The 49,453-nt window shown below is 53.2% G+C and carries 45 protein-coding genes and 1 pseudogene; 26 read left to right on the plus strand and 20 right to left on the minus strand.

Annotated features, from left to right (window positions below):
• Positions 1-699: 699 nt before the first annotated feature.
• The 5 genes from AC1DUO_RS15535 to ppnP all read left to right on the plus strand — a co-directional run bounded on the left by AC1DUO_RS15535 (position 700) and on the right by ppnP (position 5,353).
• A complete protein-coding gene (locus AC1DUO_RS15535; protein ID WP_037036780.1) occupies positions 700-1,482 on the plus strand; it encodes an IclR family transcriptional regulator in 783 nt (260 codons plus the stop codon).
• Between the two features lie 76 nt (positions 1,483-1,558).
• Positions 1,559-3,136: an OPT/YSL family transporter gene (locus AC1DUO_RS15540; protein WP_119261902.1), complete on the plus strand. Its 1,578-nt coding sequence runs from the start codon at positions 1,559-1,561 to the stop codon at positions 3,134-3,136.
• A 135-nt stretch (positions 3,137-3,271) separates the two neighbouring features.
• The gene (locus AC1DUO_RS15545) at positions 3,272-4,201 is read left to right on the plus strand and encodes a DUF1177 domain-containing protein (protein WP_112151735.1); all 930 of its coding nucleotides are present in this window, start codon (positions 3,272-3,274) and stop codon (positions 4,199-4,201) included.
• A gap of 4 nt (positions 4,202-4,205) precedes the next feature.
• Positions 4,206-4,883 (plus strand): AroM family protein, encoded by a 678-nt coding sequence (locus AC1DUO_RS15550; protein WP_037036786.1) that lies wholly within the window; start codon positions 4,206-4,208, stop codon positions 4,881-4,883.
• A 179-nt stretch (positions 4,884-5,062) separates the two neighbouring features.
• Positions 5,063-5,353, plus strand: coding sequence for a pyrimidine/purine nucleoside phosphorylase (gene ppnP / locus AC1DUO_RS15555; RefSeq protein ID WP_013576688.1), 291 nt, complete (start codon positions 5,063-5,065; stop codon positions 5,351-5,353).
• Positions 5,354-5,411: 58 nt separating this feature from the next.
• On the opposite strand, the gene rdgC is transcribed toward ppnP, so the two are convergent.
• A complete protein-coding gene (rdgC, locus tag AC1DUO_RS15560; protein ID WP_112151734.1) occupies positions 5,412-6,326 on the minus strand; it encodes a recombination-associated protein RdgC in 915 nt (304 codons plus the stop codon).
• A 209-nt stretch (positions 6,327-6,535) separates the two neighbouring features.
• Here rdgC and mak point away from each other — a divergent pair, with 209 nt between their 5' ends.
• Entirely contained in the window at positions 6,536-7,456 is a 921-nt protein-coding gene (mak, locus tag AC1DUO_RS15565; protein WP_013576686.1) for a fructokinase, read from the plus strand.
• 67 nt (positions 7,457-7,523) lie between these two features.
• Here mak and AC1DUO_RS15570 read toward each other — a convergent pair whose 3' ends face one another.
• The gene (locus AC1DUO_RS15570; RefSeq protein ID WP_119261901.1) at positions 7,524-8,837 is read right to left on the minus strand and encodes an aspartate aminotransferase family protein; all 1,314 of its coding nucleotides are present in this window, start codon (positions 8,835-8,837) and stop codon (positions 7,524-7,526) included.
• A 278-nt stretch (positions 8,838-9,115) separates the two neighbouring features.
• Between AC1DUO_RS15570 and AC1DUO_RS15575 the strand changes: the two genes are divergently transcribed.
• Both AC1DUO_RS15575 and qhpR read left to right on the plus strand, forming a co-directional pair.
• On the plus strand, positions 9,116-10,126 hold the full coding sequence (locus tag AC1DUO_RS15575; RefSeq protein ID WP_119261900.1) for a phosphotransferase enzyme family protein: 1,011 nt from the start codon (positions 9,116-9,118) through the stop codon (positions 10,124-10,126).
• A gap of 184 nt (positions 10,127-10,310) precedes the next feature.
• Positions 10,311-11,396, plus strand: coding sequence for an AraC-like transcriptional regulator QhpR (qhpR, locus tag AC1DUO_RS15580; RefSeq protein WP_119261899.1), 1,086 nt, complete (start codon positions 10,311-10,313; stop codon positions 11,394-11,396).
• On the opposite strand, the gene AC1DUO_RS15585 is transcribed toward qhpR, so the two are convergent.
• The 5 genes from AC1DUO_RS15585 to sbcD all read right to left on the minus strand — a co-directional run bounded on the left by AC1DUO_RS15585 (position 11,393) and on the right by sbcD (position 18,723).
• Complete coding sequence (locus AC1DUO_RS15585; protein ID WP_477987891.1) at positions 11,393-12,214, minus strand: ABC transporter ATP-binding protein; 822 nt, start codon at positions 12,212-12,214, stop codon at positions 11,393-11,395. The genes qhpR and AC1DUO_RS15585 overlap by 4 nt on opposite strands.
• Positions 12,211-12,975: an ABC transporter permease gene (locus AC1DUO_RS15590; RefSeq protein ID WP_037036792.1), complete on the minus strand. Its 765-nt coding sequence runs from the start codon at positions 12,973-12,975 to the stop codon at positions 12,211-12,213. The genes AC1DUO_RS15585 and AC1DUO_RS15590 overlap by 4 nt, the downstream gene beginning before the upstream one ends.
• Before the next feature lie 11 nt (positions 12,976-12,986).
• Positions 12,987-14,000, minus strand: a complete 1,014-nt coding sequence (locus AC1DUO_RS15595) for an ABC transporter substrate-binding protein (protein ID WP_037036793.1) — start codon at positions 13,998-14,000, stop codon at positions 12,987-12,989.
• Positions 14,001-14,239: 239 nt separating this feature from the next.
• Entirely contained in the window at positions 14,240-17,488 is a 3,249-nt protein-coding gene (gene sbcC, locus AC1DUO_RS15600; protein WP_119261898.1) for an exonuclease subunit SbcC, read from the minus strand.
• Positions 17,485-18,723 (minus strand): exonuclease subunit SbcD, encoded by a 1,239-nt coding sequence (gene sbcD / locus AC1DUO_RS15605; protein ID WP_013576683.1) that lies wholly within the window; start codon positions 18,721-18,723, stop codon positions 17,485-17,487. The genes sbcC and sbcD overlap by 4 nt, the downstream gene beginning before the upstream one ends.
• Before the next feature lie 227 nt (positions 18,724-18,950).
• Between sbcD and phoB the strand changes: the two genes are divergently transcribed.
• Positions 18,951-19,640: a phosphate response regulator transcription factor PhoB gene (phoB, locus tag AC1DUO_RS15610; protein WP_013576682.1), complete on the plus strand. Its 690-nt coding sequence runs from the start codon at positions 18,951-18,953 to the stop codon at positions 19,638-19,640.
• 22 nt (positions 19,641-19,662) lie between these two features.
• Positions 19,663-20,982, plus strand: a complete 1,320-nt coding sequence (gene phoR, locus AC1DUO_RS15615) for a phosphate regulon sensor histidine kinase PhoR (RefSeq protein WP_112151727.1) — start codon at positions 19,663-19,665, stop codon at positions 20,980-20,982.
• A 33-nt stretch (positions 20,983-21,015) separates the two neighbouring features.
• Here phoR and AC1DUO_RS15620 read toward each other — a convergent pair whose 3' ends face one another.
• Complete coding sequence (locus AC1DUO_RS15620; protein ID WP_013576680.1) at positions 21,016-21,348, minus strand: helix-turn-helix domain-containing protein; 333 nt, start codon at positions 21,346-21,348, stop codon at positions 21,016-21,018.
• Positions 21,341-21,736 carry a type II toxin-antitoxin system RelE/ParE family toxin gene (locus tag AC1DUO_RS15625; RefSeq protein ID WP_119261897.1) on the minus strand — a complete coding sequence of 132 codons (396 nt, stop codon included), beginning with the start codon at positions 21,734-21,736 and terminating at the stop codon, positions 21,341-21,343. The genes AC1DUO_RS15620 and AC1DUO_RS15625 overlap by 8 nt, the downstream gene beginning before the upstream one ends.
• 270 nt (positions 21,737-22,006) lie before the next feature.
• Here AC1DUO_RS15625 and AC1DUO_RS15630 point away from each other — a divergent pair, with 270 nt between their 5' ends.
• The 3 genes from AC1DUO_RS15630 to proY all read left to right on the plus strand — a co-directional run bounded on the left by AC1DUO_RS15630 (position 22,007) and on the right by proY (position 26,460).
• On the plus strand, positions 22,007-23,110 hold the full coding sequence (locus AC1DUO_RS15630) for a cobalamin-independent methionine synthase II family protein (protein WP_119261896.1): 1,104 nt from the start codon (positions 22,007-22,009) through the stop codon (positions 23,108-23,110).
• A 443-nt stretch (positions 23,111-23,553) separates the two neighbouring features.
• Positions 23,554-24,873 (plus strand): branched-chain amino acid transport system II carrier protein, encoded by a 1,320-nt coding sequence (gene brnQ, locus AC1DUO_RS15635; protein ID WP_013576677.1) that lies wholly within the window; start codon positions 23,554-23,556, stop codon positions 24,871-24,873.
• A gap of 162 nt (positions 24,874-25,035) precedes the next feature.
• Positions 25,036-26,460: a proline-specific permease ProY gene (proY, locus tag AC1DUO_RS15640; protein ID WP_015690313.1), complete on the plus strand. Its 1,425-nt coding sequence runs from the start codon at positions 25,036-25,038 to the stop codon at positions 26,458-26,460.
• A 127-nt stretch (positions 26,461-26,587) separates the two neighbouring features.
• Here proY and ggt read toward each other — a convergent pair whose 3' ends face one another.
• The 3 genes from ggt to AC1DUO_RS15655 form a co-directional block, all read right to left on the minus strand.
• Positions 26,588-28,339 carry a gamma-glutamyltransferase gene (ggt, locus tag AC1DUO_RS15645; RefSeq protein WP_119261894.1) on the minus strand — a complete coding sequence of 584 codons (1,752 nt, stop codon included), beginning with the start codon at positions 28,337-28,339 and terminating at the stop codon, positions 26,588-26,590.
• 257 nt (positions 28,340-28,596) lie between these two features.
• Positions 28,597-29,199, minus strand: a complete 603-nt coding sequence (locus AC1DUO_RS15650; protein WP_013576674.1) for a peroxiredoxin C — start codon at positions 29,197-29,199, stop codon at positions 28,597-28,599.
• A gap of 224 nt (positions 29,200-29,423) precedes the next feature.
• On the minus strand, positions 29,424-30,005 hold the full coding sequence (locus AC1DUO_RS15655; protein ID WP_013576673.1) for an ACP phosphodiesterase: 582 nt from the start codon (positions 30,003-30,005) through the stop codon (positions 29,424-29,426).
• 134 nt (positions 30,006-30,139) lie between these two features.
• Here AC1DUO_RS15655 and queA point away from each other — a divergent pair, with 134 nt between their 5' ends.
• The 5 genes from queA to secF all read left to right on the plus strand — a co-directional run bounded on the left by queA (position 30,140) and on the right by secF (position 35,803).
• Positions 30,140-31,210: a tRNA preQ1(34) S-adenosylmethionine ribosyltransferase-isomerase QueA gene (gene queA, locus AC1DUO_RS15660; RefSeq protein WP_112198140.1), complete on the plus strand. Its 1,071-nt coding sequence runs from the start codon at positions 30,140-30,142 to the stop codon at positions 31,208-31,210.
• Between the two features lie 114 nt (positions 31,211-31,324).
• Entirely contained in the window at positions 31,325-32,449 is a 1,125-nt protein-coding gene (tgt, locus tag AC1DUO_RS15665; protein WP_013576671.1) for a tRNA guanosine(34) transglycosylase Tgt, read from the plus strand.
• 161 nt (positions 32,450-32,610) lie between these two features.
• Positions 32,611-32,943, plus strand: coding sequence for a preprotein translocase subunit YajC (gene yajC, locus AC1DUO_RS15670; protein WP_013576670.1), 333 nt, complete (start codon positions 32,611-32,613; stop codon positions 32,941-32,943).
• A 27-nt stretch (positions 32,944-32,970) separates the two neighbouring features.
• On the plus strand, positions 32,971-34,818 hold the full coding sequence (gene secD / locus AC1DUO_RS15675; RefSeq protein ID WP_015690312.1) for a protein translocase subunit SecD: 1,848 nt from the start codon (positions 32,971-32,973) through the stop codon (positions 34,816-34,818).
• Positions 34,819-34,891: 73 nt separating this feature from the next.
• A complete protein-coding gene (secF, locus tag AC1DUO_RS15680) occupies positions 34,892-35,803 on the plus strand; it encodes a protein translocase subunit SecF (RefSeq protein ID WP_049804364.1) in 912 nt (303 codons plus the stop codon).
• A gap of 81 nt (positions 35,804-35,884) precedes the next feature.
• Here secF and AC1DUO_RS15685 read toward each other — a convergent pair whose 3' ends face one another.
• Positions 35,885-36,448 (minus strand): DUF3251 domain-containing protein, encoded by a 564-nt coding sequence (locus AC1DUO_RS15685; protein ID WP_119261893.1) that lies wholly within the window; start codon positions 36,446-36,448, stop codon positions 35,885-35,887.
• Positions 36,449-36,608: 160 nt separating this feature from the next.
• Between AC1DUO_RS15685 and nrdR the strand changes: the two genes are divergently transcribed.
• The 6 genes from nrdR to pgpA all read left to right on the plus strand — a co-directional run bounded on the left by nrdR (position 36,609) and on the right by pgpA (position 40,941).
• Positions 36,609-37,058 (plus strand): transcriptional regulator NrdR, encoded by a 450-nt coding sequence (gene nrdR, locus AC1DUO_RS15690; protein WP_013576666.1) that lies wholly within the window; start codon positions 36,609-36,611, stop codon positions 37,056-37,058.
• A 9-nt stretch (positions 37,059-37,067) separates the two neighbouring features.
• Complete coding sequence (gene ribD / locus AC1DUO_RS15695) at positions 37,068-38,204, plus strand: bifunctional diaminohydroxyphosphoribosylaminopyrimidine deaminase/5-amino-6-(5-phosphoribosylamino)uracil reductase RibD (RefSeq protein ID WP_119261892.1); 1,137 nt, start codon at positions 37,068-37,070, stop codon at positions 38,202-38,204.
• 123 nt (positions 38,205-38,327) lie between these two features.
• Positions 38,328-38,798 (plus strand): 6,7-dimethyl-8-ribityllumazine synthase, encoded by a 471-nt coding sequence (gene ribH, locus AC1DUO_RS15700; RefSeq protein ID WP_013576664.1) that lies wholly within the window; start codon positions 38,328-38,330, stop codon positions 38,796-38,798.
• 20 nt (positions 38,799-38,818) lie between these two features.
• Complete coding sequence (gene nusB, locus AC1DUO_RS15705) at positions 38,819-39,232, plus strand: transcription antitermination factor NusB (RefSeq protein WP_013576663.1); 414 nt, start codon at positions 38,819-38,821, stop codon at positions 39,230-39,232.
• A gap of 165 nt (positions 39,233-39,397) precedes the next feature.
• On the plus strand, positions 39,398-40,384 hold the full coding sequence (gene thiL, locus AC1DUO_RS15710; protein WP_013576662.1) for a thiamine-phosphate kinase: 987 nt from the start codon (positions 39,398-39,400) through the stop codon (positions 40,382-40,384).
• 62 nt (positions 40,385-40,446) lie between these two features.
• Positions 40,447-40,941: a phosphatidylglycerophosphatase A gene (pgpA, locus tag AC1DUO_RS15715; RefSeq protein WP_015690311.1), complete on the plus strand. Its 495-nt coding sequence runs from the start codon at positions 40,447-40,449 to the stop codon at positions 40,939-40,941.
• Between the two features lie 69 nt (positions 40,942-41,010).
• Here pgpA and AC1DUO_RS15720 read toward each other — a convergent pair whose 3' ends face one another.
• From AC1DUO_RS15720 to xseB, 4 genes are all read right to left on the minus strand, one after another.
• Positions 41,011-41,985: an aldo/keto reductase gene (locus AC1DUO_RS15720; protein WP_119261891.1), complete on the minus strand. Its 975-nt coding sequence runs from the start codon at positions 41,983-41,985 to the stop codon at positions 41,011-41,013.
• Positions 41,986-42,137: 152 nt separating this feature from the next.
• Positions 42,138-44,000, minus strand: a complete 1,863-nt coding sequence (gene dxs, locus AC1DUO_RS15725) for a 1-deoxy-D-xylulose-5-phosphate synthase (RefSeq protein WP_013576659.1) — start codon at positions 43,998-44,000, stop codon at positions 42,138-42,140.
• An 18-nt stretch (positions 44,001-44,018) separates the two neighbouring features.
• Positions 44,019-44,948: a (2E,6E)-farnesyl diphosphate synthase gene (gene ispA, locus AC1DUO_RS15730; protein ID WP_112151723.1), complete on the minus strand. Its 930-nt coding sequence runs from the start codon at positions 44,946-44,948 to the stop codon at positions 44,019-44,021.
• A gap of 5 nt (positions 44,949-44,953) precedes the next feature.
• Complete coding sequence (gene xseB / locus AC1DUO_RS15735; RefSeq protein ID WP_013576657.1) at positions 44,954-45,196, minus strand: exodeoxyribonuclease VII small subunit; 243 nt, start codon at positions 45,194-45,196, stop codon at positions 44,954-44,956.
• Between the two features lie 276 nt (positions 45,197-45,472).
• On the opposite strand from xseB, the gene thiI reads away from it, so the two are divergent.
• Complete coding sequence (gene thiI, locus AC1DUO_RS15740; RefSeq protein WP_119261890.1) at positions 45,473-46,921, plus strand: tRNA uracil 4-sulfurtransferase ThiI; 1,449 nt, start codon at positions 45,473-45,475, stop codon at positions 46,919-46,921.
• A 66-nt stretch (positions 46,922-46,987) separates the two neighbouring features.
• On the opposite strand, the gene yajL is transcribed toward thiI, so the two are convergent.
• Together yajL and panE are read right to left on the minus strand one after the other, a co-directional pair.
• Positions 46,988-47,596: a protein deglycase YajL gene (yajL, locus tag AC1DUO_RS15745; protein WP_119261889.1), complete on the minus strand. Its 609-nt coding sequence runs from the start codon at positions 47,594-47,596 to the stop codon at positions 46,988-46,990.
• The gene (gene panE / locus AC1DUO_RS15750) at positions 47,559-48,470 is read right to left on the minus strand and encodes a 2-dehydropantoate 2-reductase (protein ID WP_037036811.1); all 912 of its coding nucleotides are present in this window, start codon (positions 48,468-48,470) and stop codon (positions 47,559-47,561) included. Before panE ends, yajL begins: the two co-directional genes overlap by 38 nt.
• Positions 48,471-48,710: 240 nt before the next feature.
• On the opposite strand from panE, the gene AC1DUO_RS15755 reads away from it, so the two are divergent.
• The gene (locus tag AC1DUO_RS15755; protein ID WP_013576652.1) at positions 48,711-49,202 is read left to right on the plus strand and encodes a YajQ family cyclic di-GMP-binding protein; all 492 of its coding nucleotides are present in this window, start codon (positions 48,711-48,713) and stop codon (positions 49,200-49,202) included.
• A gap of 51 nt (positions 49,203-49,253) precedes the next feature.
• On the opposite strand, the pseudogene AC1DUO_RS15760 reads toward AC1DUO_RS15755, so the two are convergent.
• Positions 49,254-49,453: pseudogene (locus tag AC1DUO_RS15760) on the minus strand (IS4 family transposase); the annotation flags it as partial.

The raw sequence follows: 49,453 nt of genomic DNA on the forward strand, positions 1-49,453 counted from the left end.
TGCTGAATGAGGTCAGGAGACAGGAGGTCAGCGAGGCTTTGAACTTCATCGGGGGCAGTAAGATTGATAATACCGAGAGCTTGTGAAAGTTCCATTTAAAAAGGGTCCATGATGAGCATGAACCCTTTTTACACGAGCCACCGGATCGGTCAACTGATCCTTAAACGATCGGCATTAGCCCGGGTGGCTCGTTTTTTTATGTCAGCACGTTGTGACTCAAGCTTGAATCAGGATCCGCTGTAAACAAAACGGGCCATGTCATGTGAGGGGGATCACGTATGCTTAAGTATTGTACTGATGTATATGTGGGCGTAACATAATAACTCAGGTGATTACTTTAACCTCTAACAATGGAACCCATGATGAAGTCCCTGATGTCGTTTTTTAATCAGCATGCCAAGGTGATGCCTGCCCTCCTGTCGATCACCATCATCCTCATTGAAGCCTCCATCGCCCTTTATATTTTGCGCAATATTTAATCACGATAATCTGCTGAGTTTTACATCCGTCACCTCATTAATACTCGGCATTTAACTTGCCTGACTCTTAATTTCATCTATTTAAGAATTCCTTTAAGCATATTCATTTGCCTGACGTGTTGTGCGTGAAAAATAAACGACTTGACGCTGACACGTATCAGCTTTAGTTTTTATTTAACTTAACAGGAACCTTGTTCCATATACCGGAACTCACTCCTTTATGACCACATTAGAAAATGCGGCTGCGGTACTGAAATTATTTTCAAAACAGGGGATTAGTCAGGGGCATCCCGGTTTGTCATTCAGTGATGTGGTCGAAAATTTAAAATTACCGAAAAGTACGGTGTCCCGTCTGCTGATGACGATGGAAACGCAAGGGCTGCTGGAACGTGACCCGGACAGCCGTCTGTACCGCATCGGAAAATTATTACTGGCCGTCTCCAGCCATTATTTGTCGGCCCCGCTGGTGGATTTAGCGTCGCCGTATATGACGCAACTCAGTCAGCTGACGCAATGCACGGGTTATATCTCGATGCTGGAAGGGCGCGACATTATGGTGATGCGCATGTTTCCCGGCAGAACGTATCTGCAAGTGGTTACTCCGGCCGGAAGCCTTTTGCCCGCTCACGAAACGGCTATCGGGCGCGCGATCCTTTCGCGCTATACCGATGATCAGGTTCTGGCGCGGTTTAGCGGAAAATATCAGGCGAATTCTGCTAATTCGCCTGAGAGCAAGGAGGTTTTGTTAGCCAGGCTGGCCGATGTCCGCCTGACGGGGGTGTCATTTGCCAACAACGAAACGTTGCTGGGAATAAGTACCTTAGCCACCAGTATTTTTAATAAGCACCGTAATGAAACCGTTGGATTATGTTTATCTTTCCCTTCGCCGGCGCAGGGGAAAGAAATTCCGGAAGGAATAAAAGAAGGGCTGATTGCCGTAACCCGGCAAATTGCCGAAAAATTGGGTGATGAGTATTGGCATTTATCTAAAACGGCCATGTAGCAGCCGTCAGGATAATGACGAATAACGGACCCGGATTATTTGCTATGTGAAATACTTGCTCAACACCAGGGGCCTTATGTCAGATCAACCTGCAAAGAATAATAAGGAGAATCCGCTAAAGGATATTGGCACTCTCATCGTGATGATTCTGTTGTCTGTTTTAGGCGCAATCATCGGTGTCCAGCAGATTACTACTTTAGGCGTTACGCCAAATACCTCGATTATAGGCGCGCTGTTTGCCATGTTACTGGCACGCATTCCGATGCAGGCTTTTTACCGCTACCGTTCTGTTCATACGCAGAATCTGGCGCAAACCGTCATTTCATCTGCGACCTTTGGTGCGGCAAACAGTTTGCTGATGCCGATCGCTATTCCTTATGTCATGGGCCAGCCGCAACTGATCATGCCGATGTTTACCGGTGTGGCCGCAGCGATGTTGCTCGATGCCTACCTGCTTTATCGCCTGTTCGACACCAAAGTGTTCCCGGCCAGTAATGCGTGGCCACCCGGTGTTGCAGCGGCTGAAGCGATTAAAGCCGGTGATAACGGCGGGCGTCAGGCCTGGCTGCTGGTCGCGGGCGTGGTTGTTGGTGTGGCTGGAGCGATGCTGAAAATCCCGATGGCGGCTTTCGGCACGGCGTTTATCGGCAATATCTGGGCGCTCAGCATGTTTGGTATTGGCTTGCTGATCCGCGCTTATGCGCAGCCGGTCGCCGGGCTGGACCTCAACGCGCTGTATATTCCTCACGGCATGATGGTCGGCGCGGGGCTGGTGTCGCTGCTGCAGGTGATTCAGGTGGTGCGTGCTAAACATGCCGACGCCAAAACGACCTTTACCCAACCGGCGAAAGAGGTGCGTAAAGCACTCGGGCTGGGCGCATTCGGTTATATCGCCATCGCGGCACTGCTGGCGCTGGCGGGCGGCCTGTACAGTGAAATGTCAGTCAGCATGCTGATTGCGTTCGTGATTTACGCCGCCTTTGCCGCCTTCTTTCACGAGCTGATTGTCGGGATTGCCGCGATGCACTCCGGCTGGTTCCCTGCCTTTGCCGTGGCGCTGATTACCTTAATTATCGGTATTCTGATTGGTTTCCCACCGCTGGCGTTATGCGTCCTGACGGGCTTTACCGCCGCTACCGGTCCGGCATTTGCTGATATGGGTTTTGATCTGAAAGCCGGATTTATTTTGCGCGGTTATGGCAAAGATTTGCAGGCTGAACTTTACGGCCGCCGCATCCAGTTATTCGCCGCATTGCTGGCATTTGTCATCGCCATTCCGGTGGTGTGGTACGCCCATTACGGTTACTTCGCCCAGGATTTAGTGCCGCCGGTGGCGCGGGTTTATGCCAAAACCATTCAGGCCGGTGCTCAGCCGGGCATTGCACACAGCCTGCTGATCTGGGCGATTCCGGGCGCATTGATTCAGCTGATTGGCGGACCGAAACGCCAGCTTGGCGTACTGCTGGCGACCGGTTTGCTGATCAACAGCGTGATGGCCGGATGGGCCGTGGTCTGCGGCATCGTGCTGCGCATTATCATTATCCGGATCTGGGGTGAAAAAGGGCGTACGCCTATGGAAGTGCTGGCGGCAGGTTTTATTGCCGGTGACGCGCTTTACAGTTTCTTCACGTCGATCTTCAGTGCCAAAAAGTAGTGAGTACCGCACCAACACCAGGGCTGATGTTCAGCCAGCATTAAACACCTGACTGTTCCACGATGAACAGCACCCGCGACCGTTTTGGCTACTGCGTGAAATACGCCGGTCGCGATGTTTTAAGAGGACTGAGTGATGAGTTTGCAACAGACATTAACGGTATTCGAACTGATTGACAGCGCCCACGTCAGCGGTCAGGACATTGTGGACTTGTTCGCCCGTTATCCGGGGATTACCGCCAGCACACACCGCGCTGACGGCCCGAAAGGTGGCACTGATTTTGTGCGTATCACTGTGCCGGGCAGTCAGGGTAAAAGCAGTGGTGGCACGGCACCCACGCTTGGGATTATCGGTCGTCTGGGCGGGATTGGCGCGCGTCCGACGCGTATCGGTCTGGTCTCTGATGGCGATGGTGCGATTGCCGCTGTCACCAGCGCACTTAAACTGGCTGATATGCAGCGCAAGGGCGATGTGCTCGACGGTGATGTGATTATCACCACCCACATTTGCCCGAACGCACCGACCCGTCCGCATGATCCGGTCGATTTTATGGATTCGCCGATTGATGACGTGACCATGAACGACAACGAAGTGGTGGACGGCGTGGACGCGATCCTGTCTATCGACACCACCAAAGGCAACCGCATCATCAATCACAAGGGTTATGCCATTTCACCGACGGTGAAAGAGGGTTACATCCTGCGTGTTTCTGAAGATTTGCTGCGCATCATGGAAATGACCAGCGGCAAACCGGCGGTCACTTTTCCGATTACCACGCAGGACATCACGCCTTACGGCAACGGTGTGCATCATCTGAACAGTATTCTGCAACCGTCAACGGCGACGACCGTGCCGGTGGTCGGTGTGGCTATTACGGCGGAATCTGTTGTGCCGGGCTGTGGCACCGGGGCAAGTCATGAAGTGGATATCGCACTGGCGGCAAAATTTGCTGTTGAAGTGGCGAAAGAGTTTGGCCGCGGCACTTGTCAGTTCTTTGATGCCGATGAATATCAACTCCTGTTGTCGCTGTACGGAAGCTTGCGTCACCTGCAAAACCGGAAGTAACACGATGATGACATCCCTTGCGACGTTAACAATCGGACAGGCACCACGCAGCGACATTATGCCGCTGCTGATGGAACATCTGCCGGCCGGGTCAGTCACCCATGTGGGCTTACTCGACGGGTTAAGCAGGGAGCAAATAGAGCAGCGTTATGCGGCTGCTGAGGGCGACGCTGTACTGGTCACCCGCCTGCTGGATGGTTCGCAGGTTACGATGGCTGCGCACCGCGTGGAAAGCGGATTACAGGAAAAAATCGACGTACTGGAAGCCCTGGGTTGCATGACCATTCTGCTGCTTTGCACCGGCGAATTTCATCATCTGCATGCTAACAATGCGCTGCTGCTGGAGCCTGACCGCATTATTCCACCGTTGATCGCCTCAATAGTCGGTCAGCATCGTGCGGGGATTGTGGTGCCGGTTGAATCACAGGTGGTTGAGCAGGCGAACAAATGGCGAAAATTAGCCAAAGCGCCCTGTTTTGCTGTTGCCAGCCCTTATCTTTCTGACGATCAGGCGCTGACGGACGCGGCGATGCATCTGGCTGAACAGGGTGCGGAAGTCGTGGTGCTTGATTGCATCGGTTTTAACCGCCATCACCTCGATGTGCTGAAAAAATATCTGAATATTCCGGTGCTGTTACCGAATGTACTGATGGCAAAACTGGCGGCGGAACTGGTGGTTTGAGGTATGACTGAGGGGCGAACAGCTACCCACAATGGCACTGTGCGGCCGTAAAATCAAATCAGCGCTACCGCTTTGCGGGCGGTGTCGTCTCGTGCGGATAAAGCGGTAATAATCAGTGACAGAAGGCGCTTTCTGCCCCTAATATGAAGGCTCTGAAATTTATCGCAAAGGGCCAATCTATGTTGAAAAATAATGAGTATTTTGACGGGAAAGTAAAGTCGATTGGTTTTGACAGCGAAAGCACGGGTTCAGCCAGTGTTGGCGTGATGGCCGTCGGTGAATATACTTTCGGCACTGCAAAGCCGGAAGAAATGACGGTGATCAGCGGTTCACTGAAAGTGTTGATCCCGGGATCACCGGACTGGCAGGTATTTAAGCCAGGCGAGACGTTCTACATTCCGGGTAAAAGTGAATTCAACTTACAGGTCGGCGAAACCACCTCATACCTCTGTAAGTATCTGACTAAATAACTTCTTCAGACACAGAAAAGGCGCTCATGAGCGCCTTTTTTACGTTTTGCATCCGGTCTTAGCGTTGCGCTTCGCCGCCTAATGCCTCGATCAGGTTCTGGATCAGCGCTGCCAGTTCACCGGTCATCAGCACGAAATCTGCATCGAAACGCCCAGCGAAGTCTTCGCGGTCGATATCTTCGTTTTGATCACGAATGACGTCGCTGAATTTCAGGCGCTTAATGCTGCCGTCGTCCGCCAGCACCACGGCGATACGTTCCTGCCAGTCAACCGCCAGCTTAGTCACCAGTTTGCCGTTCTCGATATGCGTGGCGATTTCATCGCTGACCAGCACCTGTTTCTTACAGCGGATCACGCCGCCTTCCTCCAGAATCGCTTTCAGCTCGGCTTCGTCCTGCAGCGTAAAACCGGCGGGGGTATCGCCGGAACGCACCCATTCGGTCAGCGTCAGTTCGATCGGGCTTTCCATGGTCAGTGGCACCACTGGCAGCGAACCGAGGCTTTTACGCAGCAGCGCCAGCATGTCTTCGGCTTTCTTGGCGCTGGCGGCGTCAACCATGATCAGGCCGTTAACGGTATCAATCCACATGAATGTCTGGCTGAACCGGCTGAAGGCGCGCGGCATCAGGCTGTGCAACACTTCATCTTTCAGGGAATCTTTTTCAGTCTTTTTCAGCTTGCGGTGTTGTTCACCTTCGAGCTGCTCAATTTTGGCCTGTAACTCCTGTTTAATCACCGGAGAAGGCAGGATTTTTTCTTCTTTACGGGCGCAGATCAGGATCTGACCACCGTTGACATGCGTCAGCGCATCGCCGCCGTGGGAACCCATCGGGGAGACCCAGCCGGTTTTCGACATGTCCTGGCTGCCGCACGGGGTAAAGGTGAAAGCACTGAGCTGTTTTTCCATTTCGTCAGCAGATAACGAAACTTCACGGCTCAAACGGTAAACTAACAAATTTTTAAACCATAACATGGCGTTATCCCTGTCCCGGCGCACTCGTGGTACGCTGAATAAATGAATGCAGGGCGGCATGATAACCAATTGAGCGTCAGCCGTCGTTAAGAAATCGCCGCACCCTGTAACATTGCATAACAGCTTATTCTGGTGACAGTCGCGTCTGGCTTCTAAACTGAATAAACTCAAAAAAACTGACCCTGCAAAGTGTAAAAGGAGAGCAACACGTGCGAATTGGCATTGATTTAGGCGGCACAAAAATAGAAGTCATTGCGTTATCTGATGAAGGTAAAGAGCTGTTTCGCAAACGGGTCGATACGCCGAGAAATGACTACGAACGTACGCTCAAAGCGATTGAAGGGCTGGTGCTGGACGCCGAAAAAGCCACAGGTCAACGTGGCAGCGTGGGGCTGGGGATCCCCGGCACCTTGTCGCCATTTACCGGTAAGGTGAAAAATTCCAACTCGGTCTGGCTGAACGGACAACAGCTGGATGAGGATCTGGCGCTGCTGTTAAAACGCGAAGTACATATTGCCAACGATGCCAATTGCCTGGCGGTGTCAGAAGCCACTGACGGCGCGGGCGCGGGCCGTCACACCGTATTTGCCGTGATAATCGGTACCGGTTGCGGTTCCGGTGTGGCGCTTCACGGTGCGGCGCATGCGGGCGGCAACGGCAATGCGGGGGAATGGGGGCATAACCCGCTGCCGTGGCAGGATGAAGAAGAAATGCAGTTTGCCCGTGAAGTCCCGTGTTACTGCGGGAAATCAGGCTGCGTCGAGACCTTTGTTTCCGGCACCGGTTTTGCAGAAGACTATTTTCGTTTGTCCGGTCAGCGGCTCAAAGGCGCAGAGATTATTGCGCTGGTGGAGCAGGGCGATGAAACTGCAGAACAGGCGCTCGGGCGTTATGAGCGTCGTCTGGCCAAGGCGCTGGCGAACGTGGTGAATATCCTCGACCCGGACGTGATTGTTTTTGGGGGCGGCATGAGTAACGTGGATCGTTTGTATCAGACGGTGCCGCTGCTGATTAAACAATGGGTGTTTGGCGGGGAATGTGAAACGCCGATCCTCAAAGCCGTACACGGTGATTCGAGCGGCGTACGCGGCGCTGCCTGGCTTTGGCCGCAATCACGTTTCGCGTTGTAAGCCATTATCCGTTTATCAACTTCAAGGGCGCAGATTTTGCGCCCTTTCCGTTTGTAACCCGCTTCAGTCAGAACATCTTGCTCAGTACGTTTTCCAGCGCATTGACCAGGATCTGGCTGTGTTCTGCGGTAAAGACCAGCGGCGGGCGGATCTTCAAAATGTTGGCATGCGGGCCGGAGGCGCCAATCAGCACGCCTTCTTCGCGCAGTGCGTTGACCACCGCCAGCGCGGTAACGGAATCCGGCCCGCCGTTTTCGTTGACGAAATCGACGCTGACGAACAGCCCTGCGCCACGTACGCTGCCAATCGCCGGGAAGCGTTGAGAGAGTGCGGTGATTCCGTCAAGAATGGCTTTACCCGCCAGCCCGACACTGGCAATCAGGTTTTCCTGCTCGATAACTTCCAGCACCGCCAGCCCGACCGCAGAAGACACGGTATTGCCGCCGAAGGTATTGAAATAACTCGATTCACTGCCGAAGCGTTCCAGGATGTGCGGCTGAATAGTGATGCCCGCTATCGGGTGTCCGTTACCCATCGGTTTGCCGAGCGTCACGATATCTGGCAACACGCCGTGGCGCTGGAAGCCCCACATATGTTCGCCGGAACGGCCATAGCCCGGCTGGACTTCGTCGGCGATATACAACGCCCCGGCTTCGTGAATAACGTCGATGGCTTCTTTCAGAAAACCGGCCGGATCGAAGAAACCGCCGTCGCTGGTGAAGAAGGTGTCGATCATCAGGGCAGCCGGTTTGATGCCATGGCGATCCATATCCGCCAGTGCGGCACGGATGTCGTTGGCAAAGCGCTTGCCAACTTCAGCCGGGTTAGCCGGGTGGTGAACCGGTGCCGGAATCACCCGCGCATCACCGTTCACTTTAACGTATGGCCCCATCGAGGCCGATAGCCCGGCAATCGCTTTGGTCATGCCGTGATAGCTGAATTCGGTGACGATAACGCCGGTGCCGCCGGTAAAATCTTCGGCGATACGCAGCGCCAGATCGTTAGATTCGCTGCCCGTGCAGGTGAACATTACCTGGCTCAGCTCAGCGGGCATGGTGCCCACCAGTTTTTCGGCGAAGTTCAGGACATTTTCATGCAGATAACGGGTGTGCGTGTTCAGCGTGGATGCCTGACGCACCAGCGCTTCCAGCACATGAGGATGGCAATGGCCAACGGAAGGCACGTTGTTGTAGACGTCGAGATAACGGCGGCCATCAGCGTCATACACCCACACGCCTTCGCCGCGCACCAGATGCACTGGATTCTTGTAGAACAACTGGTAAGCCGGGCCCAGCAAACGACGGCGGCGTTCTATCATCGCCAGATTGTCGGCTGAAATATTGCCGCTGCTGGCGGCATCAAACGCATTGGTTTTCAACATGAGAGTCATCTCCTGACAGGCGGTTTCAACGTCACTGCCGGTGTGCAAAAAAATGCCATGACGGCGGAAGGTGATTTGATAATGCGCCGGGGAAAGCGGTAAAACTTGACCTCAGCGCGCTGACTGCTGTGCGTTGCAGTCAACTTTTCGCCGTCAGCGCGTCACGCGTGTTTTGCGGTCAACATTTGCTGTTCCTGAGTCAAGCGACGAAAACGCGCCCCTTCCATTCTGGCTATCCGCAATATCGATTTGATTTAACCGGTACGGAGTGGAACCTGATGACTGCAAAACAATCTGACATGCTCGATGACACCAGCCTGAATCTGCTGGCAACAGAAGCATTGCGCCGCTATTCCCCTGATCTGCAAGGGCATCTTTCGCTGATCTGCCGGTCGGAAAATGCCACTTTTTTACTGCGCTGCCCCGACGGCGAACGTTATGCACTGCGTGTTCACCGCGGGGGCTATCACCAGCGGGATGAAATAGAGAGTGAACTGGCGTGGCTGGATGCGCTGCGTGAAAGCGAGATTCAGGTGCCTGAGGCAGTAAAAGGGCGGGATGGTACCGCTGTGCAAACTGTCGCGGTGAGCGAAACTGAAAACCGCAATGTGGTGATTTTTCGCTGGATTGAGGGCGAAATGCCAACCACGGATGTGGATCCGCGGGCGTTTGCTCAGTTGGGGGAAGTGACTGCGCGCCTGCATCAGCACAGCCGTCAGTGGCCGCATCCGGCCGGGTTTCGCCGTATTATCTGGGACAGCGATACCATGGTCGGCCCGCACGGTCACTGGGGCCGCTGGCAGGATGCGCCGGGCATGACGGCGGCCGGGATCCCGCTGATTGAAGAGACGCTGGCGCGCACCGGCAGCGTGCTGAAAAGTTACGGCAAGAGTGCACAGCGCTACGGGCTGATCCACGCCGATCTGCGCCTGACGAATTTACTGTTGCACAAAGGTGAAACCCGGGTGATCGATTTTGATGACTGCGGTATGGGCTGGTATCTGCATGATGCGGCGGCGGCGATCAGTTTTGTTGAACATCATCCGCGGGCGCAGGCGTGGGTCCGCCACTGGCTGGAAGGTTACGCACGTATTTGTCACGTGAGCGATGCCGATCTGGCGGTGATCCCGACACTGATTATTCAGCGGCGGATTCAGTTGCTGGCCTGGCGCGGATCGCATGCCACCACGGAAATGGCGCAAAGCCTTGGCAATGAATGGGAACAAGAGAGCCTGCGCCTGTGCCGTGAGTATCTGGCGAAGGCGCATCATCCCTTTGTGATCGGATGAAGCTGCACGAAAAGTGGGCGCCGTAGCAGGGCGCAGGCGCGGCTGGCAAAACTGCCGAAAATTTATCTCATTGTATTGCATTGGTTTATCACCCGGAGATGTGAAGCAAGGTGCTGGTACGGAACTTGCAATTCTCTTTTATCACCGACACTTTTTATTGCCGACATAAAGGGAGTAAAAGACGATGCAGACAGGCCTTTCTTCAACGGCTTCCGGAGCCGGTTTCAGCAATGCGCTGAACGCGCTGACGCGCAGCAATGACAGCCACCGGGGGGTGCTGGCCGCAGCCGCCAGCGGCCTGAGCGATTTTATTCAGGCCAAAGGGGCAGATGTTGATCGTGTGCTAGGCATCTGCCACATCAATCCTGAATTGCTGCAACAACCTACGCTGAGTCTCGGGCTGACTAATTACTGTCAGGTTCTGGAAGAAGCGGCGGCGCAGTCAGGTTGTGATAACTTCGGTTTGCATTACGGGAAACAGTTCAAACCGCAGTCATTAGGGCTGATTGGCTACATCGGTTTATGTTCTTCTTCGGCAGAAACCGCGCTGCAAAACGTAGTGAATGCCTTTCCCTTTCATCAGCACAATACGCTGACGCGGCTGGTGGATAAGGGGGATCATTACCGGTTCGATTATCAGGTGCGGCACGGCAGCATTCTGTGCAGACGGCAGGATGCGGAACTGACGCTGGGGATGATCCTCAATTTATTGCGTCACGGGCTGGGGAAAAACTGGGCGCCGCGTGAGGTGCATTTTGAGCATCCGCGTCCGCAGCAATGGCATGAACACTGCAAAGTATTTGATGCGCCGGTGTATTTCGATCAGCCGTACAATTCCCTGCTGATCGTCAAACGCGATTTACAGCGGGCGATGCCGGAACGGGATCAGACGCTGTTGCTGGTCATGCAGGATGCGATCCGCCGTCTGAATGCGGATGCGCCGTCGCAGCAGTCGCTCACCGACAGCGTGCGATCGCGGGTACGTCAGGCGTTATTACGCGGCGAGCCGGTGCTTGATGAAGTGGCCGAAAAAATGGGTATGTCGCCGAGTTCGCTGCAACGCCGCCTGCGCGAACAGAACCTGACGTTTACCCAACTGGTGGATAACGTCCGTTGCGAACTGGCGACGCATTATCTGCAACAGCAACAACTGCCGATTTCCGAAATGGCGTTGCTGCTAGGGTATTCCGAAGTCAGTGCCTTTTCGCGGGCTTTCCGCCGCTGGTTTGGCGTCAGCCCGCGTCAGTGGCGGCAGACTGCCGCCAGCTAAAGCGCCATCTCCCGTTTAAAGACTTCCAGCGTGTGCGCCTTCACGCGGATAAATTCCGGGTGGCTCATGATTTCCGACCCTCGCGGGCGCGGCAGATCGAACGGCACGATTTCCGCAATCTGCGTCGGCCGCCGCGTCAGCAGTAAAATCTCATCCGCCAGAAATACCGCATCTTCCAGGTCATGCGAAACAATCAGCATAGTGACGCCGGTCGCCAGTTGCACTTCCTGTAATTTATCGCGGRTAAACAGCGTCATCTCGAAATCCAGCGCCGAGAAAGGCTCATCGAGGAACATCACTTCCGGACGCGTCGCCAGCGCCCGCATGATGCACACAGTTTGCTGTTGTCCGCCGGAAAGCTCATACGGATAGCGTTTCAGGTCGAAACGGATATCAAACATCTGCGTCAGTTCTTCGACCCGCGCATTCACATCCGCTTTGCTCATGCCGTGGCGTATCAGCGGATAGGCGATGTTGGCGCGGGCGCTCATCCACGGAAACAGCGCGTCGCGGTAGTTTTGAAACACATAGCCGATGGTGGTTTGCGCCAGCGTTTTGCCGTCGAACAGAATGTCGCCTTTATCTACCGGGATCAGCCCGGCGATCATGTTCATTAAGGTCGATTTACCGCAGCCGTTCGGCCCGAAGATCGACACGATCTTTCCACGCGGTAAGTCGAGATTCAGGTCGGTATACAGCGGCTGTCCGGCAAACGCCTTGCTCAGCCCGCGGATCGTCACATGGGTGTCCGGTCGCGTGGCATATTGCGGCAACTGCGGGCCTTTATAATCAGGGTTCAGCGAGAGAGGGTGCGTCATGCTTTGCTACTCCAGTGGACGGTTTTTTTCTCGATCAGCAAAAAAGCCAGATTGAGCAGATAACCCAGCGCGCCGGTGATCAGGATCGAGGCGTACATATCTTTGATGTTAAACACCTGCTGGGCATCGATGATCCGGTGGCCGAGGCCGGTTTCTGATCCGATAAACATTTCGGCGACGATCACGATCACCAGCGCGATCGACACGCCGGTGCGCAGGCCGACAAAGGTTTGTGCCAGGCTTTCCATCAGCATGATGTCTTTGAAAATATGCCAGCGGGAAATTCCCATTACTTTGGCGGCCATCAGGCGCGTTTTTTTGGCATTCATCACGCCGTATGCGCTGTTGAACAGGATGACCAGCACGGCGGCAAAGGCAGCAATGGCGATTTTGTTGGCGTCAGTAATCCCGAAAATCAGCATAAACAGCGGGATCAGCGCAGACGACGGCGTGGAGCGGAAGAAGTCGATCAAAAATTCCAGGCTGCGGTAAACCTTTTCATTGCTGCCCAAAATTACGCCCAGCGGCACGCCAATTACGGCGGCAAAGGCAAAAGACACCAGCGTGCGGTAAAGGGTTGCGCCGATGTCGGTGCGCATGGACGCGTCGGAAAATGACTGGAACATGTAGCCGATTGTCTCGACCGGCGAGGGCAGAAGCACGGGATTCAGCCATTTTGCGCTGACGGCCAGTTGCCAGAATAAAAACAGCAGTACCGGGCCGACCAGCGGCAGTAACCTTGAAGACCAGCGTGAAGTCATCCTGTTTCTCCTTATCCCTGATAGATCAGCGAAGCGACATCCACCGGCTTGCTGAAGATTTTTCTTTCCGTAAAGACGTCATAAAACTTCTGGAACCATTGCAGGTTGTCGCCTTTCAAATCGGGATACATCACGAAGCCCGGCAGCGGCACTTCTTTGACCAGCGCCGGTTCAATGCTGGTGTAACCGGCGACGTTTTCGCGCGCTTTATCAGGGTGAGCCGCAATGAATTCCACCGCTTTCTGATAAGCGGCAATAAACTTTTTGGTTTCTTCCGGCTTGCTGGCGATAAAACTGGCGTTCAGTGCCGCTGCGCCGCCGAACCACGGGGCGTCGGCGTTGCCGAGCACGTATTTAGAAATAACGCCGGTTTCGAGTGTGCGCGAAAGGTTTTTCATGCGTCCGACAGTGCCGGTCGGTTCGAGCGTATATACGCCGTCAATTTGCCCGGCGGCCAGAGCAGGCGCGTGTTGTCCGACCGGCAGTTCAATGACTGACGGATTAGTGAAGCCATTTTTCTCCAGAATAATTTTTGCCATCGTGACGTTCTGGATCCCCGGACCGCAGGCGATTTTCTTGCCTTTCAGGTCACTGATAGCTTTTGCCGGGCTGTTGAGCGGCACCAGAAATTCATCTAACACCAGCGTATGGTTTGACGGGTTAGAACAGATAATTTTGAACAGACCCGGTGAGGTGATCGCCCCGAGTCCCAGCGCGCCGGTTGCCGTGCCGTTGGCGCAGCCGTGGATCCTGCCGGTGATCATCCCTTCGACAATTTGCTGGGCACTGGCGAATTTAACGCCTTTCACATTCAGCCCGGCTTGTTTAAAAAAGCCCTGTTCCAGTGCCACATACAGCGGCAAACCACCGACAATCGGCCAGTAACCAATACGAATTTCATCGTCGTCGGCTGCAAAAACTGACGTCGGGATCATTCCGCCAAGGGTGGACACTCCGCCGGTAATGGCGAGCCATTTCATCAGCTGGCGACGTTTTTTATCAACTTCAGGTTTGATGTTTTTCATTGGCGGTTCCCTAAGCGGTTATGAGGACGTTGCAACTTGTACTGCAACTTGTATACATAACGTTAAGCACAGGGCGTGCCAGTTCGTTCCGGCAGCGGGAATAAACGTAAATTCAGCAGGTTGAGGAAAAAGCGCGCACTGAACTGGTGCGATTTTTGTGCACGCTTTCACAAAAAGGATCCACCGCAGGGCATGCGGCTAGCAATTTATCTAGCAACCTGCCCGGCAGTGGCGAGGGATCAGACTTTAAATTCACTGCTCAGGCGGCTGACGCCCAGACCGTTCACTTTGGTGACTTTGATCTGCACCGGAATACGGTCTTTCATCGCCTCGACATGGCTGATCACGCCGATGGTTTTACCCGAGGCATTCAGGCTGTCGAGCGCATCCAGCGCGGTATCCAGCGTGTCGGCATCGAGCGTACCGAAACCTTCGTCGAGGAACAGCGAGTCGATACGGGTTTTATCGCTGACCAGATCGGACAGCGCCAGGGCCAGTGCCAGGCTGACCAGGAAGCTTTCGCCGCCGGATAGCGTGCGGGTATCGCGCACGGCATCGGCCTGCCAGGTATCGACCACTTGCAGTTCCAGCGCATCGCTGGTTTTGCGCTGCAACAGATAACGTCCGTGCAATTTTTCCAGCTGGCGGTTGGCCAGATACACCAGATGATCGAGCGTCAGACCCTGCGCGAATTTACGGAATTTCGCGCCGTCGCTGGAACCAATCATCTGGTTGAGATAACCCCAGTCATCACAGGTCCGCTGCGCCTGCGCAATCTGTGCAATCAGCGTCTGCTGACCATGGTGGCGTTGCTTGTCGCTTTCCAGCTGATTTTTCACTTCGCCCAGACGTTGTTGCAGGACTTTCAGTTGTTGTGCCAGCTCGGCCTGTTGCACCGTCAGGGCGTTAAGATCACTGTCGGTTTCACTCAGATGTGCAGGACGGGCAAGCTGATGTTTTTCGAGCTGCTGACGGGCATCCGCCAGTAATGCCTGCGCCTGTGCCAGTTGTTGTTGCAGATGTTCTTTGCGTTGCTGAAGCCGCTGGCGCAACGCGTCGTCGAGCAGCGCCAGTTTCACTGCGGCTTCATCCGCAAATCCGCTGGCGCTCAATGCCTGCTGCCACGCCTGTTCCACCAGCGTCAGTTGTGCGGCGGTCTGTAACTGTTGCTGCTGCGTACTGGCCAACTGACCGGCCAACTGGTCGCGCTGTTCCTGCGCCTTATGCAGCGCGGTCTGGACATCACTCAGCGCTTGTTCTGTCGCCTGTTGTTGCTGATGTAAGTGCTCGCGAACCTGAGTAACCTGACGCTCTCCGAACAGTTCGAGGCGTCGGGCATTCAGCTCAGAAAGGGATTTTTCACCTTCCGCCAGTTGCTTTTGCAACCGCACGAGGTCTTGCTGAGATTTTGCCTGCATCTCTTCCAGCCGGGTAACGCGCTCTGTCAGCAAGGCACTTTGCTGCTGCACTTTCTGCTGTGCATTCAGTGCGTCGTTCAGGGCATCTTTGGCCTGTTGCAGGGCCCGCGCCAGCTGTTCGTGCTGGCTCAGCCGCGCCTGCGACTGCTGCTCTTCCTCATCGCGGGCGGTCAGCCATTGCGTGATGTCGGCGGTATCATGCAGCGTAAACGTCAGATTCAGCGGCGCACTGAGTTGTTGCCAGTTCAGGGTATGCGCATTCAGTTGTTGCTGATCCTGCTCAAGCTGAGTTTGCAGCCGTGTTTGTTGCTCTTTCAGACCTTTAATTTTCGCCGCCAGTTCGATACCGCTGGCTTTTGCTGCATCGAATTCCAGTTGCATTTTCTCGACGCGCTGCGCGGTTTCAGAAGGTTTAACCTCCTGATAATGTTCAATCGCCGGATGTGATGTTGAGCCGCACAGCGGACAGGCTTTGCCGCTTTGCAAATTCGCACGTTCGGCTTCAAGGCTGACGATCAGCATTTCCTGTTTATGCAGCGCCTTGACGTCGTTCAGATGTTCCAGTTGTTTCTGACATTGCAGACGGATCGCGCCCAGACGCAGTTCTTCTTCGGCCAGCAGCGTCTGGTACTGCGCAAAATCTTTATGCTGTTGCTGCACGCGCTGGTTCAGTTGCGGGAAGATTTGCGCGAGTGAAAACAGCTGCTGCCGCACCGGCCGGAGCTGCATGAGTTCGGTTTGACGTTTCTGTAACACTACCTGCGGGTACTGTTTTTCCAGTTCAGCCTGACGTTGTTGTGCGACGTTAAGGGCCTCAGTCAGCGCGGCCTGACGGGTGTGATGCTGGCGGCTTTCCTCATCCAGTTTCTGACGTTCCGCCGTGATTTGCTGCAGCGTCGCGCTATGTTCACCAGCCTGTTTCTGCGACTCGCTGACCGCCTGTTGTGTTTCCACCAGCGATTTGCGCCATTGCGCGATTTCGCTATCCAGTGGCAGGATTTTTTCTTCGATCAGCGTTTGCATCTGGCGCTGTTCTTCCGCCTGTTTCTGCCGCGCAGTGTGCGCCTGTTCCACCGCCAGACTCAGCGGCGTCATCTGTGCAATCTGCTGCTCCTGCTGCTGCGTCAGTTGTATCAGTAATTGCTGAAGGCGCTGCGCGTCATCCTGACAGCGCTGGCGATCATTGAGTAACGGACGCAGTTTTTCTGCCGGTTCGCTGCGCGCCAGTTGCTGTAACTGCGGCGCGGCGGCCAGATTTTCCTGCTCTGCGGCGGTCAGTTGTTGCTGAGACTGCTGCTGTTTTTGCTGCACCTGCTGCCACTGTTGCAGCCAGTTCAGATCCTGCTGGCGCTGCTGCGCCTGCTGACTGAGGCTGATTTCCTGCGCGTTCAGTTCAGCACGTTGTGATTCGAGCGTCTGGCGCTGTTCTTCGCTGAGCAGTTCGATTCCGGCCATACGCTGATGCAGACCGTCCAGCGCAATGCGCGCTTCTTTATGTTGCTCAAACACGCGTTGAGAAAGCAGACCGTAAATCTCGGTGCCGGTCAGTTCTTCCAGCAATTCGGCGCGGTCGTTGGCATCGGCATTCAGAAACGCGGCGAACTGCCCCTGTGAAAGCATCATGGATTTGGTGAAACGACCGAAATCCAGCCCGGTCAGTGTGGCGATGGCATCGAGTTTATCGCGCACTTTATCCGCCAGAATTTTGCCGTCGGCCAGTAACGCCAGCTCGACTTTCGGTGCCTGCAGATTGCCGTCAGGGGAATTTTTGGCGCGGCGCTGGCTCCAGAAAGCGCGGTAACCCACACCTTTGACTTCAAACTCCACCTCGGCCAGCGATTCTGCGGTGTGGCGGGTCATCAGTTCATTCTGGCTTGGTGTAATGTTCAGCCGTGGCGTCTGATGATAAAGCGCCAGACAAATGGCATCGAGCAGGGTGGTTTTCCCCGCACCGGTCGGACCGGTGATGGCGAATAATCCGTTGCTGGCAAACGGCTCGGCGGTGAAATCAATTTTCCATTCGCCTTCCAGCGAGTTCAGGTTTTTTAAACGCAGGCTGAGAATTTTCATTGTGCGCTATCCTCCGCGTTCTGACCGTTGGTAACCTGTTCAACCACCTGCGCAAACAACGTGCGCATCCGAGCCTGACGCGGCTCGTCAGGGGCCGGTTCCAGCGCCAGTCGTCGTTCAAACACGTCGCTGACGCTCAGTTCGCTGAGGGTTTCTTTTTCCTGCTGCTCAATACTGTTGATGCGCTGTTCTTTGCTGCGGCGTAACAGCACGACTTCTACCGGCAGATCTTCCGTCAGCGCCTGAATGCGTCGCTGGATGTCGCTGAGATAATCCTGGGTGGAGACTTCAATATCGAGCCACACCGGTTTGGCCGGATCACCGCCTTCGAACTGTGCCAGTTGTTGTTCAATCTCCACCAGCGAGCCTTTGATTATCTGCATCGGCTGGAAAACCGGGATTTCCAGTGTGTCGATGGCGTTGAGCGTCGCACCATCAAAATCAAGTAAGTACACACTTTTAGCTTTGCTCAGTTCGTCAAAACTCAGGGCAATCGGCGAGCCGCTGTAACGGATATGTTCGGTTTTGGCGACGCATTGTGCACGGTGAATATGACCCAGTGCCACATAATCGACCGGCGGAAAGGCCTGCGCCGGAAACGCATCGAGCGTACCTATATAGATGTCGCGCACGGAATCTGAGGTACTGACACCGACAGTCGTCAGATGGCCGGTCGCAATAATAGGCAGCGGCATGCCCAGTTCGTCACGTCTGGCCTGCGCAGCCTGCCAGAGCGCGTCATAATGCGCGGCGATGGCTTCCTGCAATGCCAGTTGCTTGTCGCTGCCGGACTGTCCCGCCTGGCTGGCGAGCAGATCACGCGGGCGTAAAAACGGGATAGCGCACAGTATCGCGCCGGGTTTCCCGTCACGCTGACTGAGCACTAAAATCTGTTCAGAAAGGTTTTCACCGACGGTGGCAATCACCCGCGTATTCAGGCAGGAAAGGAGCTCGCGCGATTCATTGAGCGTGGCGACAGAATCGTGGTTACCAGCCAGCACCACCAGCTGGCAGCCGGTTTGCTGTAATTCCACCACGAAGCGGTTATACAATTCGCGGGCATAACTGGGTGGGGATCCCGTGTCGAAAATATCGCCCGCGACAATCACGGCGTCGACCTGATGTTGTTGCACCTGACCAGTCAGCCAGCGCAAAAATGCCTGATGTTCGGCTGCACGGCTTTTAGTGAAAAAGTACTGGCCGAGGTGCCAGTCTGAGGTGTGGATCAGGCGCATGAGACTCCCGTATGAACCCTGGATGACGACAATGAGGTAAAGTATAAACGTCGGCAGGGGAAGCTGTCCCCGATAAATCAGACCAATTTCAGCAAGATGGCCGGAAATTATCTGTCATAGTTGACTGTAATGAACCATTCTTTTCATTCATAAATCTGTCACAAAACTGACGCATAATGGCGCCCGCAATCAAATAAAAGATCGCTAACCTATTGGCAGGACCTACGATGGCTAGACGTATATTGGTGGTTGAAGACGAAGCTCCAATCCGTGAAATGGTGTGTTTTGTACTGGAACAAAATGGCTATCAGGCCGTAGAAGCTGAGGATTTTGATTCAGCGATTGGGCAGCTTGTTGAACCTTACCCTGAACTGATCCTGCTTGACTGGATGTTACCTGGCGGTTCCGGTATTCAGTTTATTAAGCATCTTAAACGTGAGGCACTGACCCGCGAAATTCCGGTGATGATGCTGACCGCACGCGGTGAAGAAGAAGATCGGGTGCGCGGCCTTGAAGTGGGTGCCGATGATTACATCACTAAACCGTTTTCTCCGAAAGAACTGGTTGCCCGCATTAAAGCCGTGATGCGTCGCATCTCGCCAATGGCGGTGGAAGAAGTGATCGACATGCAGGGTTTAAGCCTGGATCCGTCGTCTCACCGGGTAATGGCCAACGAGCAGGCGCTCGATATGGGGCCGACCGAATTTAAGTTATTACACTTCTTTATGACCCATTCCGAACGTGTATACAGCCGCGAACAGTTGCTCAATAACGTCTGGGGCACTAACGTTTATGTGGAAGATCGCACGGTTGACGTGCATATTCGTCGTTTACGTAAGGCGCTGGAAACCAGTGGACATGACAGAATGATCCAGACTGTTCGTGGTACCGGATACCGTTTTTCAACGCGTTATTGAGCCCTCACAGCGGAGAATCTGTGTGCTAGAACGTTTGTCATGGAAACGACTGGCGGGTGAATTGTTTCTCTTTTGCCTGCCAGCGTTAATTCTCGGTATCTTCGTCGGCCATTTCGGCTGGCTCCTCCTGGTGTCGCTGATGGCGGCACTGGGCTGGAATTATTACAACCAGCTTAAACTCTCTCACTGGCTGTGGCTCGACCGCAGCATTACGCCACCGAATGGGCGCTGGAGCTGGGAGCCGCTGTTTTACGGGCTGAACCAGATGCAGATACGCAACCGGCGTCGCCGTCGGGAATTAGGTCAGCTCATCAAACGTTTTCGCAGCGGTGCCGAATCGCTGCCGGATGCCGTGGTGCTGACCACTGAAGATGGCAATATTTTCTGGTGTAACGGACTGGCGCAGGATTTGCTCGGTTTCCGCTGGCCGGAAGATAACGGGCAACATATCTTCAACCTGCTGCGTTATCCGGAATTCCGGCTGTGGATCCAGACCCGCGATTTCAGCCGGGCGCTGAATTTACAACTCAATAATGAGCATTATGTCGAGTTTCGCGTCATGCCTTATTCCGAAGGACAACTGCTGATGGTGGCACGCGACGTGACCCAGATGCGTCAGCTTGAAGGCGCACGGCGTAACTTCTTCGCTAACGTCAGTCATGAACTGAGAACCCCATTGACGGTATTGCAGGGGTATCTGGAAATGATGGAAGACGCCAAGCTGGAAGAGCCTTTCCGCACTAAAGCGCTGGATACCATGCAGGAACAGACGCGGCGCATGGACGGGCTGGTGAAGCAGCTGCTGACGCTGTCGAAAATCGAAGCCTCAGCGAATATTGATTTGCACGAGAAAGTCGATATTCCGGTGATGCTCGGCATGCTCGAACGTGAAGTGCAAACGTTAAGCAACGGCAGGCATGAAGTGGTGTTTCGCGTAAACGACAAGCTGAAGGTCTTTGGTAATGAAGATCAACTGCGCAGCGCGGTGTCGAACCTGGTGTATAACGCGGTTAACCACACGCCAGCGGGGACACGGATTGAAGTCAGCTGGCAACAAACGCCGCATGGCGCACAGTTCCAGATCAGCGACAACGGACCGGGCATTGCGCCGCAGCACCTGCCGCGCCTGACCGAACGTTTCTACCGCGTCGATAAAGCCCGTTCACGTCAGACCGGCGGCAGCGGACTGGGACTGGCAATCGTCAAACATGCGCTCAGCCATCACCACACGAAACTTGAAGTCATGAGTGAAGTCGGCGTCGGTACCCGGTTTATGTTTATGCTGGCGCCGAAGTTGATTGTTCCTCAGGAACAGGCCAGCCAAAGCGGCGTAAAGGGATAAAAATCAAGCCACAGCAACAAGCTGTGGCTTCTTTTAGCAGATGATCTGTAAACCTTTTTCTTCAATTAGCATCAGTAAGATCAGCGCCGCTCCGGTGGGTTTGGTTTCATCCCGCTCCCATTTTTGAATGCTGTTGGCGGACATATTGATGAGTCTTGCCAGTACGCCCTGACTGATTTTTTCTTTTTCACGCAAAGCGCGAATGCGTTCAGCAGAGCTTTCTGCGAAGGCTTTCAGTCTTTCCTCCTGAACGGCTTCATCAACTATTTTGTTAATTTCACGCATCGTGGTTTGGGTTACCACGCCAGATGAATCATGGAAGCGTTGAGCCATCCGCTGCATTTTTAGCAAACGTTCATCAACCATTAGAAATCACCTCTTTAATTAATCCATTTTGAAGTTCTGTTTCGAGTTGAAGCTCTGTGAAGTTGAGCAAATCTTTAGCAATTGCTTTATATAAAGACAGAAGTTTGTCGGGAATTTCATTGCCTTTCTTGCGGACACTATTTTTCAGCCACCCGTCGATATAAAAGATCTTATCTTCAAAACGAAAAGCGATGACTGCCCGGCCAAACCCTGACTTCGATCTCCCTGACGGTGCAATTCTCTTCTTGTAAACGTTGCCGGACAAATCCGCATCAAAAAGTCCGTTTGCCAGTTCATGTGCTGACTTGAGGATATCCTTTTCCGACAGTTTGCTGGCGGTCATGAAGTCGTGAAAATCCTCTGTAACAAAAATACGTAAACAGTTCATGTCATCGTCCCTGGTAAAATAAACTATAGTATTTATTACTACAGATCGCAATGGGGCGAATATTGTCCAGCATCATGAAAAATGATGAAGCGATCATGAACTTTATTCATGTCCCATGAAAATTCCTCTGTTGCCCGTTAACACCCTGCATGACAGTATCTTCTTAAAGACGTTTAGACATCCAGATGTCTAAATATAACGCAGCGTAATTATTTACTTTGTGAATCATTCGCATTTCGCCACCGGCGGGATGTTATTAAGGAGTTCTTCATGCAACGTACAACCCCTCCATTCCGTGCAGACGTCGTTGGCAGTTTCCTGCGTCCGGCGGCGATTAAAGAAGCCCGTAAGCAGTTTCAGGCGGGTGAGATTGATGCCGCGCAACTGCGAGCCGTGGAAGACACCGAAATTCGCCGCGTGGTGGACTTGCAGCGCGAAGCGGGTCTGCAAGTGGTCACTGATGGTGAATTCCGCCGGGCCTGGTGGCACTTCGATTTCTTCGAAGGTCTGGAAGGTGTCGAAGGTTACGATGCGGTGCAGGGGATCCAGTTCAACGGCGTACAGACTAAAGCGCGCAGCATTAAAGTGGTCAGCAAGCTCGGTTTCGGCTCGCACCCGATGCTGGAAGATTTCCGTTTCCTGAAAAGCATCAGCGGAAGTGCTGTGCCGAAAATGACCATTCCAAGCCCGAGTGTGATGCATTTCCGCGGTGGCCGTAACGCCATCAGCAAAGAAGTGTATCCGGATCTGAAAGCGTATTTTGACGATCTGGCGCAGGTTTACCGGGATGGGATTAAAGCGTTTTACGATGCCGGTTGCCGTTATCTGCAACTCGATGACACCGTCTGGGCTTATCTGTGTTCTGAAGATCAGAAGAAGCAGATCCGCGAACGTGGCGATTCTCCGGAAGAGTTAGCACGTACTTACGCTGACGTGCTGAATAAAGCGATTGCAGGTAAACCTGACGATCTGGTGATTGGTCTGCATGTTTGTCGCGGGAACTTCCGTTCCACCTGGATTTCTGAAGGCGGCTATGAACCTGTCGCGGAGATCCTGTTTGGTGGCGTGAACATCGATGCCTTCTTCCTGGAATATGACAACGAGCGCTCCGGTGGCTTCGAACCGCTGCGTTTCATTAAGAAAGGCCATCAGCAGGCGGTTCTGGGATTGATCACCACCAAGTCCGGTGAGCTTGAACTGGCAAAAACCGTGGAATCACGTCTGGCCGAGGCGGCGGAATATCTGGATATCAACCAGATTTGCCTCAGCCCGCAATGTGGCTTTGCGTCAACGGAAGAGGGCAACAGCCTGACCGAAGCGCAGCAGTGGGAAAAACTAAAACTGGTGGTCGATATTGCTGCCCGCGTCTGGTAACCCTGAAAGAGGTCAAATGATGACCTTGTAAATATGCTGTAAACTGTGCGTGAAATAACCTGAAAGTGGTGATTTCACGCATTTTTAATCTTATCGGAGCATATCTTGTGCTTCATTAGTTCAAAAATCATACATATCATATGGTGTGTTTATCGCAGTATTTAGTGAATATACCTGCCTTGTAACATTAATTTGGTTAAACACTCTGCTTTTTGGATCCCGGCTTGCCTTTATACGCTATAAAAGATTACCTTAGCCCCCGCTGTCGCTCGATACTCCCTGCATAACAACGTAATCATCTGCATATCATCAGGCGTTTTTGCTCACTTCGCTCCTCACATGGGTGCTCTCTGGCTGTTATATGCCATTCATCTTTCTGACGACGTGGCACGACGGCAGCATCGGACACTTTATTCATTTGAACAGGCAACACGACACCCATCATGAGTACTCGTTTAACAAATAAAGATATTCTGGCGCTGGGTTTCATGACCTTCGCCTTATTCGTCGGGGCGGGGAATATTATTTTCCCGCCAATGGTTGGTTTGCAGGCAGGTCATGACGTCTGGTGGGCTGCTGCCGGCTTTATGATCACCGCAGTCGGACTTCCGGTGATGACGGTAATTGCACTCGCACGCGTTGGCGGCGGTGTGGATGCCCTGAGTACGCCAATTGGTCGTGGTGCCGGTATTCTTCTGGCCACTGTGTGTTATCTGGCTGTTGGCCCGCTGTTTGCCACGCCACGCACGGCAACCGTTTCTTTTGAGGTGGGTATCGCACCGATGACCGGTGACGGCCCGCTGCCTCTGCTGATTTATAGCGTGATCTATTTCTCCCTGGTCATCGGCATTTCCCTGTATCCGGGACGTTTGCTTGATACTGTCGGCCATTTCCTCGCGCCGCTGAAAATGGTGGCGCTGGCTGCACTGGGTATTGCTGCCGTACTTTGGCCAGCCGGTTCTCCGATGCCAGCGGTGGATGCTTACCAGACAGTGCCGTTCTCCAGCGGTTTCGTTAACGGCTATCTGACCATGGATACGCTGGGCGCGCTGGTGTTCGGTATTGTTATCGTTAATGCCGCGCGTTCCCGTGGTGTATCTGATGCCAAACTGCTGACCCGTTATACCGTGCTGGCAGGGCTGATTGCCGGTCTGGGTCTGATGCTGGTTTACCTGAGCCTGTTCAAGCTCGGCGAAAACAGCGCTTCACTGGTGCCTGATGCGACCAATGGTGCGATTATTCTGCATGCCTATGTGGCACATACCTTCGGCGGTGTGGGCAGCTTCTTCCTCGGTGCGCTGATTTTCATCGCCTGCATGGTGACGGCGGTTGGCCTGACCTGTGCCTGTGCGGAATTCTTTGCTCAGTATCTGCCACTGTCTTACAAAACACTGGTCTTCATTCTGGGTCTGTTCTCCATGCTGGTGTCCAACCTGGGCCTGAGCCATCTGATTGCGATTTCAGTACCGGTACTGACGGCGATTTATCCGCCATGTATCGCGCTGGTTGTGCTGAGTTTCACCCTGCGCTGGTGGAACAGCACCACGCGTATCGTGGCGCCGGTCATGCTGGTAAGCCTGGTGTTCGGCATTGTTGATGGTATCAAGGCGTCTGCTTTTGTTGACCTGATGCCAGCCTGGACCGCAAACCTGCCCCTGGCTGCACAAGGTCTTGCCTGGTTACCCCCGTCATTATTAATGCTGGTACTGGTCGGGATTTATGACAAAATCAGCGGCCCGCGCAGCGTTACCGCGCACCAATGATCATCGGGTGAATGTTCGAAGACATAAAAGCATGATCGTCTGACGAATGTTTCGCCAATCAGGCCACGGAAACCCCTTCCGTGGCTTTTTCATTGGCAGGCTAAAAGTCATTTTTTAGAATACGATTTTTGATATTTAAAAAAACAACACGGGTTAATGCACATGCAGCAAGAAGCTGAACAACCAATAGCGCAGAACGAAGCGCCGGGCACGAAGTTAAAACGTGGCCTGACAACGCGCCATATCCGCTTTATGGCACTGGGCTCAGCCATCGGAACTGGTCTGTTTTATGGCTCGGCAGATGCGATTAAAATGGCCGGACCGAGCGTATTGCTGGCGTATCTGGTCGGTGGGATTATCGCGTTTATCATCATGCGTGCTCTCGGTGAGATGTCGGTTAACAACCCGCAGAGCGGTTCATTTTCGCGTTATGCGCAAGATTATCTCGGGCCGATGGCGGGTTACATCACCGGCTGGACGTACTGTTTCGAAATCCTGATCGTCGCCATCGCTGATGTAACCGCGTTCGGCATTTATATGGGCGTCTGGTTCCCGGATGTGCCGCAATGGACCTGGGTGCTCAGCGTGGTATTGATCATCGGCGCGATCAATCTGGTCAGCGTGAAAGTCTTCGGCGAGCTGGAGTTCTGGTTCTCCTTCTTTAAAGTGCTGACCATCATCATCATGATCGTGGCAGGCTTTGGGATTATCTTCTGGGGTATCGGCAATGGCGGGCAGGCGACCGGTATCCACAATCTGTGGAGTCATGGTGGCTTCTTCAGTCAGGGCATCATGGGGACGATTTTGTCCTTACAACTGGTGATGTTTGCTTACGGCGGCATCGAGATCATCGGGATCACGGCCGGTGAAGCGGAAGACCCAAAGAAATCTATTCCGAAAGCCATCAACTCAGTACCGCTGCGTATTCTGGTATTTTATGTGGGTACGCTGTTTGTGATCATGTCTATTTTCCCATGGAATCAGGTGGGGACGCAGGGCAGTCCGTTCGTGCTGACTTTCCAGCACATGGGCATTACTGCTGCGGCGACGATCCTGAATTTTGTGGTGATTACCGCGTCGCTTTCTGCCATTAACAGTGATGTGTTCGGCGTGGGCCGTATGCTGCACGGAATGGCAGAGCAGGGGCAGGCACCGAAAATGTTCAGCAAGGTGTCGCGTCTGGGCACGCCGTGGGTCACCGTTCTGGTGATGATGGCGGCACTGCTGGTGGCGGTTTATCTGAACTACGTCATGCCATCGGCTGTGTTTCTGGTGATTGCGTCTCTGGCGACCTTCGCAACGGTCTGGGTGTGGATTATGATCCTGTTCTCGCAGATTGGTTTCCGTCGCAAACTGAGCAAACAACAGGTGAAAGAGCTGGAGTTTCCGCTGCGTGGCGGCGTTTATACCTCGGTGTTCGGTATTATTTTCCTGGTGTTCATCATCGGCCTGATTGGTTACTTCCCGGATACCCGTATTTCGTTGTATGTGGGGATGGTTTGGGTGGTGGCGCTACTGGTCGGTTATGCCTTTAAACGCCGCAACGACCGTAAGAAAGAAGCACTGGCGCTGAGCAATAAAGCGTAAGCAAGCACTTACCTTTCGGTAAATTTTAACGCCCCCGATATCAGATGATATCGGGGGCTTTTTACTACAGGTAAGTGATCGGGGTGAATGAAGGCAGCCAATGCAGAGATAGCTTGAAGGATGCCAGTTAATAACCGATGGCGGCTCCTGCGGGACGTCGCACATCATTCGCGCCATACAGATAACCTTCGCGAACCTTGCCTGACACCGCCGAGTCATTACCTGAGTTTGCTGATGTCACACCGGCCGCACCCGGTAACCCCACCATAATCAGCTCTGTCGCACCCCATGGCGTCTGTTCCACCATTCTGTAACCCATCTTCTGCAGGATATTCAGGCTGTCCTGAGAAACGCCGCGCTGCTCGTAATACACTTCATCCGGCAACCACTGATGATGAATACGTGGCGCATCCACGGCTTCCTGTGGTGCCATGCCATAATCGATGACATTCAGCGCCGCCTGCAGGGTAATGGTGATGATGCGCGAACCGCCAGGCGATCCCAGAACCATGAAAATTTTACCGTCTTTGGTCACCAGACTCGGGCTCATAGAGGATAGTGGGCGCTTACCGGGGGCGATGGCATTTTTGGTTCCCTGTACCAGACCGTACAGGTTTTTCTCGCCGACTTTGGTGGTGAAGTCATCCATTTCGTCATTCAGGAAGAAGCCGGTGCCCGGTGCAATCACGACAGAACCAAAGCGGCCATTCACTGTGTAGGTGGTGGACACCGCGTTACCCATTTTATCGACGATGGAATAATGCGTGGTTTCCGGTTTCTCGTGCGGTTCCATACCCGGCTGAACGGCAGTGGACGGCGTGGCTTTGTCCGCTTCTATTTTCTTACGGATTTCTTCGGCATAGCTTTTACTGACCAGCCGGTCGATCGGGTTTTTCACGAATTCCGGATCGCCGAGATAGGTATTGCGGTCCATATACGCATGGCGCATGGCTTCGGTGAGGATGTGAATCGATGCCGCTGAATTGAAGCCCATGCTCTTCAGGTCATAGCCTTCAACGATGTTAAGGATTTCACACATCGTGACACCGCCGGAGCTTGGCGGTGGCGCTGAGACAAATTTATAACCGCGATAGCTGCAGGCGATCGGGGCGTCTTCGGTGACTTTATAATTCGCGAAATCCGCTGCGGTCAGGATGCCGCCACCTTTTTTAGAGGCCGCTTCGACCGCTGCCGGGATTTTGCCTTTGTAGAACGCATCCGGGCCATGTTTCGATATGGACTCCAGCGTGTTGGCTAAATCGGTTTGTACCAGTTTGTCGCCGGGTTGCAGCGGGCTGCCGTCTTTGCGCAGGAAAATGCGCGCGGCTTCGGGATCTTCTTTGAAGCGTTTGACGGTGGTATCAAGAATATCGGTATCAGCACGGGTCAGTACAAATCCCTGACGGGCGAGTTTAATCGCCGGCGCCATTACCTGCTGGCGCGTCAGTTTGCCGTATTCTTTCTGCACGGTATCCATGCCCAATACCGTACCTGGCACGCCTGCGGCGAGATAGCCATACAGACTGGCCCCTTTCTTCACGTTGCCGTCGGCATCCAGATACATATTGGCACTGGCGGCGGCCGGGGCGATTTCGCGGAAGTTGATGAAGGTGTCTTTACCGTCGGCAAGATGCACCGTCATGAAGCCTCCGCCACCGATATTGCCACAGCATGGGTTGACGACGGCCTGCGCGTAGCCGACAGCCACGGCAGCATCGATGGCGTTGCCGCCCATTTTCAGAATATCGACGCCGACCTGAGACGCCAGATATTGCGAGGTGACGACCATGCCATTTTTGGCTTCCACCGCGGGATTCGATGCGGCGTACAACGGCAGGCTGGTCAGCATGGCCAGCGCGATGAGTGATTTCCGTAACATAGGGGCTCCTGTCTATTACCCTGTCTTTTGAGTCATAACCTTCAGGTTATTGTGTGATAACGCTTTTTTGTTTTTTCAGTCTGACACTCTTTATGCAAACGGCACGCCATAATGAGACGGTCAGACTATTTTTCAGCGTAGACGTAAATGACCGGGAGCGGGAAGGGAAGGCGGGAAAATGTGATCGTGCCGGATAGCAGGCAAAAAAAAACGGCCAGCGAGGCTGACCGTTATTGACCGTGAAATCCGCTGAAGGATTACAGGTTTGATGCGTTTTCAGACAAATACTTAGCCACGCCATCCGGGGATGCGCCCATGCCTTTTTTGCCTTTTTCCCACTGAGCCGGGCACACTTCGCCGTGCTCTTCGTGGAATTGCAGCGCGTCAACCATACGCAGCATTTCGTCGATGTTACGACCCAGTGGCAGATCGTTAACGACCTGGTGACGAACAACGCCTTCTTTGTCGATCAGGAAAGAGCCGCGCAGTGCAACGCCAGCGTCCGGATGTTCGATACCGTAGGCTTTCTGGATTTCGCGTTTGATGTCAGCAACCATCGCGTACTTAACAGGACCGATGCCGCCTTTCTCTACAGGGGTGTTACGCCATGCGTTGTGAACGAACTCGGAATCGAAGGAGACGCCTACCACTTCTACGCCACGATTCTGGAATTCTTCGTAACGGTGATCGAAAGCGATCAGTTCAGAAGGACAGACGAAAGTGAAGTCCATTGGCCAGAAGAAGATAACAGTAGGTTTGCCTGCAGTGTGTTTTTTGAAGTTGAAGTTTTCAACTACTTCGCCGCTGCCCAGTACTGCTGCTGCGGTGAAGTCAGGGGCTGGACGAGTTACCAGAACCATATTATTACTCCTTATGAAACCCTTCCGGGCGTCGTAGGTGAGAAGGAAAGGGTGAACAAAACGACTGCCAGTATAGGGGCAACCTTCGGGTGAATAAACCCCATCGCACCAATCAATCAGATAGCATCCGGCTATCAGTCTTTGAAGTAAGTCTCAAACTTTTTAACAACTACTTCTTGTCTTGCAGAGAATTGCGGGGTAATCCACAAAATGAAGGGTATTTGTCAGATTTGCCGGTCTCTCGCCTGTTGCATCATCACCGGATAAAACTGCCAGAACAGTTGCTCGAGGGCGTCGTAATTGAGTTCGATATCATGGAAAGAGCCGGTCAGGGCGGCAAGTTTTGGCCGCCGGTTAGCCATACCGCGCAATACGTCGCCAATAAAAGGCAGCACCGCGTAACGTTCCATCCAGCGTTCAGGCCAGAGATAAGCGTTCAGATTTTGGAAACGTTCCGGCATTTCAGGTAACTGAGGTTCAATTTCCTGCTGACAGCCGTCAAGAAAATCTTCCAGTGATTGCTGCGGATGAATGCTGGCCCAGTGACGGGAAAGGAAGTGATCCCAGACGACATCGAGCGTTATCGGTGCGACGCGGCGAAAATCTTCACGGAAATAACTGCGGGCAATTTTCACTTCCGGCAGTGAATCGGTCATGACATCCACGCGGCGGTGCATGCGGATGCCGCTGACGATCTCATCAGAGAACTGACCGTCAGGATTGCCGCGAACGAAGTCTGCCAGCAGATTTCCGGTCAGTGAACTTTTGGCCAGTGAGGCCAGATGGAGGTGGGCTAAAAAATTCATTCGCGAAGTATAACGCAGGAAAGTTGATCTCCGACAGGGCAGCGGATGCCTTTATTCGCGCAGAAGCTTGCAGGGGATGCCCCGTCCCACTAGACTAAGCCGCCTGTTTTTGTCGTTAAGTGAAGTGAAAAACCATGCGTGTTGCCGATTTTTCTTTTGAACTCCCTGAATCCCTGATTGCCCGCTATCCGCAGACCCAGCGCAGCGGCTGTCGTTTGTTGTCTCTGGACGGGCCAAGCGGTGAGTTAACGCACGGCGTATTCACTGATATTCTCGATAAAATTCATCCCGGCGATTTGCTGGTATTTAACAATACCCGCGTGATCCCGGCTCGTGTGTTTGGCCGCAAGGTCAGCGGCGGTAAAATTGAAGTGCTGGTTGAGCGCGTGCTGGATTCACACCGCGTTCTGGCCCATGTGCGTGCGTCCAAATCGCCAAAACCGGGCGCAGAACTGCTGCTCGGTGATAAAGAAGATATTAAAGCAACGATGGTGGCGCGCCACGATACGTTGTTTGAGCTGGAATTTAATGAAGATCGTGATGTCTTTACTCTGCTCAACGAAATCGGCCATATGCCGCTGCCGCCGTATATTGACCGTCCTGATGAAGATGCCGACCGTGAACTGTATCAGACCGTCTACAGCGAACGTCCGGGTGCGGTAGCTGCGCCCACCGCTGGCTTGCATTTCGATGAGCCGCTGATGGATGCGCTGAAAGCCAAAGGCGTGGAGTTCGCTTTTGTGACGCTGCATGTGGGGGCAGGCACCTTCCAGCCGGTTCGTGTGGACACCATTGAAGACCACATCATGCATGCTGAGTATGCCGAAGTGCCTCAGGACGTTGTGGATGCGGTGCTGGCCTGCAAAGCGCGTGGCAATAACGTGGTGGCCGTGGGAACAACTTCCGTGCGTTCGCTGGAAAGTGCGGCGAAGGCCAGTGAAGATGCACTGATTGCGCCGTTCTTCGGCGATACCAAGATTTTCATTTATCCGGGCTATCACTATCAGGTAATTGATTCCCTGATCACGAATTTCCATCTGCCGGAATCGACGCTGATCATGCTGGTGTCGGCGTTTGCCGGGTATAAAAATACCATGAATGCTTACCATCAGGCGGTGGCTGAGCAGTACCGTTTCTTCAGTTATGGTGATGCGATGTTCATCAACCGTAACCCGCTGGCGCCGCAGGAAGTGGTCGGCCAGTAACCTTGAGTTAATAATTACCGGCCTGGTCGCACCCGGTGCATCCGGGCTTTCTCTTCCGGGCGTCATGCCACGGATTTAACCTCATCAGACTGTTTCTCTGATGCTGGAGGCAATGTGAAGTACGAATTAAGCACGACCGATGGCCGCGCACGTCGCGGGCGTCTGATCTTTGAACGTGGCGTGGTCGAAACCCCGGCATTTATGCCAGTGGGCACTTACGGCACCGTAAAAGGCATGACCCCGGAAGAAGTCAAAGACACCGGTGCACAGATTTTGCTGGGCAACACTTTCCACCTGTGGCTGCGTCCGGGGCAGGAAATCATGAAACTGCATGGCGATCTGCATGATTTTATGAACTGGCATGGCCCGATCCTCACCGATTCAGGTGGCTTCCAGGTGTTCAGCCTGGGCGCGATGCGTAAAATCAAAGAAGAGGGTGTGCATTTCCGTAACCCGATCAACGGTGACCCGGTGTTCCTTAGTCCGGAAAAATCCATGGAAATCCAAAACGATCTGGGTTCCGACATCGTAATGATCTTCGATGAATGTACGCCATATCCTGCTGACTGGGATTATGCAAAACGCTCGATGGAGATGTCTTTGCGTTGGGCAAAACGCAGTCGCGATCGCTTCAACGAGTTGAATAATAAGAATGCTTTGTTCGGGATTATTCAGGGCAGCGTTTACGAAGATTTACGAGATGTATCATTAAAAGGGCTGGTAGATATCGGCTTTGATGGTTACGCTGTGGGCGGCCTGGCAGTGGGCGAGCCGAAGGAAGACATGCACCGTATTCTGGAGCACGTTTGTCCGCAAATTCCGGAAGACAAACCTCGCTATCTGATGGGTGTCGGTAAACCGGAAGATCTGGTTGAAGGCGTGCGTCGCGGTATCGATATGTTTGACTGCGTGATGCCAACGCGTAACGCGCGTAACGGTCACCTGTTTGTCACTGACGGCATCGTAAAAATCCGTAATGCCAAGCATAAAGATGATACGTCGACGCTGGATGAACATTGTGATTGTTACACATGTCGCAATTATAGCCGTGCCTACTTGCATCATCTTGACCGTTGCAACGAAATTCTCGGTGCGCGGCTAAACACGATCCATAATCTGCGCTATTACCAGCGTCTGATGGCCGGTTTACGCCAGGCTATCGAAGAGGGTAAATTAGAAGCGTTTGTGACAGACTTCTACGAGCGTAAAGGCAAGCCTGTTCCGCCTTTAAACTTCTGATTTCTTTCTCGTGTCGGCATCTTCGAAAGAGGGTGCCGATTTTATAATTTCTTGGACCGGCATTATGGGGTATTGTGCGAGACGTTTCATCGCAGACTCCGGGTCGGATTCTCGGTTTGTTTTACATCAATTTGCTTCACAACAACAATGAGGGAATTTAAATGAGTCTTTTCATTTCCGATGCAGTCGCAGCGACCGGCGCACCGTCACAGGGAAGTCCTTACTCTCTGGTTATCATGCTGGTGGTTTTTGGTCTGATTTTCTATTTCATGATCCTGCGCCCGCAGCAGAAACGTTCTAAAGAACACAAAAAACTGATGGACTCTATCGGTAAAGGTGACGAAGTCATGACCACGGGTGGCCTGATTGGTCGCGTAACCAAAGTAGCCGAAACCGGTTATGTGGTTATCGCACTGAACGACACTAACGAAGTGATGATCAAACGTGACTTCGTGGCAGCAGTTCTGCCAAAAGGCACGATGAAGTCTATCTAATTTTCGATTTTCCCGAAGGGAACTGCCGTGTTAAACCGTTATCCTGCGTGGAAGTATCTGATGTTGATCGTTGTGGTCATCGTCGGGCTGCTTTATGCACTTCCCAACCTTTATGGTGAGGATCCGGCTGTTCAAATCACTGGTGCTCGGGGTTCCGACGCCAGTGAAGCAACGCTGGACCAAGTCCGTAACGTATTAGATCAAAGCAAAATCCAGATCAAATCAGTTGCTCTGGAGAATGGCGCTATTCTTGCCCGTTTTAATGACACGGATGTACAGCTTCGTGCACGTGAAGCGCTGACTGAAGCGTTGGGCGACAAGTTTGTTATTGCACTGAACCTCGCGCCGGCAACGCCGCGCTGGTTGAGCATGCTGGGCGCTGAGCCGATGAAGCTGGGCCTCGACTTGCGTGGGGGTGTTCACTTCCTGATGGAAGTGGATATGGATACCGCGCTGAGTAAGCTGCAAGAGCAGACGATGGACAATATGCGCAGCGACCTGCGCGACAAGAATATTCCTTATGCCACGGTGCGTAAGCTCGACAACTATGGCGTTGAAGTGCGTTTCCGCGATGCTGCTACCCGTGATTCTGCGGTCAGCTACCTGAGCCCACGTCACCGCGATTTAGTGATCACTAACAGTGGCGACAATGCTATCCGTGTAGTGATGACTGATGCTCGCCTGAGTGAAGCCCGCGAGTATGCCGTTCAGCAAAACATCACCATCCTGCGTAACCGTGTAAACCAACTGGGTGTGGCCGAGCCTCTGGTACAGCGCCAGGGTGCTGACCGTATCGTGGTTGAGTTACCGGGTATTCAGGATACTGCGCGCGCTAAAGAAATTTTGGGCGCGACCGCGACACTGGAATTCCGTCTGGTTAACACCAATGTAGATGCTTCTGCAGCTTCAACCGGTCGTGTGCCGGGCGACAGCGAAGTCAAAAACATGCGTGATGGCCGTCCGGTTGTTCTGTACAAACGCGTGATCCTGACCGGTGACCACATCACTGATTCCACATCCAGCATGGATGAGTACAATCAGCCGCAGGTTAACATCTCTCTCGACAGCGCTGGTGGTAACGCCATGTCTAACTTCACTAAGGATAACATTGGTAAACCGATGGCAACCTTGTTCGTGGAGTACAAAGACAGCGGTAAGAAAGATGCCAATGGCCGTGCGATTCTGGCGAAGCAGGAAGAAGTTATCAACGTGGCGACCATTCAGTCACGCCTGGGTAACAGCTTCCGTATCACCGGGGTGAACGATCCGAATGAAGCCCGCCAGTTGTCCCTTCTGTTGCGTGCCGGTGCGTTGATCGCGCCAATTCAGATAGTTGAAGAGCGTACTATCGGCCCGACCTTAGGGATGCAAAACATCACTCAGGGTCTGGAAGCGTGCTTGTGGGGTCTGGTGGCATCCATTCTGTTCATGGTGGTTTGGTACCGTAAGTTCGGCATTATCGCTACGACAGCGCTGGTTGCTAACCTGATCCTGATTGTCGGGATCATGTCTCTGCTGCCTGGTGCGACGCTGACCATGCCGGGTATTGCCGGTATCGTCCTGACGCTGGCGGTGGCCGTCGACGCCAACGTACTGATAAACGAACGTATCAAAGAAGAGCTGAAGAACGGACGTTCCGTTCAGCAGGCGATTCATGAAGGCTATAAAGGCGCGTTCTCAAGTATCGTTGATGCCAACATTACGACCCTGATCACGGCAATTATTCTTTATGCAGTGGGTACCGGTTCGATTAAAGGCTTTGCTATCACCACCGCTATCGGTGTGGCAACCTCGATGTTTACGTCGATCGTGGGGACCCGTGCCATCGTGAACCTGGTTTACGGCGGCAAACGCATTAAAAAGCTGTCTATCTGAGGAGTGCGTTGTGGCACAGCAACAACCATATACTGTTGAACAACTGAACTACGGCCGTAAAGTCATCGACTTTATGCGCTGGGACAACGTGGCCTTCTGTATTTCAGGCCTGTTGTTTATCGCATCCGTTGCGATTATGGGTGTTCGCGGGTTCAACTGGGGTCTGGATTTCACCGGCGGTACCGTCATTGAAATCAGCCTTAGCCAGCCCGCTAACCTGGACGTAATGCGTGCCGATCTGGAAAAAGCAGGATTCAAGGATCCTGTGGTTCAGAACTTCGGTAGCAGCCGTGATGTGATGGTTCGTCTTCCACCTGTATCGGGTAATGCCGGTCAGGAACTGGGAAATAAAGTCCTTAGCCTGGTGAACGCGGATATCGATAAAGACGCGACCGTGAAACGTGTCGAGTTTGTCGGCCCGAGCGTGGGGAGTGATCTGGCGCAGGCTGGTGGCATGGCCCTGCTGATGGCGTTGATCTGTATCCTGATTTACGTCGGTTTCCGTTTTGAATGGCGACTGGCGCTGGGGGCGGTAATCGCACTGGCGCACGACGTGATCATCACCATGGGCGTATTGTCACTGTTCAGGATCGAAATTGATCTGACCATCATCGCGTCCCTGATGTCAGTTATCGGCTACTCGCTGAATGACTCCATCGTGGTATCGGACCGTATTCGTGAAAACTTCCGCAAAATTCGTCGCGGGAACTCTTACGAAATCATGAACGTGTCCCTGACCCAGACGTTAAGCCGTACCATTATGACTTCAGCGACCACGCTGATGGTGGTACTGATGCTCTATATCTTTGGCGGTGCGTTGCTGGAAGGCTTCTCACTGACCATGCTGATTGGTGTGTCGATTGGTACGGTTTCGTCCATCTACGTGGCGTCCGCGCTGGCTCTGAAACTGGGCATGAAGCGTGAACACATGCTGCAGCAGAAAGTGGAAAAAGAGGGCGCTGATCAGCCTTCCATTCTTCCGTAAGTTGCCGATGGTTGTCCCGTTCGGAAAAGAAAACAAAAACCCCGCAATGCGGGGTTTTTTTTCATCTGCAACTCGTTGTCTTTATCTGGTAACGACGGGCTGTGCCTGTGGTGTCGCCACAATATTATGCAGGTGAACAAATCCCAGAGTTTCGACAGTGACCTGATTAAACTTCACATCGACCGTTTTCACCGGGCCTGGCAAGAGATCTGGCTCGACGCTAATGGTCTGGGTTTGCATATCAACAGTCAGCGGTTTGCCCGTGACCGGGTCGAGCTGCCCCCAGCTCAGGGAAGCCGTAAACGGCGGCAATGGCTGGCCCGCATTGTTTTTGATTTCCAGCACGGCCTGTACGCCGCTGGCATCCGGGGCGACGCGGATCAACTGAACACTTAATTCACCAATATTACTTTTCAGCAAGGCGGCACTTTTGGCTGCAGGTAACAAATAGACACCATTATTTGACTGGCGGTTGAGCGTGGTTTGCTGCTCCAGCGCGATGGCCAGATCCGTCAGGCGTTGCAGTTTTTGATTGAGCTGACCGACTTCCGTTTTCAGCTCCGGGATTTGTGAATTTTGCGTCGCGCAACCCGTCAGGCTGAACAATGCGGCGCAGATCAGCAAAAGGCGTGGGTGTTTTGTCATATCAGAGACTTCCTTTCATCTGCCCGTTGAAACATTCCGTCCGGGCACCAATATTGATAGTTAAGTTTAACCCGATGTGGATGAAAGTAGCGACAGCCTTTGTTGTCGGCAAACTTCGGGTTAAACTAATGTCCAATTGAGTTCGCGATCAGGAAGTGCTATGCATTGCCCATTTTGTGCCGCTGTTGATACTAAAGTCATCGATTCCCGTCTGGTTGGCGATGGATCGCAGGTTCGCCGTCGCCGTCAGTGTCTGGTGTGCCATGAACGTTTCACCACGTTTGAAGTGGCGGAACTGGTGATGCCTCGCGTCATTAAAAGCAATGAAGTTCGTGAACCGTTCAACGAAGACAAACTTCGCAGTGGCTTTCTGAAAGCACTGGAAAAACGCCCGGTCAGTTCCGATGACGTCGAAACGGCCATCAGCCACATTAAGTCGCAGTTGCGTGCGACCGGTGAACGTGAAATTCCAGCCAAAATGATCGGCAATCTGGTAATGGACGCCCTGAAAGGGCTGGATAAAGTCGCCTATATCCGCTTTGCATCGGTGTATCGCAGTTTCGAAGATATTCGTGAATTTGGTGAAGAAATCGCCCGTCTTCAGGATTAAGGAAAGCTGATGTCGCCTGACCAACAAGTTGCCGAAAACCCTACCGATGAACACTACATGGCGCGGGCTTTCGAGCTGGCGCGTCGCGGGCGTTTCACCACGACACCTAATCCCAACGTCGGTTGTGTCATTGTCTTAAATGGCGAAATCGTCGGTGAGGGCTATCATTTGCGTGCCGGCGAACCACATGCTGAAGTCCACGCATTACGCATGGCAGGTGAGAAAGCGAAAGGGGCGACAGCCTACGTGACGCTGGAGCCGTGCAGTCATCATGGTCGCACGCCGCCGTGTGCCGATGCATTACTGGCAGCAGGTGTTGCCCGTGTTGTCGCCGCGATGCAGGATCCTAACCCGGAAGTCGCGGGGCGTGGTTTATACCGCCTCAAACAAAACGGCGTGGATGTCAGTCACGGGCTGATGCATCCGCAGGCTGAAGCCGTGAATCTGGGGTTCCTGAAACGAATGCGGACTGGTTTCCCGTATATTCAGCTCAAAATGGGCGCGTCTTTAGATGGCAGAACTGCGATGGCCTCGGGCGAAAGCCAGTGGATCACCTCGGCTGCCGCCCGTGCTGATGTTCAGCGTTTTCGCGCTGAAAGCTCGGCGATTCTGAGCACCAGTGCCACTGTTCTCGCGGACAATCCCTCGCTGAATGTACGCTGGAGCGAACTGGGCAGTGAGGTGCAGGCGATTTATCCCGAGGAAAATCTGCGTCAACCGCTGCGGGTTATTCTCGACAGTCAGAATCGCGTGACGCCACAGCATCAGGTGGTGAATTTACCCGGTGAAGTCTGGCTGGCGCGGCTGGAAGCTGACACGCAAGTCTGGCCGGGATCCGTCGAGCAATGGCGTGTGGCCGGGCGCGACAACCGTATTGATCTGGTTCTGCTGATGATGCAACTGGCGAAACGGCAGATAAATTCCATCTGGGTGGAAGCCGGTGCACAACTGGCCGGTGCCTTATTACAAGCCGGTCTGGTTGATGAATTAATCGTTTATATGGCGCCTAAGTTATTGGGCGATAATGGCCGCGCACTGTGTGAACTGCCAGGATTGCAGCATTTGGCGGATGCCCCTGAATTTGTTTTCAATGATATCCGTCAGGTCGGCTCTGACTTACGTTTGCGCCTGAAACCGGTGTATTGAGAATTTTACTCCTCCCTGCGGAATGACTTTAAAAGCGCATGTCCAGACAGGGTAATTTTATGATAGAATCCGCCCCCCTGCGGCTGGGGTTGAGAAACTCCTGAACCCACTTTAAGGAAAACTATGAACGTTATCGAAGGTGTTGTAGCCACGCCTAACGCGCGCGTAGCGATCGCGATTGCTCGTTTTAACAATTTTATCAACGACAGCCTGCTTTCTGGCGCTGTTGATGCGTTGAAACGTATTGGTCAGGTCAGCGATGACAACATCACCGTAGTCTGGGTCCCGGGCGCATACGAATTGCCTCTGGCAACCCGCGCACTGGCTGAAAGCGGTAAGTATGATGCGGTTGTTGCACTTGGCACCGTGATCCGCGGGGGCACTGCCCACTTTGAATTTGTAGCGGGCGAATGCAGCTCTGGCCTGTCCAGCGTTGCCATGAACAGCGAAATCCCGGTGGCCTTCGGTGTGCTGACGACAGAAAGCATTGAACAAGCCATCGAACGCGCAGGGACAAAAGCCGGTAACAAGGGTGCAGAAGCTGCACTGACCGCGCTTGAAATGATTAATGTTATCAAGGCTATTAAGGCCTGAATCTAGTTAAGGGGAAATCCGTGAAACCTGCTGCTCGTCGCCGCGCCCGTGAATGTGCCGTTCAGGCGCTTTACTCCTGGCAGTTGTCGAAAAATGACATCGCCGATGTTGAATTAGAATTCCTGACCGAGCAGGATGTCAAAGACGTAGACATTGCCTATTTCCGCGAACTGCTGGCTGGTGTAGCAAACAGTGCTGAGAAACTCGATGCACTGATGGCGCCATACCTGTCCCGCCAGTTGGATGAACTGGGCCAGGTGGAAAGAGCTATTTTGCGTCTGGCTCTGTTTGAGCTGAGCAAACGCCAGGACGTTCCTTATAAAGTGGCGATCAACGAAGCTATCGAACTGGCCAAAACTTTTGGGGCTGAAGACAGTCATAAGTTCGTCAATGGTGTGCTGGATAAAGCAGGCCCACATATTCGTAAAAAGTGATCGTCAAAAAGGGTCAGCCTCGTTCACAAATGGCGACAGTCATTTTCGGTTGATTTCTGGCTCTGTTGATAATCTGGTGATGTCACTGCGTTTATCCTTTGTGTGACACCCTTCTTAAGGCCGGATTTCCGGCCTTAAGTCATTCTAACGATTTGGAAATGTACTATGGCATGCGGCGAATTTGATGTCATCACTCGCTACTTTAACCGGTTCAGAACTGCCCGGCAGGATGTGCATTTAGGCATTGGTGATGATTGTGCCTTACTGACGGTTGGCGAGAAGCAGCTATTAGCAGTCAGTACCGATACGCTGGTCGAAGGTATCCATTTTCTAAAAACTATTTCACCTTCCGACCTGGGCTATAAAGCGCTGGCGGTTAACCTGAGCGATCTGGCCGCGATGGGCGCCGATCCTGCCTGGGTTTCGCTGGCCCTGACGCTGCCGGAAGTGAACACCGACTGGTTGCAGGCATTCAGCGACAGTCTGTTTGAACAACTCAATTATTACGGTATGCAGTTGATTGGCGGCGACACCACGCGTGGCCCGCTGAGCATGACGTTAACCATTCAGGGGCTGGTGCCTGTGGGGCGTGCATTAACCCGTTCCGGTGCAGGCATTGGTGACTGGATCTTCGTCACCGGTACCCTCGGTGACAGTGCTGCGGGGCTCGCTATTCTGCTGGAACAGCTGAATGTGACTGATACCGATAACCGCGAATTTCTGCTCAAACGCCATCTGCGGCCTTCGCCACGCGTTCTGCAAGGGCAGGCGCTGCGCGATTTAGCAACATCTGCTATCGATCTTTCTGACGGGTTGATGTCGGATCTTAAACATATACTGACTGCCAGTGAATGTGGCGCGCGGCTCGATCTTGATGCGATCCCATTATCGGTTGCATTGAATAAAGTTGCCGATCCTGAGCAGGCGCTGAAATGGGCGCTGACCGGAGGCGAAGATTATGAACTTTGCTTCACTGTGCCGGAAATTAACCGCGGTGCGCTGGATGTGGCACTGAGCCATCTGGGTGTCAACTTTACCTGTGTTGGCCAGATTGCGCCGCTTTCAGAAGGTATTAAGTTTATGCGTTCTGGCGTACCGGTAGAACTTGAATGGCAAGGTTTTGACCACTTTGCCGGAGAGGAATTGTTGTGAATATTGGCCGTAAAAAACGCCCGGCGGGGTACAAGGGAAAAACCGGTGATCCGGTTCAGGACATGGCTGCGGCTAAAAAGCGTCTTGATTTGCGTAATCCGTGGCATTTACTGGCGACCGGTTTTGGCAGCGGTTTATTCCCTGTTGGTCCGGGCACTGCGGGCTCCATCGCTGCGATCCCGTTCTGGATTGTCATGACCTACCTGCCGTGGCAGGTGTATTCCATGATCGTCATGTTCAGTATTTGTATCGGGGTTTATCTTTGCCGACAGACCGCACGCGACATGCGGGTTCATGACCACGGCAGTATTGTATGGGATGAATTTGTTGGCATGTGGATCACCCTGATGGCGATCCCGGTCAACGACTGGCGCTGGGTATTGATTGGCTTTATCGTTTTCCGCGTGCTGGATATCTGGAAGCCGTGGCCGATCCGCTGGTTTGACCGCAACGTGCAGGGCGGAATGGGTATCATGATCGATGATGTGGTCGCCGGTGTGCTTGGCGCGGCCATTATCTATCTGGTCGGACATCACTGGCCGCTGGGCCTGTTTTGATCCGTTTCAGATAGTAATAAAAAAGCGTTGCCGGGTTTTCCCTGACAACGCTTTTTTTACGCGTTTATATTACTGAAAGCCGGTCGCCTGATGCGGCACATAAGCCATTTCCAGCTCGGCGATCTCTTCAATCGAAAGTTTCACCTCCAGCGCGGCAATGGCATCTTCCAGATGAGCGGGGCGCGAAGCACCGATAATTGGCGCAGTCACGACGTGTTTACTCAGGATCCACGCCAGTGCGATCTGTGCGCGTGGCACGCCATGATCTTCCGCTATTTTCCCGACACGTTCAGCAATTTTACCATCAGCTTCATCGGTGGCGTCATACAGCGTTTTAGCAAAATTATCGGAAACCGAACGTGCAGTGGTTTCTCCCCACGGACGGGTCAGTTTGCCGCGCGCCAGCGGACTCCACGGCAATACTGCAATGTTCTTTTCCAGACACAGCGGGTACATCTCGTTTTCTTCTTCACGCTGGATCAGATTGTACTGATCCTGCATCGACACAAAACTTGCCCAGTCGTTTTGCGCAGAGACATCCAGCGCGTGTTTGAATTGATGCGCATGCATCGATGACGCGCCGATAAATCGCGCCTTACCGGCTTTGACGACGTCATTCAGCGCTTCAAGTGTTTCTTCAATGGGTGTTTCGTAATCCCAGCGATGGATTTGCAGCAGGTCGACATACTCCATGCCGAGACGGCGCAGGCTGTCATCGATGGATTGCATAATCGAAGCCCGTGAAAGCCCCGGTTTTAAGCCGGTGACGGCGTTGTACACTTTGGTCGCCACGACAATCTCATCGCGTCTGGCGAAATCCTTCAGGGCGCGGCCAACGATTTCCTCGCTGCTACCGTCGGAATAGCTGTTGGCGGTGTCAAAGAAGTTAATGCCGGCATCCAGGGCCTGCTGGATGATCGGGCGACTGCTCTCTTCCGGTAACGTCCACGCATGAGTGCCGCGATCTGGTTCGCCAAAAGTCATACAACCGAGACACAGTTTCGATACTTTTAGTCCGGTTTTTCCTAATGTGGTGTATTGCATGACATCTCCTGGTAATCATGAAGTGATAACAGAAAATCATTGAAAATGATTAGCACGCTATAACTGTAGCTTAAAGCAGGGGGAGCTCGTGTGACTGAAGGGGAAAATGGAGAGGAAAATCCCCTCTTTCAGGTAGAAAGAGGGGAGGGGAATCAGGCCAGCCAGTCGGTTATCTGACGGTCAATGCCTTCGGCATCCAGTCCTAAATCGTGACGAATTTCGTCCTGCGTGCCTTGTGGCACAAAACTGTCCGCCAGACCGATATTCAGCACCGGCACCAGAATACGTCTGGACATCAGCAGTTCATTCACGCCACTGCCCGCCCCCCCCATGATGGCGTTTTCTTCCAGTGTGACCAGCACTTCATGGCTTGACGCCAGTTCCTGAATCAGTGCTTCATCGAGTGGTTTCACAAAGCGCATATCCACGACGGTCGCGTTGCGTTTTTCCGCTGCGGCCAGCGCTTCAGGCAACAATGTACCGAAGTTAAGAATCGCAACTTTCTCGCCTTCACGACGCACGACGCCTTTACCGATTGGCAGTGAAGCCAGCGGTTCACTGGTGGCGCCGGTACCATTACCACGTGGATAACGCACGGCAACCGGCCCGCTGTTATGGTGATAACCGGTGTGCAGCATCTGACGACATTCGTTTTCGTCGCTCGGCGTCATGATGGTCATGTTTGGGATGCAGCGCAGGAAGGAGAGATCGAACGCGCCCTGATGTGTCTGACCATCCGCTCCGACGATACCACCGCGGTCGATAGCAAACAGTACCGGAAGATTCTGGATCGCCACATCGTGGATCACCTGATCATAGGCGCGTTGCAGAAACGTCGAGTAGATCGCCACAATCGGCTTGTATCCGCCAATCGCAAGGCCTGCCGCAAAGGTGACCGCATGCTGTTCGGCAATGGCCACGTCGAAATACTGCTGCGGGTATTCACGCGAGAAACGCACCATACCGGACCCTTCACGCATCGCTGGCGTGACAGCCATCAGCTTGCTGTCTTTGGCCGCGGTTTCGCACAACCAGTCGCCGAAAATCTTCGAATAGGTTGGCAGACCTTCTTTGCTTTTCGGCAACGTGCCGGAAGCCGGATCGAATTTAGGCACGGCATGGAAGCTGATCGGATCTTTTTCGGCTGGGGCGTAGCCTTTGCCTTTTTTCGTCATGATATGCAGTAGCTGCGGGCCTTTCAGGTCACGCATGTTTTTCAGCGTTTGCGCCAGCGCCACCACGTCGTGACCATCGACCGGCCCGATATAGTTAAAGCCCAGCTCTTCAAACAGCGTGCCCGGCACCATCATGCCTTTCAGATGTTCTTCGGTACGGCGCACCAGTTCTTTAATCGGTGGCAGGCCAGACAGGACTTTCTTGCCGCCTTCACGCAGACGCGAATACAGCTTGCCGGAGAGCAACTGTGCCAGATGATTATTCAGCGCGCCGACGTTTTCGGAAATCGACATCTCATTGTCGTTGAGGATAACCAGCATGTCAGGTTTGATGTCGCCTGCGTGGTTCATCGCTTCAAACGCCATACCTGCGGTGATCGCGCCATCGCCAATTACACAAACGGTACGACGACCTTTACCTTCACGTTCAGCAGCCACCGCCATGCCGAGGCCTGCGCTGATGGAGGTCGATGAGTGACCAACGGATAAGGTGTCGTATTCGCTTTCACCACGCCAGGGGAACGGGTGCAGACCGCCTTTCTGACGAATGGTGGAAATACGATCACGACGACCGGTCAGAATTTTGTGCGGATAGGCCTGATGGCCGACATCCCAGACAACGTGGTCGAACGGCGTGTTATAGACATAATGCATCGCCACGGTCAGTTCAACCGTCCCCAGACCGGACGCAAAGTGTCCGCTGGACTGACTGACGCTGGCCAATAAATATTGGCGCAGCTCATCGCAGAGCTTAGGCAAGCTCTCTTTAGGAAGTGAACGGAGATCTTCAGGATTCTCCGCCAGCGCCAGTGTCGGGTATTTGGCTAATTCAAGGCTCATCAGTTGCTCATAGTAAGTTTAATTATCGCGTTCAATGATAAAGCTGGCTAACGCGAGAAGTGGCGCTGTGTTGTAAGAAAGTGCCGCCAACTGATCCAGTGCGGAAACGGCTTCCTGATACAGGTCCATGGCCTTAGCCTTTGCGCCGTCCAGCCCCAACAGGGCAGGATAGGTACTTTTTCCGAGTTGCTGGTCAGCGCCCTGGCGTTTGCCGAGCGTAGCGGTATCGCCAACCACGTCCAGGATATCGTCCTGAACCTGAAATGCTAAACCAATAGCCTGCGCGTAGTTATCCAGTATCGGTAAAACAGCACGTCCGGTTTCACCGGCAGCCAGCGCGCCCATGCGTACGGCGGCGCGGATCAGCGCACCGGTTTTATGGCGATGAATTTGTTCCAGTGCGTCGAGGCCAACCTGCTGACCTTCAGCGGCTAAATCCAGGGCCTGACCGCCACACATCCCGCTGGATCCGCTGGCGAGGGCCAGTTCGGAAATCATCGCCAGACGATCTTTTACCGCAACATCCGGCATTTCACTGTCAGCCAGAATCGAGAATGCCAGTGTTTGCAGAGCATCGCCCGCCAGAATCGCATTGGCTTCGCCAAATTTAATGTGGCAGGTCGGCTGACCACGGCGCAAATCGTCGTCGTCCATGGCCGGTAAATCATCGTGTATCAGCGAATATGCATGGATGCATTCCACGGCAGCCGCAGGCGCATCGAGATTTTTCAGATCCAGACTGAACAACTGGCCGCTGGCGTAAACCAGATACGGACGCAGACGTTTACCGCCCAGCAACGCACCGTAACGCATGGCTTCAACCAGCGGTAAGTCGGCCAGCGGCAGTGCGCTGATATAGGCTGTTAATACCTCATCGACTCGCTGTTGCATTGCGCGCAGTTCATGCGTAAATCCGTCAGCGCTGGAAAGGGAGATCGCTTCAGACATGACAGTTACTCGGCTTCCGGGGTGAACGGGGTCAGCGGAGCGTCGTTGTCGCTGTCGAGCAGGATTTGAACGCGCTGTTCTGCCTGTTGCAGCTTTTGCTGCCCCTGACGCGCCAGCTGGACGCCTTGCTCAAATTCGTTGAGTGCGTCTTCTAAAGGCAACTCGCCTGATTCGAGGCGGGAAACGATCTGTTCCAGTTCGGCCAGAGCCGTTTCAAAATTGGCAGGTGGTGCAGATTTTTTTGGCATAATTCTCTTTTAATATCGTTGATCAGAATGGATGATCGAAGTACTGAGGCGGCAGAGTCAGCGCTCAGCCTCAAGAGACATTCCTGTCCAGCATGACATCTGCTGCAGGGTTTTGTGCACAGAGTACCCATTTTAAGTGATATACTCTGCGCCGCAGATATTATTGCTAAGCCCAATGTGACACAAAATGAACATTTGGCTTAGCAATAATAGGATCCTAGATCCTTATTCAGCGACTTACTACCCCGTTTTTTCACCTGCTAACAAAAGACTGCCATGAAGTTTATCATTAAATTGTTCCCTGAAATCACCATCAAGAGCCAATCTGTGCGTTTGCGCTTCATTAAGATCCTCTCGAGCAGCATTCGCAATATCGTGCGACCGCATGATGAGACGCTGGCGGTGGTCCGCCACTGGGATCATATCGAAGTTCGCAGCAAAGACGAAAGCAAACACGACCTGATTCAGGAATTGCTCTGCCGCATTCCAGGTATCCGTTATGTTGAAGAAGTTGAAGACCGTCCTTACACCGATGTCCACAACATCTTCGAGCAAGCGCTGGAAGCTTACCGTGATGAAGTGGCAGGCAAAACTTTCTGTGTGCGTGTTAAACGTCGTGGTAAACATGATTTTACGTCTACCGAGGTTGAACGCTATGTCGGCGGTGGCCTGAATCAGCACATTGAATCAGCGAAGGTCAGCCTGAAAGATCCGCAGGTCACGGTGAAACTGGAAATTAACGACGATAAGCTGGTGCTGGTGAAAAGCCGCCTCGAGGGTCAGGGCGGTTACCCGATTGGCACGCAGGAAGATGTGCTGTCACTGATTTCTGGTGGTTTCGACTCCGGTGTATCCAGTTATATGCTGATGCGTCGCGGCTGTCGTGTGCATTATTGCTTCTTTAATCTCGGCGGCGCAGCGCATGAAATCGGTGTGAAACAGGTGGCGCATTATTTGTGGAACCGTTTCGGCAGCTCGCACCGGGTGCGTTTTATCGCGGTTGATTTCGAACCGGTCGTCGGTGAAATCCTCGAAAAAGTTGAAGACGGCCAGATGGGCGTTGTCCTGAAACGTATGATGGTGCGTGCGGCGTCTTCCATTGCTGAGCGCTATGGCGTGCAGGCACTGGTCACCGGTGAAGCGCTGGGGCAGGTTTCCAGCCAGACGCTGACCAATTTGCGTTTAATCGACAATGTTTCTGACACGCTTATTTTGCGTCCGCTGATTTCTCACGATAAAGAGCACATCATCAAGATTGCCCGTGAAATCGGTACGGAAGATTTTGCGAAAACCATGCCGGAATACTGCGGTGTGATTTCGAAAAGCCCGACGGTGAAAGCGGTGAAAGCAAAAGTCGAAGCCGAAGAAGCGATGTTCGATTTTGAGGTGCTGGATAAAGTAGTCAGCGAAGCGCGCAATGTCGATATTCGCGAAATTGCTACACAGGCGGCGGAAGTGGTACCGGAAGTGGAAACTGTGGCTGAGTTCGTGTCAACAGACGTCGTTCTGGATGTCCGGGCACCGGATGAAGTGGAAGCCCAGCCGCTGGCACTGGAAAACGTTGAAGTGAAGCCGCTGGCGTTCTACAAACTGGCCACTCAGTTTGGCGATCTGGATCAGAACAAAACCTATCTGTTGTATTGCGACCGTGGCGTGATGAGTCGTTTACAGGCGCTGTATCTGAAAGAACAGGGCTTTAACAACGTGAAAGTCTATCGTCCGTAAACGATATTCCGGATGTAAAAAAGGGGTTCAGCATCGCTGAGCCCCTTTTTACTGGCGGTAATCGGATCACGACTCCCGGGTACCTTCATCGGTGTAGTTATAAATCCCCGGAGCCAGAACCAGTTGCGCGGCAATTTCCGCTGCTTTGGCTTTGCCCAGCAACAGATCGATAATTTTCAGGGCAAATTCCATTGACGTGCCCGGCCCCTGACTGGTCAGAAGATTAACGCGCGGATCGAAAATCACCCGACGATCGGACCATTTATTCGGGTCAATCTTATCCTTTAAGCCCGGAAAACCGGTCATATTCCCGACCGGGAATAAATCGTGATACTCCAGCACCAGCGCAGGTGCGGCGCAGATAGCCGCAACAATTTTACCGCTGACATGCATCTGGCGCACTTTCTCTACCAGCAGCGGGCTTTCGCTGAAACAGGTTGCGCCACCGAGGCCACCGGGCAGAACGATCACGTCATGCTCATCATCTGCAACATCTACCAGTGCGACATCGGCCAGAATACGCACGCCGCGCGAGCAGCGGATTTCCAGGTTGCCATCGCCTGCGACACTGGCTGTCGTGACGTTAATGCCCGCCCGTACCAGCAAGTCAATTGCGGTAACGGCTTCTATTTCTTCGCTACCAGGTGCCAGGCAGACCAGAACTGACGCGCTCATAATCGTTTTCCTTTCTCTTAATCTGTTCAAATAAGCGGTTATTAACCGGCAGGGTCAGGCCGAACTTACGCCCGCGGCGCAGGACATAGCCGGTAATGTAATCGATTTCGGTATGACGTTGATTGCGGATATCCTGCAGCATCGACGAATGGTTAGCGGAGGTGGATTCAATCACCTGATAGACGAAGCTGAGCAAAGATTCTCTGTGAATTTCGACGCCTTCAATCGCCATCACCTGCGCGACCTCCTGACTGATTTGCTCAATCTGATCGGCATACGCCAGCAGGTCGCCGTTGGTGCAATCATACAAAGCTGTCAGCGGATTAATCACGCAGTTCACCGCCAGCTTATTCCACAGCGACGGCTTGATGTTGTCATGCCAAGCCACGTCCGGTAAGGCATTATGCAGCGTATCCGCCAGTGAACTCAGCGCCGCACCGCGCGGAGTCACCGGACCGATGTGCGTCGCTCCGGCAGCCACATGGACAATTGCGTTGCCTTCATGACGCGCCGCATGGGTCGTTGCGCCCTGCAAAATCGCCAGACGGTTAGGGGGTAATTCATCAACAGTGCCCATGCCATTATGCAGCAGTAATATCGCGCAATTATCATTAAGCATCGGCATCAGCGTGCTTATTGCGCCGGAAACCTGCCACGCTTTCAACGTGACCAGCAGTAATTCGCTTTGTGCCAGATGTTCCGGGTCGTTAGTAGGCATATTGCGATTAAAAGCAATGCCTTCCGGCGAAATAACGTTAACGGCACAAAATGGCTGCGCAATGCGGATCCAGCCCTGAACGTCGTGGCCTTGCTGATAGAGGGCCGAAAGCCAAAGTTGTCCCAGCGCACCGCAACCCAATACTGTTATTTTCATTGTGCCTCCCGGGAATTGTGGCGAAACAGGGCCATGAAATAGTTTGTTGAAAGAATATTCTGCTGTCCGGTTATCTTATTAGTATAGACATTTGTGCTGTAGATCACATTTTCACCTGCACTTTTTGACCCTCTGAGCATTTTATGTCCGGTACTTTGCTGTCGTTTGGCATCGGGGGTTGAAGGCGGTATTATGCACGCCATATAACGTGCAACACAAAAACTACAGGGAGAAGCGATTATGCCGTCTTTTGACATTGTTTCCGAAATCGACATGCAGGAAGTGCGCAATGCCGTGGAAAATGCCAGCCGTGAACTGCAAACCCGCTGGGATTTCCGCAACATTCCTGCCAGCTTCGATCTCAATGAAAAAAACGAGAGTATCAAAGTGGCCAGCGAATCAGATTTTCAGGTAAATCAGCTGGTCGATATTCTGCGTGAGAAGTTAGCCAAACGTGGCATTGAAGGCGGGGCGCTGGAAATTCCTGAGCAGATGGAGCACAGCGGTAAAACCTACAGCGTTGATGCCAAACTGCATTCCGGCATTGAATCCGCCCTGGCGAAGAAAATCGTCAAGCTGATCAAAGACAGTAAAATTAAAGTGCAGGCACAGGTTCAGGGCGACGAAGTCCGTGTTACCGGCAAAGCGCGTGATGATTTGCAGGCCGTAATGGCATTGATCCGCAACGGTGATCTGGGACAGCCGTTCCAGTTTAAGAATTTCCGCGACTGATAGCCTTCGTACTACGGTTATTTTAAAGGGACGCATTGCGTCTAATGCCGGTCACTTAAGGTGACCGGCATTGTTTTTTAAGGGATATTTTGACCTTTTTTCTCTCACTTCCCTCGCATATTCACGCTCACGCCTCGAGGGCAGCTTTAGCATCGCTGCGTTGCTGTAAAAATGCTTCAGATGACCCGGGATGGCTCCCGCTGATGCCCACGGCAGCCCGATTAACAACCGTAATATCTCCGACACTGCAC

This window comes from Rahnella sp. P4_A8 (genome assembly GCF_056402435.1).

Coding starts and splice junctions, on each gene's coding strand:
- AC1DUO_RS15535 (WP_037036780.1), top strand. CDS start 700: ATGACCACATTAGAAAATGCGGCTGCGGTACTGAAATTATTTTCAAAA.
- AC1DUO_RS15540 (WP_119261902.1), top strand. CDS start 1,559: ATGTCAGATCAACCTGCAAAGAATAATAAGGAGAATCCGCTAAAGGAT.
- AC1DUO_RS15545 (WP_112151735.1), top strand. CDS start 3,272: ATGAGTTTGCAACAGACATTAACGGTATTCGAACTGATTGACAGCGCC.
- AC1DUO_RS15550 (WP_037036786.1), top strand. CDS start 4,206: ATGATGACATCCCTTGCGACGTTAACAATCGGACAGGCACCACGCAGC.
- ppnP (WP_013576688.1), top strand. CDS start 5,063: ATGTTGAAAAATAATGAGTATTTTGACGGGAAAGTAAAGTCGATTGGT.
- rdgC (WP_112151734.1), bottom strand. CDS start 6,326: ATGTTATGGTTTAAAAATTTGTTAGTTTACCGTTTGAGCCGTGAAGTT.
- AC1DUO_RS15570 (WP_119261901.1), bottom strand. CDS start 8,837: ATGTTGAAAACCAATGCGTTTGATGCCGCCAGCAGCGGCAATATTTCA.
- AC1DUO_RS15575 (WP_119261900.1), top strand. CDS start 9,116: ATGACTGCAAAACAATCTGACATGCTCGATGACACCAGCCTGAATCTG.
- qhpR (WP_119261899.1), top strand. CDS start 10,311: ATGCAGACAGGCCTTTCTTCAACGGCTTCCGGAGCCGGTTTCAGCAAT.
- AC1DUO_RS15590 (WP_037036792.1), bottom strand. CDS start 12,975: ATGACTTCACGCTGGTCTTCAAGGTTACTGCCGCTGGTCGGCCCGGTA.
- AC1DUO_RS15595 (WP_037036793.1), bottom strand. CDS start 14,000: ATGAAAAACATCAAACCTGAAGTTGATAAAAAACGTCGCCAGCTGATG.
- sbcC (WP_119261898.1), bottom strand. CDS start 17,488: ATGAAAATTCTCAGCCTGCGTTTAAAAAACCTGAACTCGCTGGAAGGC.
- sbcD (WP_013576683.1), bottom strand. CDS start 18,723: ATGCGCCTGATCCACACCTCAGACTGGCACCTCGGCCAGTACTTTTTC.
- phoB (WP_013576682.1), top strand. CDS start 18,951: ATGGCTAGACGTATATTGGTGGTTGAAGACGAAGCTCCAATCCGTGAA.
- AC1DUO_RS15620 (WP_013576680.1), bottom strand. CDS start 21,348: ATGGTTGATGAACGTTTGCTAAAAATGCAGCGGATGGCTCAACGCTTC.
- AC1DUO_RS15625 (WP_119261897.1), bottom strand. CDS start 21,736: ATGAACTGTTTACGTATTTTTGTTACAGAGGATTTTCACGACTTCATG.
- AC1DUO_RS15630 (WP_119261896.1), top strand. CDS start 22,007: ATGCAACGTACAACCCCTCCATTCCGTGCAGACGTCGTTGGCAGTTTC.
- brnQ (WP_013576677.1), top strand. CDS start 23,554: ATGAGTACTCGTTTAACAAATAAAGATATTCTGGCGCTGGGTTTCATG.
- proY (WP_015690313.1), top strand. CDS start 25,036: ATGCAGCAAGAAGCTGAACAACCAATAGCGCAGAACGAAGCGCCGGGC.
- ggt (WP_119261894.1), bottom strand. CDS start 28,339: ATGTTACGGAAATCACTCATCGCGCTGGCCATGCTGACCAGCCTGCCG.
- AC1DUO_RS15650 (WP_013576674.1), bottom strand. CDS start 29,199: ATGGTTCTGGTAACTCGTCCAGCCCCTGACTTCACCGCAGCAGCAGTA.
- AC1DUO_RS15655 (WP_013576673.1), bottom strand. CDS start 30,005: ATGAATTTTTTAGCCCACCTCCATCTGGCCTCACTGGCCAAAAGTTCA.
- queA (WP_112198140.1), top strand. CDS start 30,140: ATGCGTGTTGCCGATTTTTCTTTTGAACTCCCTGAATCCCTGATTGCC.
- yajC (WP_013576670.1), top strand. CDS start 32,611: ATGAGTCTTTTCATTTCCGATGCAGTCGCAGCGACCGGCGCACCGTCA.
- secF (WP_049804364.1), top strand. CDS start 34,892: ATGCGCTGGGACAACGTGGCCTTCTGTATTTCAGGCCTGTTGTTTATC.
- AC1DUO_RS15685 (WP_119261893.1), bottom strand. CDS start 36,448: ATGACAAAACACCCACGCCTTTTGCTGATCTGCGCCGCATTGTTCAGC.
- nrdR (WP_013576666.1), top strand. CDS start 36,609: ATGCATTGCCCATTTTGTGCCGCTGTTGATACTAAAGTCATCGATTCC.
- ribD (WP_119261892.1), top strand. CDS start 37,068: ATGTCGCCTGACCAACAAGTTGCCGAAAACCCTACCGATGAACACTAC.
- ribH (WP_013576664.1), top strand. CDS start 38,328: ATGAACGTTATCGAAGGTGTTGTAGCCACGCCTAACGCGCGCGTAGCG.
- thiL (WP_013576662.1), top strand. CDS start 39,398: ATGGCATGCGGCGAATTTGATGTCATCACTCGCTACTTTAACCGGTTC.
- pgpA (WP_015690311.1), top strand. CDS start 40,447: ATGGCTGCGGCTAAAAAGCGTCTTGATTTGCGTAATCCGTGGCATTTA.
- AC1DUO_RS15720 (WP_119261891.1), bottom strand. CDS start 41,985: ATGCAATACACCACATTAGGAAAAACCGGACTAAAAGTATCGAAACTG.
- dxs (WP_013576659.1), bottom strand. CDS start 44,000: ATGAGCCTTGAATTAGCCAAATACCCGACACTGGCGCTGGCGGAGAAT.
- ispA (WP_112151723.1), bottom strand. CDS start 44,948: ATGTCTGAAGCGATCTCCCTTTCCAGCGCTGACGGATTTACGCATGAA.
- xseB (WP_013576657.1), bottom strand. CDS start 45,196: ATGCCAAAAAAATCTGCACCACCTGCCAATTTTGAAACGGCTCTGGCC.
- thiI (WP_119261890.1), top strand. CDS start 45,473: ATGAAGTTTATCATTAAATTGTTCCCTGAAATCACCATCAAGAGCCAA.
- yajL (WP_119261889.1), bottom strand. CDS start 47,596: ATGAGCGCGTCAGTTCTGGTCTGCCTGGCACCTGGTAGCGAAGAAATA.
- panE (WP_037036811.1), bottom strand. CDS start 48,470: ATGAAAATAACAGTATTGGGTTGCGGTGCGCTGGGACAACTTTGGCTT.
- AC1DUO_RS15755 (WP_013576652.1), top strand. CDS start 48,711: ATGCCGTCTTTTGACATTGTTTCCGAAATCGACATGCAGGAAGTGCGC.